The organism is Mycolicibacterium llatzerense, assembly GCF_000878195.1.
Classification (GTDB): Bacteria; Actinomycetota; Actinomycetes; order Mycobacteriales; family Mycobacteriaceae; genus Mycobacterium; species Mycobacterium llatzerense.
The window spans coordinates 57,283-114,953 of the sequence record NZ_JXST01000012.1; the positions used below are offsets into that span (position 1 = coordinate 57,283).

Sequence of the window (57,671 nt, forward strand, 5' to 3'; positions counted from 1 at the left end):
TCAGTGATTTCGGCGTGATTCGTAACGGCTATCGATACGAATCACGCCGAAATCACTTGCGGAATCGAGCGACGCCGCGCCAGCCGAGCAGCAGGATGGCCGTGACCGTCGAGGCGACGATCACGAAACTGACCGCGACGCCCTGACCTGAGGCCTTGCGCAACAGCATGCCGATCGCGACGGTGCTGACCCAGATCGCCAACCCGGTCGGGTTCAGCGCCGTCGGGCGGCGCCAGCCTCGCGACAGCGCCCAACCCGCCACGGTCCCGGTCAGGAACGGCCAACTCGTCTGCGCCACCCCGCCCAGCGTGATGCCCTCGGCGTGACTGCGCCGGCCGATGGTGCAGAAGATCACCACGCACACCACATCGGCGAGGAAAGCCAGTGCGGCGCTGCGGTTTCCGGTGGTCTGCTCAGTTGTCATAGGTCATCACGTCCAGATTCAGTGGGCTGACATTGTTTTCGGCGCGGGCGGTGAAGCCGGGGCCCAGCCGGGCGGGGCCGCCGACTTCGAGGGCGTCGGCGGCCGCCATGTCGGCCAGTCGGCCGGTGAGTTTGAACGACCGGAAGACGAACGGCTGGCCGTCGGCGCGCAACGGATCGGGTGCGCTCATCATGTGGAAATGCAGGTGCGGCGCAGTGGAATTCCCGGTATTGCCGACGTTTCCGAGGACTTGCCCGGTGCTCAGCCGATCGCCCGGCTTGACCTTGATGCTGCCGGTCTTCAGGTGCGCGTAGAACGCGAAGTTCCCATTCCCGAGGTCCTGGACGACGTGGTTGCCGCCGTACTGCGCCAGCGTGAGTCCGGTCGGGTCCACGCCGGGCACCTGTTCGGGCAGGCCGTCGAGCACGGCCACCACCGGGCCGTCTGCCACCGCGTGTACCTCGGAGCCGAAGTAGAGGTAGCTGTCCGTCTTCGCGCGGTCCCCGCTGAACAGTTGGCCGTCGGCCTGCAGCTGCACATAGTCGATGGCGAATCGTTCTGCGGCCCAGAGCTTTCCGTCGATCGGGTTGAGGGCCATCCGGTGCGGCGTCATGTCGCAGCAGCTGTTGGCGTCGAGCCAGCCGGAGCCGCGCAGCGGCGGTTCGAGTTCGACGGGTTTGTGGTCGGACACCGTCACGGGCGCGACGTTCTCGGTTACCACCGGCGGCACGAGCGGCGGCATCGGCTTGGGCACCTTGACCACCACGCGGTGTGAAAGCTGTTGGGGTACCGCGCTTCCCGCGGCCAGGCTGACGTCCAACCACACTATCGACCGCTGGCCGGGGCCCAGCTCGTTGGTGCTGACCCGGGTGCCCATGGTCCGGGTCCAGTAGCCGAGGCCCGCGCCGGACAGTTGCAGCAGCGGACCGGCCGGCCCCATGACCGCGACGGAGTCCACCGTCACGGGCTCGGGCGAGGTGTTCGTCAGTAGCAGTTCGTAGGCCAGGTGCACGCGGCCGTCGGTGGCCGGAACCGGGACGGGCGCGGCCACGACGTCGGCCAGCACCGGCGTGACGATCGGTTCGGCGGAACTGGTGGAACTGCTTGGCGGAGTGGATGATTGAACCGATTTCGGGACCGGTGCGCAGGAGGTGAGCGCGGCGACGAGCAGGAGCGCCGCCGCCCGGCTACCCGGTGTCATGCGGTGCCTCGGGCGCGTCGGGCGCTGGACGTGGTGCGGTGTCAGAGGAGCCGGGAGCATCTGGGTCGAAGTCCTTCTCGGTGCGGAACAGGAAGAAGAACACCACCCAGCCGATCGCCGAGATGAAGATCCAGCTGACCAGTCGATAGATCAGCATCGTCGAGATGGCCGCCGCGAGTGTCATGCCGCTGGACACCAGGCCGGGCACCAGCACCGCCTCGACGACCAGCAGCCCGCCGGGCATCAGGGGAATCGCCCCCACTGCGCGGGCCGCGGCGTAGGCGACCGTCAGGCCGGCCAGCGACGGATGCCCGCCGGTGGCATAGGCCGCGCACGCCAGGCACGCGACGTCGGCGACCCAGTTGAACAGCGACCAACTGAACGCCACGGTCAAGGTCCGGCGGCTCAGGCTCACCGACTCCAGCTGGTTCAGGGTGCGGCGCCAGCCGTCCAGGCCGGTGTCGGCGGGCTTGCCGCGCAGCGAGTTGAACCACGACAGCAGCCGCACCCCGATGCCGTCGATCTGCTGCGGGTTGGCGGCGACGGTCTGGGCCAGCAGCAGTAGTGCCACGAAGCCGCCGACCGTGAAGATCAGCGACAGGGGGTTCTTGCTCGCGCCGAGCAGGACCGCGCCACCCAACCCCAGCAGGGCGAGGCCGACCACCTGCAGGGCCCCGGACATCACCAGCTGCCACGACGCCACCAGCGGCGAGGCGCCCCACAGCCGCTGCTGGCGGTACACGAAGGTGGCCGAGAGCACCGGACCGCCGGGCAACGTGGTGGACAGCGCGTTGCCAGCGTAGAACGCCGCCTCGGACCGCCACTGCTTGACCTCGACGCCGGCCGAGCGGAGCAGGGTGCGCTGAATCTGCGCGAAGCTGTGCATGGAGGCCAGGGCCGCGACGGCCGCCGCGGCGACCCACCACCACTTCGCCGACAGCAGGCTGCGCCACGCCTTGGCCAGTTGCTCCCACACCAGCACGACCTCGATGGTCAGCACGGCGACGGCGACGCCGATGAGAACCCAGCGCAGCCACCAGTACTTGCCGCGCGTCCGACCCGACCGTGGACGGGCGTCACCGCGACGGCACGCCATCCAGGAGCCGCGACGGCGAGCCGTCAGCGGACCTCCTGAAGCCTCGTGCGACACGCACACAGCGTATCCGGCGTGTCGCGGGCGGCTCGCCGTGTGCGGTAAGCATTGTGCAACAACGTCTCGGTGTCATCCCGCGGCGCTACGCTGGCGCCCATGTCACAAGCCGACGCAGCGGTCGATCCAGTGGTACGTAAGGCCGCAGCCTGGTCATGGCGGCTGTTGGCGATCTTCGGCGCGGTGCTCGCCGTGCTGTGGGTGGTCATCAAGCTCGAGGTCATCGTGGTGCCGGTGCTGCTGGCGACCTTGGCGGCAGCGTTCCTGCTGCCGGCTGTGGACCTGCTGACCCGGCGCGGACTGCCGCGCGGTGCGGCCGTCGCGGTGATGCTGCTGAGCTCCATCGTGGTGATGGGCGGCATCCTGACGTTCGTCGTGTTTCAGTTCATCGACGGCGCCCCGGCGCTGGTCGAGCAGGTGGCCAAGAGCATCGACGGCGCCCGCAAATGGTTGACCGAAGGCCCGATCCTGCATCTGAGCAGCGATCAGATCAACAGCGTCGGGCAGACCGCCATCGACGCCCTGAAGAACAATCAGGCCAGGCTGACCAGCGGGGTCTTCTCCACGGCCGGCGCGCTCACCGAGATCATCACCGGGATGCTGCTGGTCCTGTTCACCCTGATCTTCCTGCTGCACGGCGGCCGCGACATCTATGCCTTTGTCACCAGGATCTTCCCGGCCTCGGTGCGGGACCGGGTGCGGGATGCCGGCCGGGCCGGATTCGGCTCGCTGATCGGATATGTCCGCGCGACGTTCGTGGTGGCTCTGGTCGATGCCGTGGGCATCGGCACCGGGTTGGCGATCATGGGGGTGCCCCTCGCCCTGCCACTGGCATCCCTGGTGTTCTTGGGCGCGTTCGTCCCGCTGGTCGGCGCCGTGCTGACCGGTTTCGTGGCAGTGGTGGTGGCGCTGATCGCCAAGGGCTGGATCTACGCGTTGATCGCGCTCGGCCTGATCATCGCGGTGCAGCAGCTGGAGGCCCACGTGCTGCAGCCCATCGTGATGGGCCGCGCGGTGTCCGTCCACCCGCTCGCCGTCGTGCTGGCGATCGCCGGCGGCGGTGTCACCGCCGGCATCATCGGAGCACTGATCGCAGTGCCCATCGTCGCGTTCCTCAACAGCGCCATCCGGGTGCTGATCGCCAGCGATCCTGAGGCCACCGAGGCCGAACTACTCGCCGAGGCCGGCGCGGTAGCCGCCGCGACGGTCTCGCAGGGGCCGACGCCGCCTGCTACAGACGGCCCTCGCGGCGCAGCAGATCCGCAGCGCTGACCCCGCCGCCGGTACCGCGACGCTGGGTCTCCCCGGTGTCGATCTTCTCGGTGGAATCCGGGGCATCGGCCGGCTGGGCGCGGAACGCCGTGGTCGGCTCGTTGCCCTGGTCGGCAGGTGCGTCTGACGGGGTCTGGATCTGCGGCCCGGAGGCGCTGAGGTTGCCCCGCAGCTGGCCGAGCCACGATTCGATCTCCCGGTTGCCGCCGGCGCCCTGGCCCGGCTCTGCCGGCCGGACACCGCCCGGCGCGCGGAACGCCGTGGTGGCGGGATCGGAGGGCTGACCGAAGGCGGTGGTCGCCGGGTCACCGATCGCCGAGGTCGGCGGCGTCGGGTCGTTCTGCGGGGTGACCGCGCGGGTCACGTTCGACACCACGTTGCGGAAGGCGCCCTTGGCGGCGCTGAATCGCGTGGTCGCGGGCTCAGCGGGGTCAGCGGACTGAGCAGACGCAGCCGGCGGGGCCGACGGCGGCACAGGCGGGGCCTGCGGGACCGGTGGCAGTGGGGGAGCGCTCGGCATCCGGTTGGTCGGTGCCTGACTCGGCGGCTGCGGCTGACCCGGGTTGATCCGGGTCGGGACGGCACGCTGGCCGGCAGCCGGATGCGTCGGATCGTGCGGCGCGCGGACCGGGGCTCCGGAACCGACCAGGGCACGCGGGTCTTCGGGTTCGCGGACCGCAGGGCGCTTGCGCTCGTCGGGCAACTCGGTCTCGCCGAGACCCAGCTTCTGCTGGACGCGCTTCATCCACAGCGGCGCCCACCAGCAGTCGTCGCCGAGCAGCTTCATGACGGCCGGCACCAGGAACATCCGGATCACGGTGGCGTCGAGCAGCAGCGCCATCAGCAGGCCGAACGCCAGGTACTTCATCATCACCAGGTCGGAGAACGCGAACGCGCCGACGACGACGGCCAGCACCAGCGCGGCGCCGGTGATCAGGCGACCCGTCGTCGCGGTACCGATCCGGATGGCCTCGGCGGTGGACATCCCGCGTTCGCGGGCCTCCACCATGCGGGACACCAGGAACACCTCGTAATCGGTCGACAGACCCCAGATCACCGCGATGATCAGGCCGATCATCGGTGCCATCAGCGGCTGTGCGGTGTAGTTCATCAGCCCGGAACCGTGCCCGTTCTCGACGAACATCCAGGTCAGGATGCCCATTGTCGAGCCAAGGGTCAGGGCGCTCATCAGGGCGGCCTTGATGGGCAGCACCAGCGAGCCGAACGCCAGGAACATCAGCACGGTGGTGGTGACCACCAGGATCAACACCATCAACGGCAGCTTGTCGAACAGCGTGCTGATGCTGTCCTGCTCCAGCGCGGGCGTGCCGCCGACCATCACGTGCACGCCGTGCGGTTCCTGCAGGGTGCGCAGTTCGTGGATCTTCTCGGCGGCGTCGCCGCTGTTGATGAGGCCGTTGGACAGCACCCGGACAGACGGGTCCTTGGTGCCGCCGTCCTGGTAGGTCCGCTCGGCCCACATCTTCGACTTGTCGTTGCCGTCCGGGGTCACGAACCCGCTGATGGTGCCGGCGTTGGCCCGGACTTGAGCGATCTGCTGGTCGGTGACGGGCTGCCCGTTGTCGCTCTTGATCACCAGGGTCAGGGCGTTGGTGCGGAAGCCGGGGAAGATCTGGTCGAACTCCTCCTGCGCGGTCCGGACCGAGTTGTCCGGCGGCAGATACTTCTCGCTCATACCGGCGAGGGCCAGCTGTCCCAGCGGGATGACCAGCAGGATCATCCCGATGGTGATCGGCACGGCGAACGCCAACGGTCGTTTCATCACGACGTTGACCAACTTGCCCCAGAAGCCCTTCTCGACTTCTTCGCGGGTCTTGGTCTTCTGCGTCTTCTCGGCGAACCAGTCGATGATCTTGCGCGAGAACGGCCAGTTCGCCAGGAACGGCACCTTCAACAGGGTGCGCACGCCCAGCGCGTCGACGTTGGTGCCGAGGATGCCGAGGACGGCGGGCAGCACGGTGTTCGACAGGAACGCGGCCAGCAGTACCGACGCGATGATCGCGTAGGTGATGGACCGCAGGAAGCCCAGCGGGATGAGCAGCAGCGGCAGCGACGACGCGACGATGATCACCGCGGAGAACGCGACGGTCCGGCCGGATGTCATGACGGAACGTCTGACCGCCGCTTCAACGTCGTATCCCTCGGCCAGTTCTTCTCGGAATCGGCTCACGATGAACAGGCCGTAGTCGATGGCGATACCGAAGCCCATCATCGTCACGACGGGTTGGGCGAAGAAGTGCACCGGCCCGAACTCGGCGGTGAACCGCAGAATGCCGAGCGCGCCGCCGATGGTCAGACCACCGATGATCGCGGGCAGCGCGGCGGCGATCGCACCGCCGAAGACGAAGAACAGCACGACCGCGACCAGGGGCACGATCGCGAGCTCGGCGCGCTTCTGGTCGGTGCCGATGGTGCCGGTCAGCTCGCTCGCGAGCGGCTCCAGGCCGGCCAGCTTGATGTTGCCGCCGTTGACTTTGTACAGGTCAGGCGCGACGGCCTGGTAGTTCTTCAGGATCGCGTCGTCGTTGTCGCCCTTGATCGGGACGGTGATGAAGGTGTGCCGCAGGTCCTGCGTCGTCATCTTCTTCAGTCCGTCGCTGGGCGCCTTCAGCCACCCGACCCAGGCCACGACCTTGTCCTTGTGGTCGGTGACGAAGGTGTCCAGCTCAGCGCTGACCTTCTTCTGCCACGCCGGGTCGGTGATCTTCTTGTCGTCGGGCGGCGTCAGGATCGCCACCACGAGGCTGGTCCGGTCGCGGCCGTAGACCTCGTCACCGAGGACCGATGCGGCGACGGACTCGCTGCCTTCGTTGTAGAAGCCACTCTGGGTGACATGCTCGCCGAGGCTGGACCCGTATACGGCGCCACCCAGGCACAGTGCGACCATGACACCGATCACTATGTATCGGAATCGGTACACCGTTCGACCCCACCAGGCGAACACGTCAGCTCCTCACGATTATCTGCATAAAGTCCTGCTCAAAGTTGTTGCCATTTTCGGCCACCGCACACGTCATCTGTAGTCGTTCCTAAACGCGCGAGCTCAGCAGCGCGGACAACGGCCGGAAGGGCTGCAGCCAGGCGCCCTGATCAGGCAGCGAATCCAAGCCGATTCGCGGCAGCGGCTCCCGGAAGACACCAGGGATGTCTTCCAGGTCGACGAAGTCCAAGGTATCCGACGCTAACGCCCAACTGGCATGTTCGCGAAATCCGACCACGGTCGCGGGAGTGCCGTCATGGGCGATGTCTTCGAGCGGTTGACGGAACGCCTGGCCGTCGGCTGAGGCCACATAGATGCCGGCCAGACCCTCGCTGCGGCGCAGCGCGATGTGCGCGAGCATGTCGCTGTCGACGTCGCTGCCCTCGTCGAGTTTGGGCTTGGCGAACACCGCGAAACCGACGTTGCGCAGCGCCTCCACCCACGGCCGCACGACATCGGCGCTACCAGGGGCGATGTTGGTGAAGACCGTCGCCTCGGGCTCCAGAGCCACCGGCGGCTGGTCCGGCCGCCTGCCGCTGGCGATCTCGTTGGTGCGGGCCAGCAGCCACCGGCCCAGCGCGTCGAATCGCGGTCGGTGAGCGGCGGTCGGTCGGCCACCGAGGATCGACCCGAGGCCCATGTCGAGGTTCGGTGCGTCCCAGACCAGCAGCACCCGGTGCGGCCGGGGTCCCGGCGGCGGGGTGGGCTGGTAGGGCTTGGCCTGGGGTATTTCCTGCGGAAAGGCCTCGGTGATCGTCACTCCGGCTTCTCCCAGATGAGCTCGGTGATGGGACTGCCCATCCGCATGCCCCGCGCCTCGTATTTGGTGGTGGGCCGCTGCACCGAGATGGGCAGGTCGGCGTCGACCGAGGTGCGCTTCAACGTCGGCTCGGCATCGCCCACCTCGGCGATCTGCACGGCGTAGTCGGCGTGGTCGGTGGCCGCGTGCAGGATGCCGCCCGGCTTGAGGCGGCTCGAGATCAGCGCCACGGTCTCTGCCTGCAGCAGCCGGCGCTTGTGGTGCCGGGCCTTGGGCCAGGGGTCGGGGAAGAACACGCGGACCGCCGTGAGGCTCTCCGGCGCGATCATGTGTTCCAGCACGTCGACGCCGTCGCCGCGGACGAATCTCACATTCGTCAGGCCTGCCCGGTCGACGCCGCCGAGCAGTTGGGCCATGCCCTTGCGGTAGACCTCGACCGCGATGACGTCCAGGTGCGGTTCCTCCTGCGCCATGGCCAGCGTCGAGATGCCGGTGCCGCTGCCGATCTCCAACACGACGGGTGCGGTGCGGCCGAACCAGGCGGCGGTATCGATCAGCGGTGCGGGTTCGCCGTCCTCGGACTGGGCGACTTTGCCCAGCTCAGGCCAGCGACGGTCCCACGTGCTCTGCTGTCCGGTGGACAGGCTCGACCGGCGGGACCGGAAGCTGGTGACGCGCCGGTGCTGGTGTGCGGGGGCCGCCGTGGTTTCGGAGACGGACTCGAAATCGGCGGCCGAGGCGCCGGCCGACGAGGCAGCGTCGTCCTCGCGCTGGGCATACATCCGTCCATCGTCTCTCATCTGGCTGTGAGAGCCCGCATCGTGGTGCAGATTGATACCCAACAGTTGCCTGAAAAACGGCGTCGGTCACACCTGCGCGGAGGTGCGACGATGGCATCGGGCGGGCATCTGGGGGGCGTGTTGTCAGGGGATGTTTGGCAGCGGTTCACCGCTGCGCTGGACGAGTTGGTGACGGACGTTCCGGGCCTGGCGCACGTCGTCTCCGGTCCCGATGCCGGTGATGCCGCCGGCCGGTACCGGGCGATTGGTGTAGCGATGAGTGAAATCGCCTCGGCTGCAACAGAATTGGACGACGACCGGGTGCGGCGCTGGCTGGCGTCCGACACGACGGCGGCGCTGGTCACCGCGGCCGCGACCGCGGCGCTGACAGCCGACGGCCTCGTCGTCGACCCGGCCATGGACGCCGACGCCCATCTGCGCCGGGCGCTGCACTGGCGTCAGTACAGCCGCCGTATCGCCGACGACCTGCACCGTCGCTGCGCCGCCGACATCAGCCGAGGCTCGCTGCGGTTGCTCGCGCGGTCCGGTGCGTGGCCGGGGACGTCCCGGCTGGAACTGCAGCGGCTGCGGCTGGAGCTGATCCGGGAGGCCCGGCGGCGGTACGACGACCTGCGCGCCGACCTGCTCAGCCGGGTGCCGTCCGGCCGGGATGCGGCCGAGGGCTTCGAGGCAGACGCCCGCGACCGGTTGGCCGCGGCCGCCGACGGGGTTCGCGAAGCCACCGCCGCAGCGCTGGGCAGTCCCGGCTCCGGGCGGCGGTGGCCACCGCCCGAGGTCACGGGCCCGGTGCTGGCCCAGCGTGCCGACGAGATGTGGTTGGGCATCGTGCTGGGCGCGGGTTTCGGCCTGGGGGCGGCATTGGGGCTGGCCAGAATGGCGACCGGGTTGGCCGGGGTGCCCGACGGGATCGGCGGGGTACTGGGATTGGCCCTGGGTCTGGCGCTGACCATGACGGTCATCGGCGTCCGCGCACGGCTGCATCGCCGGGCGATGCTGGACCGCTGGGTCGGGACGGCTGTCGCGGCGGCGCGGCAGGCGACCGAGGAGGAACTGGCGTACCGGTTACTGGAGGTCCAGGCGGGCCTGGCGTCCGCAGATCACAAAACGAAAAATTGAGCGATTTTGGAATTGTGCGGAGCGAGGCTCTCGCGCTACTGACCGGTAACCGTCCGTCACCCGCCCCGAATCGCGGTACCAGCGGATACAGGACTGCCGATTGAGCTTTCTGAATCGTTCTTGTGAGAGATCGGACAGCCGCCCGATTGTCCACTTGTATGTCACTCACGTTAACCTCTAAAGAGGTATAGCTGCGATTTGCGAGCAGGAGAATTTGATGACCTCAGCGACCATTCCCGGTCTCGACGCCGCTCCGACCACTCACGCCGGGCTGCTGGCCTGGGTGCGTGAAGTTGCGGAGCTGACTCAGCCAGACCGGGTCATGTTCGCCGACGGCTCGGCCGAGGAGTACGACCGCCTCGCCGCTCACCTCGTCGCGGCAGGCACCTTCCAGAAGCTGAACGACGAGAAGCAGCCGAATTCGTATCTCGCGCTGTCGGATCCGTCGGACGTCGCGCGCGTCGAGTCGCGGACCTTCATCTGCTCGGAGCGCGAAGAGGACGCCGGCCCCACCAACAACTGGATGGCCCCGGCCGAGATGCGCGGCATCATGACCGACCTCTACCGCGGCAGCATGCGCGGCCGCACCATGTGGGTCGTGCCCTTCTGCATGGGCCCGCTGGACGCCGAGGACCCCAAGCTCGGTGTCGAGATCACCGACTCGGAGTACGTCGTCGTCTCGATGCGCACGATGACCCGCATGGGCGCCAAGGCGCTGGCCAAGATCGGCGACGACGGCTTCTTCGTCAAGGCGCTGCACTCCATCGGTGCGCCGCTGGAGCCGGGCCAGCAGGACGTGCCGTGGCCCTGCAACGAGACGAAGTACATCACCCACTTCCCCGAGACCCGCGAGATCATGAGCTACGGCTCGGGCTACGGCGGCAACGCGCTGCTGGGCAAGAAGTGCTACTCGCTGCGTATCGCCTCGGCCATGGCGCACGACGAGGGCTGGCTCGCCGAGCACATGCTGATCCTGAAGCTCATCTCCCCGGAGAACAAGGCGTACTACGTCGCCGCGGCGTTCCCGTCGGCGTGCGGCAAGACCAACCTCGCGATGTTGCAGCCCACCATCCCGGGCTGGCGCGCCGAGACCGTCGGTGACGACATCGCCTGGATGCGCTTCGGCAAGGACGGCCAGCTGTACGCCGTCAACCCCGAGTTCGGCTTCTTCGGCGTCGCGCCGGGTACCAACTGGTCGTCGAACCCGAACGCCATGAAGACCATCGCCGCCGGCAACACCGTCTTCACCAACGTCGCCAAGACCGACGACGGTGACGTCTGGTGGGAGGGCCTGGAAGGCGAGCCCGAGCACCTGATCGACTGGAAGGGCCAGGACTGGATCCTCCGGGAGACCGAGACCAAGGCCGCGCACCCGAACTCGCGCTACTGCACCCCGATCTCGCAGTGCCCGTCGGTCGCCCCCGAGTGGGACGACCCGCAGGGTGTGCCGATCTCGGCGATCCTGTTCGGTGGCCGTCGCAAGACGACGGTGCCGCTGATCACGCAGGCCCGCGACTGGCAGCACGGTGTGTTCATCGGTGCCACCCTGGGCTCCGAGCAGACCGCGGCCGCCGAGGGCAAGGTCGGCACCGTGCGTCGCGACCCGATGGCCATGCTGCCGTTCCTCGGCTACCACGTCGGTGACTACTTCCAGCACTGGATCAACATCGGCAAGAACGCCGACGAGTCCAAGATGCCGAAGATCTTCTTCGTCAACTGGTTCCGCCGTGGCGACGACGGCCGCTTCCTGTGGCCGGGCTTCGGCGAGAACAGCCGGGTGCTGAAGTGGGCCATCGAGCGCATCGAGCACCAGGCTGAGGGCAAGAGCACCCCGATCGGCATCGTTCCCACCGCCGCTGACCTGGACCTGGAGGGTCTGGACGTGTCGGCCGCCGACGTCGACGAGGCGCTGGCCGTACGTGTCGACGAGTGGCAGAACGAGCTGCCGCTGATCGAAGAGTGGTTCGAGTTCGTCGGCGAGAAGCTGCCCACCGGCATCAAGGACGAGTTCGACGCCCTCAAGCACCGCTTGGCTGAAGAGGCCTAAGGCTCTCCCCGTACAAGCACACAACCCCCGTCTCCCAGGAGATCGGGGGTTTTGTGTATTTGTGCCTGGTTCCGTGGCGACTGTGTGGCCAGAGACGTTGAGCCTGCGCTGCGGGGGCAAAAGGTCGAGTAGCGAGAGCCATAGGCGCAGTGTCAACGCGATCTTGATTAGCCACATAATCAAGTTAGGGTCGCCGAACTTGAAATATTCAGGACTCTGACCAGCAAATTCAGTATCGCAATCCACAGTAATTCGTAGCAACGCTAAGTTGCTGAGTCGATTTTTGGTGCGTACCGTCTGCGACGTGACCAGCATCCGATCAGCCGGCCCGACCACGCGTCGGCCGCTTGTGCGATCCCTGCTGCTGGCCGTTGTGTTCGTCGCTCCGGCGGTGGCATTGCGCCTCACGGGCATGCATCCGAACCCCGTCGTCTCGCTGCTGGCCTACGGCGCGGCCGTCGTTGCCGCCAGCTTCGTGCTGGCCTGGGCAGCGGAAGCGGCGCAGGTCGACGTGTCCGGTGGCCTCGCCATCGCCGTCCTGGCCCTGATCGCGGTGCTGCCCGAGTACGCCGTCGATCTCTACTACGCCTACGTCGCCGGCCACAACGCCGAGTACGTGCAGTACGCCGCAGCCAACATGACCGGCTCCAACCGGCTGCTCATGGGTATCGGCTGGCCGGTCGTGGTGATCGTCGGGCTGTATGTCGCGCGGCGCATGTCGGCGGACCAGGCCAGCAAATCGATACTCGCGCTGGAACCCGGCAACCGGGTCGAGCTGGGCTTTCTGCTCGTCGCCGGACTCGTCGCGTTCATCATCCCGACCACCGGCCGCATCCACCTCGTGCTCGGCGTCGCAATGCTGGCCTGGTTCGGCTTCTACCTGTACAAACTGACTCGCGGCGAGGCCGAAGAGCCCGAGCTCGTCGGTACGGCCGCGGCCATCGGCGCGCTGCCGGACCGGGCCCGCCGGATCACCGTCGTGACGCTGTTCGTCATGTCCGGAGCCGTCATCCTGATGTGCGCGGAGCCGTTCGCGAACAGCCTGATCAACGCCGGTACCGAACTGGGCATCGACCGGTTCCTGCTGGTGCAGTGGCTGGCGCCGCTGGCCTCGGAGGCGCCGGAGTTCATCATCGCGACGATCTTCGCCGCGCGGGGCAAGAGCACCGCGGCGATCGCCATGCTCATCTCGTCCAAGGTCAACCAGTGGACGCTGCTGATGGGCTCGCTGCCCATCGCCTACCTGGCCGGCGGCGGTGGCACCGCGCTGGTGCTCGACGGCCGGCAGATCGAAGAAGTGCTGCTGACTGCCACCCAGACCATGATGGGCGTCGCGCTCGTCCTGTCGCTGCGCTTCCACCGGGCGACGGCATGGCTGCTGTTGGCGCTGTTCGTGGTGCAGTTCCCGATCACCTCGACCACCGGCCGGCTGGTGCTGTGCGGCATCTACGGTGCGCTGACGGTTGTTGGCTTGCTCATCAACCGCCGCCATGTGGCCGCGACGCTGCGGGCGCCGTTCGCCTCGTCGGACGACGATGCCGGCGAGTCCACGATCGACGGCAGGGAACTGATTCCCGCCGGTCGCTGACACCACTTGACAGGTGTCAATTCGCCTGTCGTAGAGTGCCGTCATGCAGATTCGCCAGCACGTGGGCAATGGAAAACCGGCCGTCATCCTGCACCCGTCGGGCACCGTGGTGACATTCGACGAACTCGAGGCCCGTGCCAACCGGCTGGCCCACCACTTCCGCGCGAATGGACTCGTCGAAGGTGACGTCGTCGCCATCCTCATGGAGAACAACGAGCACATACATGCCGCGATGTGGGCGGCGCGGCGCAGTGGCCTGTACTACGTGCCGATCAACATCCACCTGACGGCAGCCGAAGCCGCGTACATCATCGAGAACAGCGGAGCCACCGCGGTGATCGGCTCGGCGGCCCTGAGCGACACCTGTGCCGGCCTGGCCGAGCACCTCGACGGCGGACTGCCCAAGCTGCTCCTCATCGCCGGCGGCGAGCTGCCGGGCTGGGACAGCTACCCGGAATGCGTTGCGTCTCAACCCGATACGCCGATCGCCGACGAGATCGAAGGCGACCTGCTGCAGTACTCGTCGGGCACCACCGGCCGCCCCAAGGGCATCAAGCGGGAGCTGACGCACCTGCCGCCAGCCGAGGTGCCCGGGCTGATGAAGATGCTGATGAGCTTCTGGCTGCCGAAGGACGCCGTCTATCTCAGCCCCGCGCCGCTGTATCACACGGCGCCGTCGGTGTGGTCGATGCAGATTCAGGCCGAGGGCGTCACCACTGTCGTGATGGAGAAGTTCGACGCCGAGGGCTGTCTGGACGCCATCGCGCGCTACGGCATCACGCACGGCCAGTTCGTGCCCGTGATGTTCACCCGGATGCTGAAACTGCCACAGTCCGTGCGGGATTCGTACGATCTGTCGTCGCTGCAGCGCGTCATGCACGCGGCCGCCCCGTGCCCGGTGGAGATCAAGAAGCAGATGATCGACTGGTGGGGGCCAATTGTCGACGAGTACTACGCCTCGTCCGAAGCGATCGGCTCCACCCTGATCACGGCCGAGGACTGGCTGACGCATCCCGGGTCGGTCGGCAAGCCGATGCTGGGCGTCCTGCACATCCTCGACGAGGAGGGGAACGAGCAGCCGCAGGGCGTGCCCGGCGAAATCTACTTCGAGGGCGGGAACACCTTCGAATACCTGGACGACGCCGAAAAGACAGCGGCTTCACGGGATCAGCACGGCTGGGCCACCGTCGGCGACATCGGCTACCTCGACGAGGATGGCTACCTGTACCTCACCGACCGGCGCCACCACATGATCATCAGTGGCGGCGTGAACATCTACCCGCAGGAAGCGGAGAACGTCCTGGTCACCCATCCCAAGGTGATGGACGCCGCGGTGTTCGGCATTCCGGACGCCGAGATGGGCCAGAGCGTGAAAGCGGTTGTGCAAACCGTGGATCCGGCCGATGCCACCCGCGAGTTCGGCGGCGAGCTGCTGGCCTGGCTGCGGGACCGGCTGACGCACTACAAGTGCCCGCGATCCATCTCGTTCGAAGAGCAACTGCCGCGGACGGACACCGGCAAGTTGTACAAGCAATCGCTCATCGAAAAGTACTCTGTCTGACATGTCGGGCCAAACAGTCACTGGTGGGCCGTTTTTCGAGGATCTCAGCGTAGGTCAGGTCTTCGACTGGGCGCCGGGTATGACGCTCACGGACGGTGCGGCGGCGGTACACCAGGCGATCCTCGGCGACCGCATGAGGCTGCCGCTGGACGCCGGATTGTCCGCGGCCGTCACCGGATCAGCGCGGGCACTGGCGCATCCGGCTCTGGTCTGTGACGTCGCGATCGGTCAGTCCACCCTGGCCACCCAGCGGGTCAAGGCGAATCTGTTCTACCGCGGACTGCGGTTCCACCGCTTCCCGCATATCGGCGACAACATCACCACCCGAACCGAAGTCGTTGGCCTCAAACAGAATTCGGCCAAGCCGGGTAAGCCGCGCACCGGGTTGGCCGCGCTGCGGATGATCACCATCGACCAGGACGGCCGCACGGTGCTCGATTTCCACCGGTGCGCCATGCTGCCGTTGCGCGACGACGCCGCCGACACCGGCCGCGCCGACGACCTCAGCACCATCGGCGCCGACGTGCCGGGCCTGCCAGACCCCGCCGCGGAGTGGAACATCGACGCCTGGCGCTCCGCGGTGCCCGGCCCGCAGTTCGATCCGGCGCTCGCCGGCCAGCTGCTGACCAGCACCGCCGATGTCGTCAGCAGCGCCCCGGAGCTGGCCCGGCTGACACTCAATATCGCTGCCACGCACCATGATTCGCGGGTGGCGGGCAGCCGCCTGGTGTACGGCGGGCACACCATCGGCCTGGCGCTGGCCCAGGCCACGCGGCTGTTGCCGAACATCGTCACCGTCCTCGGCTGGGAGTCGTGCGACCACACCGGACCTGTGCACGAGGGCGACACCCTCTACAGCGAGCTGCACATCGAGGCGGCCCACGCGTCGTCGGCGGGCCGTGGCGGCACGCTGGATCTGCGATCGGTGGTGTTCGCGGCCGCCACCGACGGCCCGGACCGGCAGGTACTGGACTGGCGGTTCAGCGTCCTGCAGTTCTGAGCATTGTCAGAATGGCGACGTGAGCGCGTTGCGGTTGTCCGAGCTGGGCAGTGACCCGGAGTCGGTGCTGCGGCTCGTCCGGTTCTTCGACGATCTCGACGCTACCGGCGTCGACGCGGTGCTGGAGGCGGCGCGGGGCGTGGCCGGGTGTCCCGTCCACGTGCGCTGGGACGGCCCGGCGCCGGAGGTCTGGCTGGAGCGCGACGCCCCGGCCCACCCGCTCGACGGCGTCCTGCTCGACCGGGTGCGGCACACGCTGGGGGCCATCGGTGCCCGGGTGCCGCCGAGCTTCGGTGACCCGGCGCTCGTCGAGGTGGTGCTGTCGAGCCGGGAGCGGCCGGAGGACCGGGCGCGGGCGATCAGGCTGCTGGGGCTCGACGAGTCCCGCGAGGTCCGGGTGCTCGCGGTGTCGGCGCAGTCGTCGCCGGAAGCGTTGCGGGTCATCACGTCGGCGCTGACGTCGGTGTCGGTGCGGACCGCGGACCTGGGTACCGCGACGGCGGTGGTGTGCCAGGGCCGGACCGACACGCGCGCGCTGTCCGACGAACTGGACCGGGCGATCGTCACCGCGTTCCCCGCGCCGCTGCCCGTCGGTGCCGACCGCGGGCCGTGGGTCGGGCTCGGGGCTGCCGGCGGCGTGTTCGCGGCGCCGACATCATGGGGCCAGGCGCTGCGGGCGTTGCGGTTCGCGTCGTCGACCGGTTTCGGCCGGCGCGCCGTCGCCTTCGAGCGGTTGAGCGCGCTGGAGCTGCTGGCCGAGCTGCCGCCCGACGCCACACGCGGCAATCACGCGCTGACCCGGCTCAACGAGATCGCCGCGACGCCCACCGGCCGCCTGCAGGTCGAGACGGCAGAGGCGTTCTGTGTGTTCGGCTCGCTGCGGCGGACCGCCGAGGAACTGCACGTGCACCACAGCACGGTGGCCGCGCGACTGGCGCACATCCAATCCCAATTGGGCTGGGACATGGACGATCCGCTGGACCGGTTCTCGGCGACCCTGGTTCTGATGATCCGGCGGATCGCGCTGTCATCGGCCGAGTTGACGGACTGAATCCAGGCGGCGCCGCGTCGTCAGCCGTCGAACGGGACGATCATGAACGTCGCCGTCGACCGCGCCAGGACTCGCTCGGATGCGTCGACGATCGTGCATTCGCAACTCAGCAGTCGGCGGCCGACATTCACCACCTGTGCTTCCGCGACGAGCGGGCCGCCATGCGGCTGCCGGTAGTAACGGACGTGCATGTCGGTCGTCACCGGGATTTCTGATTCCAGGTCGAAGAAGCCTTCGAGGCAAAAGCCGGAAGCGGCGTCGGCCAGCGTTGCCAGCATCCCGCCGTGGACGCTGCCCGGCGCGAGCCCTTCCAGGTCCGGCGCGAGCGGCATCGACAGGATCGCGACGCCCTGCTCCTGCGACACCACGCTGAGCTGCATGTGTTGATGCACGGGAGATCGGCGCAGGTCTTCGGTCGCTTCGAGCGGATCGCGGATCGCGTGCGCCATGGCCGGCACCTCCTGTCGCCCCGGAAATTCGCATGTTATCGCCTTCAGCAACGACCAGCGACGTTTACGGATATCCGACGATCGTCGGAGAATTTGGGACAACAACCCGACGTACGTCGGATGACCGGGGGTGGTCGGGTTCGTGATGATGGCCATACAAGCTGAACAGCCCACGCTCAGTCGCAGACCCGAGGAGTACCCGCATGGCAATCATCGACCCCACCAAGACCTGGGAACTCGTCGAAGAACGCCTGTCGCGCACCACCAACGAGCGCCATCGCCAGGTGCTGAGCATCGTGCTCGAGCACATGCTGGCCGAGGCGGTGCCGGACCTGGACCGCCTGATGGCTACGTTGTCCCCGAACCCGGATTACCACTTCTGGTATGCCAACACCGACATGGGCCCCAAGACCACCGAGGGTGTGCGCGCCTACTACGAGGCGTTCATGGCCAGCGGCGCCAATCACCTCGTCTTCGAGATCGATCGCCTTGCCGTGGACGATGATCTGGTGATGACCGAAGGCTGGATGAAGATGATCTACCCGGGTGTGGCCGCGCAGGCGATCGGCGTCGACGTCGAGGATCCGAACGGCGACTACCTGCTGGTGTTCCGGCAGCTCATCAACTGGCCGATCGACGCCGACGGCCTGATCATCGGCGAGGACGCCTACCAGACCGGCCCGGTCAGCGTCACCAAGCTGAGCGTCGACGACCTGCCGCAGGAGTACATCGACCAGCAGGCCGCCGCCGCCAATGCCTGAGCCCCGCGAGGACATCGCGGCCCTGCTGCTCGACCGCCTCGGCGACGAGCGGTTGGGATTGCGCACCCGGGACCAGGACTGGACCTGGGACGAGGTGGTCCGCGAGTCCGCCGCCCGGGGCGCTTACGCCGCGGAGTTGCGGGCTGACGGCCCCTTCCACATCGGTGTCCTGCTGGACAACGTGCCCGACTTCATCTTCTGGCTGGGCGGTGCCGCCCTGTCGGGGGCGACGATCGTCGGCATCAACCCGACGCGCGGCAACGACGAGTTGGCCGGCGAGGTCCGGCACGCGGACTGTCAGCTGATCGTCACCGATTCGGCTGGGCGGGAACGGCTTTCGGGCCTGGACCTCGGCCTGACGCCCGACCGCGTTCTCGTCGTCGACGACCCGGCCTACCAGGACGCGATTTGTGCACGAAAATCCGCGGCAGGCGCGGAAAATCGTGCACAAATCGCGGCGGCGGACGGTGTTGACGAACGGTCGTTGTTGTTGCTGCTGTTCACCTCCGGCACCACCGGCGCGTCGAAGGCCGTCAAGTGCAGCCAGGGCCGTCTGGCGTGGATCGCGTACTCGGCGGTGGACAAGTTCAATCACGTCCGCGAGGACGTCGACTACTGCTGCATGCCGCTGTTCCACGGCAACGCGATCATGGCGCTGTGGGCCCCGGCTTTGGCCGTCGGCGCGACGGTCTGCCTGACCCCGAGCTTCTCGGCGTCGGGTTTCCTGCCGGACGTGCGGTACTTCGGCGCGACGTTTTTCACCTACGTGGGCAAGGCGCTCGGCTACCTGTTGGCCACACCGGAACAGCCGGACGACGCCGACAACCAGCTGGGCCGCGGGTTCGGCACCGAGGCCTCCCCGGAGGACCAGGCCTACTTCAAGCGCCGCTTCGGCGCCGATCTCTATGAGGGCTACGGCTCGAGCGAGGGCGGCGGCGCCGTCGTACTCGACCCCGACCAGCCCGAGGGTGCCCTCGGCCGGCCGGCCCATCCGGGTGTCGCGATCGTCAACCCTGAAACCATGATCGAGTGCGTCCCAGCGGTTTTGGACCAGTACGGCCGGCTCCTGAACCCCGACGACGCCGTCGGCGAGATCATCGACAAGCTCGGCACCAAGAAGTTCGAGGGCTACTACAAGAACGACGCCGCCGACGCCGACCGTATTCGCAACGGCTGGTACTGGACCGGCGATCTCGGCTACCTCGACGAGAACGGGTTCATCTACTTCGCCGGCCGGCGCGGTGACTGGATCCGGGTCGACGGCGAGAACACCTCGGCGCTGTCCATCGAACGCGTGCTGCGGCGTCATCCCGAGGTGATCGCCGCGGGCGTGTACGCGGTGCCGGACTCCCGCTCGGGCGATCAGGTGATGGCGGCCATCGAGGTCGCCGACCCGATCCTGTTCGATGTCGACAAGTTCGTGAAGTACCTGAATGACCAGGATGACCTGGGCAAGAAGGGCACGCCGCGCTTCCTGCGGATCTCGGACTCGCTGCCGGTCACCGGCTCCAACAAGGTGCTCAAGCGCGAGCTGCAAGCGGACAAGTGGCACACCGAGGAACTGGTGTACCGCTGGGTGGGTCGGGGCGTACCTGATTACCGACCCATGACTGACGATGCCAAGCGCGCGTTGGACGATGAGTTCACGCAGTACGGACGGCAGCGATACCTATAGGGAGTTTGGGCATGACGGACTGGGACTCGACGGTTGACGTGCTGGTGGCGGGCTCTGGTGGCGGTGGCGTCACCGGTGCCTACACCGCCGCGCGTGAGGGACTCGAGGTGCTGTTGGTCGAGGCCACCGACAAGTTCGGCGGCACCACCGCCTACTCCGGTGGCGGCGGCGTGTGGTTCCCGTGCAACCCGGTGCTGCAGCGGGCCGGCACCGACGACACCATCGACGACGCGCTGGAGTACTACCACGCCGTCGTCGGTGATCGGACGCCGCGCGAGCTGCAGGACACCTATGTCCGCAGCGGTGCTCCGCTGATCGAGTACCTGGAAACCGATCCCAACATCAAGTTCGACATGCTGCCCTGGCCGGACTACTTCGGGAAGATGCCGAAGGCCCGGGCGGATGGTCAGCGGCACGTCGCGGCCCGTCCGCTCAAGATCGAAAAGGCGCCTGAGTTCAAGGAATTGGTGCGCGGCCCGCTGGACAACGACCGGCTCGGCGTCCCGCAGCCCGACGACTACTTCATCGGCGGCCGGGCGCTGATCGCCCGTTTTCTGGTGGCGCTGAAGCAATACCCTTCGGCTGCAACGCAACTGGGCACCGCGCTGGTGGAGCTGGTGACCGAGGACGGCGCCGTCGTGGGTGCCGTCGTCGAGACCGACGGGGTCCGTAAGGCGATCAGGACGCGCAAGGGTGTGCTGCTCGCGGCCGGCGGCTTCGAGGGCAACGACGAGCTGCGGCACAAGTACGGCGTGCCCGGTGAGGCGCGAGACACCATGGGGCCCTGGGGAAATCTCGGCCAGGCGCATGAGGCGGGCGTCGCTGTCGGCGCCGACACCGACCTGATGGAGCAGGCCTGGTGGTCACCCGGCCTCACACACCCGGACGGCCGCAGCGCATTCGCGCTGTGGTTCACCGGCGGCATCTTCGTCGACCAGGACGGCAAGCGGTTCGTCAACGAGTCCGCGCCGTACGACCGGATCGGCCGCGTCGCCGTGGACCGGTTGGCCAAGGGCGAGATGACGCTGCCGTTCTGGATGATCTACGACGACACCGATGCGGGCGTGCCACCGATCAAGGCCACCAATGTCTCGATGGTGGAATCCGAGAAGTACGTCGACGCCGGGCTGTGGCACACCGCCGACACCCTGGAGGAGCTGGCCGCCAAGATCGGTGTGCCCGCCGAGCAGCTGGTCGCGACCGTGGCGCAGTTCAACGAATACGCCGACGCCGGTTCCGACCCGGACTTCGGCCGCGGCGACGAAGCCTACGACCGCGCCTTCTCCGGTGGTGCCTGCCCGATGGTCCGCATCGACAAGGCGCCGTTCCACGCCGCGAAGTTCGGCATCTCCGACCTCGGCACCAAGGGCGGTCTGCGCACCGATACCACCGGCCAGGTACTCGACACCGCAGGCAACCCGATCACCGGCTTGTACGCGGCGGGCAACACCATGGCCGCGCCAAGTGGCTACGCGTACCCGGGCGGCGGCAACCCGATCGGCACCAGCATGGTGTTCTCCCATCTGGCTGTGCTCGACATGATCGCGCAGACGAAGGGGTAGACGGATGCAGGCGTGGCGGTTACACGGTGCGGCTGACGCCCGGCTCGACGAGATTCCCGAGCCCGACGTCACCGCCGGCAAGGTCAAGATTCGGGTCGCGTGCAGCGGCATCTGCGGCTCGGACCTGTCCTTGTACGAGACCGCACCGGTGCCGGTGGACTGGCCGCATCCGCTCGTCGGGCAGCCCGGACCGCACGTCCTGGGCCATGAGTTCGCGGGCTACGTCACCGAGGTCGGTGACGGCGTCGACGGCATTCCGGTCGGCGCGCTCGTCGCCGTCCAACCGAGTTTCGAAGACGGCACCTGTGCCACCTGCCTGCGTGGTGAACCGAACCTGTGCGAGCAGTTCGGCTTCCTCGGCGTCAACGGTGGCGGTGGCGGTTTCGCCGAGTACGTCGTCGCCGCGGCGGACAAGGTGTTCGTGCTGCCCGACGGGTTCACGCCCGAGACCGGTGCGCTGGTCGAGCCGCTGAGCGTCGCGCTGCACGCCGTGCGCCTCAGTGGCATCGGCGCCGGACAGACGGCGCTCGTCGTCGGTGGCGGACCCATCGGCCTCGGCCTGCTGCTGTGCCTGAAAGTACAAGGCGCGCAACGCGTTATCGTCAGCGAGATGAGCACCGCACGGCGTGAGCTGGCGGCGGCCCTCGGCGCCGACGTCGTCGATCCCCGCGAGACCGACCTCGGTGGCTTTGTCCACGAGCTGACCAAAGGCGAGGGCGTGGACGCTTCTTTCGACGCCGCGGGGGCGGGCCAGGCCACGTTCGACACCGCGGTCAACGCGCTCCGCAAGGGCGGCACGACCGTCGTCGTCGCGATGTACCACGCCGACGTGACGTTCAACCCCAGCCTCTTCATGATCACCGAGAAACGGGTTACGGGAAGTTTCGCCTATTCCAGGGACGATTTCCGTACGGTTATCGACATGATCGCCGACGGGCGACTGGACCCCGTGCCGCTTGTCACCAGCCGTATTCGGTTGGCCGACGCTCTTGAAAAAGGCATTCACGCCCTGCAGTCGACGGGCCGGGATACCGAAGTGAAAATCCTGGTCAACCAGGAGCAATTCGGAAGGGACGCAACATGACTGAGGCTGAAGTCAGGCATATCGACGCGGGCGTGGAGATGACGCGGTTCGCGCGCGGCTGGCACTGCATCGGATTGGCCGAGTCGTTCCGCGACGGCAAGCCGCACCCGATCGAGGCGTTCGGCACCAAGCTGGTGGTGTTCGCCGATTCGCAGGGCCGGCTCAAGGTGCTGGACGGCTACTGCCGGCACATGGGCGGGGACCTGTCGCAGGGCACCATCAAGGGCGACGCGGTCGCATGCCCGTTCCACGACTGGCGCTGGGGCGGTGACGGCAAGTGCCAGCTGGTGCCGTACGCCAAGCGCACCCCGCGGCTCGCGCGTACCCGCGCCTGGCAGAGCACCGAGGTCAACGGGCAGCTGCTGATCTGGCACGACCCCGAGGGTTCGACGCCCGCACCGGAGCTGACGCCGCCGACCATCGAAGGCTACGAGGAAGGCCGATGGTCGCCGTGGCAGTGGAACTCGCTGCTGATCGAGGGGTCGCACTGCCGCGAGATCGTCGACAACAACGTCGACATGGCCCACTTCTTCTACATTCACCACGCCTACCCGACGTACTTCAAGAACGTCATCGAGGGCCACACCGCCAGCCAGTTCATGGAGTCCAAGCCGCGGCCGGACTACGCGACGCGCGAATTGTGGGACGGTACCTATCTGCGGTCGGAGGCCACGTATTTCGGGCCGGCGTACATGATCAACTGGCTGCACAACGACCTTGCCCCGGAGTTCACGGTGGAGATCGCGTTGATCAATTGCCACTACCCGGTGACCCATGATTCGTTCGTGCTGCAGTGGGGCGTCGCGGTGCAGAACAACCCGGCGTTGCCGGCGGAGAAGACCGAGAAGCTGGCGGCGACGTTGAGCCGCAGCTTCGGCGACGGCTTCATGGAAGACGTCGAGATCTGGAAGAACAAGACGCGCATCGAGAACCCGCTGCTGACCGAGGAAGACGGCCCGGTGTACCAGCATCGTCGCTGGTACGAGCAGTTCTACGTCGACGCCGCCGACGTCAAACCGGATATGGTCGCCCGGTTCGAGCAGGAAGTCGACACCACCCACGCCAACGACCTGTGGCACGAAGAGGTGGCCCAGAACATCGCCAACCGCACGCCGGTCGGCAAGGCGCACGCCACCCAATAGTCGCCGAATAACACTGAGCCGCCCTCGATTTCGAGGGCGGCTCAGTGCTCAGCTGGGTATGAGGGCCTAGCGGGCCGGGTGTGCCTGCGGCACCTGCGGGCTCTGCACGATGGCGGCGAGTTGGCCCAGGTTCTGCAGCTTGTCCAGGTCCGGAGCGGACGGGACGGGGACCGCGGAGAACGTCGGCAGCACCGGGTCGGCCGGCTTGTCCTGCAGCATGCCGAGGGCCATGTAGCCGGCCACGCCCAGACCTGCCGCCGTCAGCACCACCACAGCGGTGGATCGCCGGAACAGCTGCCGCAGGGGGCCGATGTTTTCGGTCGTCTGATGGGTCAGGGTGGTCATTGCCGTGCCTCTTCTCGGTGAAGATCAGACCGTTGTGGTCGTTGGTCTGTTCAACAACCATGCGCCCCGAAATCCTTCCCCGCAAGGGTTTATTTGATCGGCTAATTTCTTGAAAACCGCGTTTGACCTGCGTAAACATCAATTAGATAGCATAAGCTAAGTAACGAAGATCACGCGCGCGCGACCAGTGAGGCGCGGGATCGGCAGTGCCGCAGCGGGGTTACGGCAGCCGTGTGATCGGCGTGGGCGGCCGACGAGTTAGCCGACGAGGCTAGCCGACGACGGCCGGGTTCAGCCTCGGTCGCAGGAATTGCACCTGACTGGCAAAGAACGCGCGAGCCACCTGAGTCTTGGCGGCGACGCCGTCGAACCCGTGGTAAGCGCCCGGCACCACTTCCAGTTCGCACGGGACACCCGCCGCGCGCAACCGCTCGGCGTAGTCGATGTCCTCGTCATGGAAGACGTCCAAGGTCCCGACGCCGACCCAGGCCGGCGGCAGGCCGGACAGATCGGTCCGTCGGGCAGGGACGGCGACCGCGGGATCGGCACCGCCGAGATAGGCGCGCCAGCCGAAGCGGTTCGACTCCTGGGTCCACAACCGGTGTCCGGGATGGTCAAGGCCGGGCCGGTCACCTGACCGGTCGTCGATCATGGGGTACACCAAAAGCTGTGCCGCCAAAGCAATTTCACCACGGTCATACGCCAGCTGAGCCAACGCCGCGCTCATGCCGCCGCCGGCGCTGGAGCCGCCGATCGCCACCCGGGCCGGGTCCACCGCCGGCAGTTCGACCAGCCAGCGCAGCGCCGTGTAGCAGTCCTCCAGCCCGGCCGGGTATGGGTTGTCGGGCGCCAACCGGTACTTGACCGCCGCCACCGTGATGCCCAGTTCGTTCGCGAAACGCCGGCACAGCACGTCGTCCTGCGCCGGGCTGCCGATCAGGTAGCCGCCACCGTGTATCCACAGCAACGCGCCGCCACGGTCGGTGCCGGCAGGTGGCCGGTGCAGCCGAATCCCGACGCCCGACGGCAGCGTCAGTACCTCGGTGCCCTCCGGAGTCCGGCGTTCCAGCAGGTTGGACAGCCTTCGGACGAAGCGGAGGTTCCACGGCGTGATGGGGCTGCGCGGCATGAAGCGTGCGGCACGTGCCAACTCGGGGTGGAACTCGACTGTTTGGGAGATGCCCGACATCTGACCGACATTACTGACCCGAGCTCGTTGTGGACACGCCAGCGTTCACACACAGGAAACGAGTTGTCCTGCGCGAGACTGCGCGTCGGTGTTCACTGAATCGCTATGACTGCCACGCCGCATAAGCATGTCGAGCCACCCGGTCTGACGGCCGAAGACGCCGGCTACCACCACACCCTCAAACCGCGCCAGCTGCAGATGATCGCGATCGGCGGTGCCATCGGTACGGGCCTGTTCCTGGGCGCCGGTGGCCGGCTGCACAACGCAGGGCCGGGCCTGTTCCTGGTCTACCTGATCTGCGGCGGGTTCGTGTTCCTGATCCTGCGGGCGCTCGGCGAACTGGTGCTGCACCGGCCGTCGTCCGGGTCGTTCGTCTCGTACGCGCGTGAATTCCTCGGCGAGAAGGCGGCGTACGTCGCCGGCTGGATGTACTTCTTGAACTGGGCCATGACGTCGATCGTCGACTCGACCGCCATCGCCACCTACTTCCACTACTGGAAGGCGTTCGACGCCATCCCGCAGTGGCTGATCGCGCTGATCGCGCTGGGCATCGTGATGGGCATGAACCTGATCTCGGTGACCCTGTTCGGCGAGCTCGAATTCTGGGCGGCCCTGATCAAGGTCGTTGCGCTGGTGACCTTCCTGGTGGTCGGCACGGTCTTTCTGGCGGGCCGGTTCAAGGTCGACGGCCAGACCACCGGCTTCAGCGTCATCTCGGACAGCGGCGGGCTGTTCCCCACCGGGTTGCTGCCGCTGGTGGTCGTGACCTCGGGCGTCGTCTTCGCTTATGCCGCAGTCGAACTCGTCGGCACCGCGGCGGGCGAGACCGCCGAACCGCACAAGATCATGCCGCGGGCCATCAACTCGGTGATCTTCCGCATCGCGCTGTTCTACGTCGGGTCGCTGGTGCTGCTCGGGCTGCTGCTGCCGTACACCGCCTACAAGGCGGGCGAGAGTCCCTTCGTCACGTTCTTCTCGAAGATCGGTTTCGAGGGTGCCGGCACCCTGATGAACGTCGTCGTACTCACCGCGGCGTTCTCCAGCCTGAACGCCGGGCTGTACTCGACCGGCCGCATCCTGCGCTCCATGGCGATGAACGGCAGCGCCCCGAAGTTCACCGGCGTCATGTCCAAACGTGGTGTGCCGTATGGCGGTATCTGTCTGACGGCCAGCATCGGGCTGCTCGGCGTCGTGCTCAACGGTGTGGTGCCCGCCCAGGCGTTCGAGATCGTGCTGAACATGGCCGCGCTCGGCATCATCGCGTCGTGGGCCACCATCGTGATCTGTCAGTTGCAGCTGTTCCGCTGGTCTGAGCGGGGTGAGATGGAGCGGCCGTCGTTCCGGATGTGGGGCGCGCCGTACACCGGGTACGCGACGCTGGTGTTCCTGGCTGCGGTGCTGGTGCTGATGGCGTTCGACAAACCGGTCGGCACGTGGACGGTGGGGACGCTGGTGATCATCATCCCGGCGCTGATCATCGGCTGGTACGCGGCGCGTGGCCGGGTCCTGGAGATCGCCAAGCAGCGGCAGGGCTTCACCGGCCAGTTCCCGGTGGTCGCCAACCCGCCGCCACCGGGCGAACGCCAGCCCTGACGCGGCAACCTGGTCCACCGCCCGCCGAATAGGGGTTTACTTGGCGGGTGGAGATCATGTCGCCAACCGATGCCATGTTCCTGCTCGGGGAATCGCGGGAGCATCCGATGCACGTCGGCGGCCTGCAGCTGTTCAGCCCGCCCGAGGGCGCCGGGCCGGAGTTCGTGCACGACCTGTATCGAGATATGTTGGCGCACACCAACTTCAACCCCACCTACCGCAAACGCCCGGCGCGGATTCTGGGCGGCATCGCCAGCTTCGGCTGGGCCTATGACAACGAAGTCGACGTTGAATACCACCTGCGGCGCTCGGCGCTGCCGTCCCCGGGCCGGATTCGCGAACTGCTGGAGCTGACCTCTCGGCTGCACACCACCCTGCTGGACCGGCACCGTCCGCTGTGGGAGACGTACCTGGTGGAAGGTCTCGAGGACGGCCGGTTCGCGATCTATTCGAAGGTTCACCACGCGCTCCTCGACGGGGTGTCCGCGCTGCGGATGACGATGCGCACGCTGTCCGACGACCCGGCCGAGCCGGAGGTGCGGGTGCCGTGGGACCTGCCGTCCCGCAAGCGGGCGCCGAAGCAGAGCTCGTCGTTGGTGGGCTCGGCGCTGGAAGCCGTCGGCGCGGCGGCGGGTCTCGCGCCGTCGACGTTCCGGGTGGCGCGTGCCGTCTTGCTGGAACAGAACCTGACCCGGACGTTCAGCGCGCCGAAGACCATGTTCAACGTCAAGATCGGCGGCGCCCGACGGGTGGCGGCCCAGTCCTGGCCGATCGATCGCATCAAGGCCATCAAGCAGGCCGCCGGCGGTGTCACCGTCAACGACGTCGTGCTGGCCATGTGCTCCGGGGCGCTGCGGGGCTACCTGCTCGAGCAGAGCGCCCTGCCTGACGCTCCGCTGATCGCCATGGTCCCGGTGAGCCTGCGGTCCGAGGCCGACGCCGATGCCGGCGGCAACCAGGTGGGCGCGATCCTGTGCAACCTCGCCACCGACATCAAGGATCCGGCGACGCGGTTGCAGGCCATCTCCGACTCGATGCGCGGCAACAAGCAGGTGTTCGCCGGGTTGTCGAAGACGGAGTCGATGGCCCTGTCAGCGCTGCTGCTGTCCCCGATCGCGCTGTCCACCGTGCCCGGTTTCGTCGACGCCACCCCGCCGCCGTTCAACATCGTCATCTCGAATGTGCCGGGACCACGTGTGCCGATGTACTGGAAGGGCGCGCGGCTCGACGGGAACTATCCGCTGTCGATTGCGCTGGACGGGCAGGCACTGAACATCACGTTGGTCAACAACGGCGACAACCTCGACTTCGGGCTCGTCGGCTGCCGGCACAGCGTGCCGCACCTGCAGCGGCTGCTGGGCCACCTCGAGGACTCCCTGGCCGACCTGGAGGCTGCTGTCCGCTAGCTGCCGTCGTACCCTCGCGAACCTGACTGGGTGGCGGAAATCCGGCCCGAAAATCACCCTGTGGTCAGGCTCGCCGGGGGCCCGTTCACGAGGCGTACCGCCAAGACGACTCCGCCCAACCGATACGCAGGTCCACGGCGTCGTCCACCGCTCCCCGTGACGCGCGGGCATGGGCAATCCTGCGTAGTACGACGCCGGCGGGATCGCGCGAAGTCACGCGGATGACGAGCCAGCCCATCTCGATCATCTCCTCGATTCGGGCGATGTCCTTGCGAATCTGCTCCGGGTCTGTGTGGTGCCGACCCTCGTATTCGACCGCGACCTTCAATTCCGGCCAGGCGAAATCGACGACTCCGATCAGGACGCCGAATTCGTTGTAGATCGGATGCTGACTCTCCGGCCGGGGAAACCCGGCGCGAACAATGAGCAGTCGCACCGCGGTTTCCCGGGGTGACTCGGCATTGGGATCAACCAGAGCGATGGACGTCCGCGCCTGCCGGATTCCGCGCTGGCCGGCATGACGCTGTGCCACCACCTCGATGTCTGCGACCTTCAGTTTCGTTGCGCGTGCCAGCGCATCGATCGCCGCGACTGCGATGTCCTCCGGAAACTTCCGCGCCAAGTCGACCGCGGTGCGGGCCGCGGTGGTCAACCGCAGATCCCCGATGCGACACACCTCGTCGGCGTCGGGACAGTCCTCCCACACCACGATGCCGCGCGTCGGTCTGCACGGACTGCCAATGATGTTGGCAGGCAAGGACGCATCGATGTACCTGGTGCCGTGCATGGCCGCCGCCGAGAACCCCGCCAGAATTCCTGCGCCTCGGGAGCGCAGCCATGCCGACTTCGCTCGAATGATTGCGGTCGGTCGTGTCCCCCTCGGCACGTACACGTCCTTGTGCACCGCAACGAAATTCGTCCGCAGTTGATGACGGGTCAGGTGGCCTGCCGCCAATGCTTCACTCCCGATGAATGGCTCCCCCCACGTCGGCAGTGTGCCCCGCGATCCGTCGACGAAGCCATCGTCAGTCGAAGCACCCTGTGGATAACCCTCGCGAACCTGACTGGGTGGCGGAAAACCCGCCCGAAAATCACCCTGTGGTCAGGCTCGGCGAGCGGGCTACAGCGGCGGCGGCGCCCAGGGCAGGGTGATCGGGGCCATGCCCGGGAGCTCGAGCACGTGCGACGGCGCCGCGGGCTCGGCCGGAGGTGCCGGCTCGGCAGGATGCGCCGGTTCGGCCGGGGGAGCCTGCGGCGGATGCGCCGGGTTGTCGACGGGTGAGGCCGGGGCTGCCGGCGGGACCGTGGTTTCGGTGACGGAAGCGCTGGGCGCCTCGGCTGCCTGCGATGCCACCGACGACGAGGACGACGGTGGCGCCGCGGTACTCGGAGCGACCGCCGGAGCCGCGACGGTGGTCGGGGCGCTGCTCGTCGGGGCGATGGTCGTGGCGGTGGTGACGGGCGCCTGCGCCACCGGGCGCGGGGCGACGGGAGCGGGCACTGCCGACGCGGCGCCGGGGGACTTCACGCTGCCGGTCAGGGGGCCGGGCGTCCGCGATGCCAGCGCGCACAGCGTCTGGTGGCTGCCGGCGGACCAGCTGGACGGGCCGATGGGCCGGTAGTTCAGGGTCAGGTCGCTGGCCGACAACGTCTTCGGCGACAGGTACGCGGTCGTCATCGTGCTGCAGGTGGGGCGTAGCACCGCCTCCTGCTCGGCGTCCGATGGCGGCGGGCCGTCATGGAAGTGCGCGCCGAGATCGACGGGGCCGACGGCCTCGACCGAATGCGGCTCGGCGCAGTCCACGGGCACCAGGCCCGTCTGTCCGCCCTTCATGTCGGCCCCAAGACACGTGCCCGGTGGCCACACCCGCGACTGATCCTGCTCGGCGACCTGCCCGCGGAACGGCAGCTGCTGGCCGTTCGAGCCGGGCAGTTGCAGTCCGCACAACGCGATGTGACTGCCGGATCCGGCCCCACCAGAGCTCACCGAGCGCAGCAGGCCGTACGCGAACCGGCTGTTCGGGTCAAAGCGTGGCCCGAGGTACCGGCGTCCGGACACTGCGCAGGCCCCCTGATCGCCGTCGCCTTCGACAGAGTTGACGACCTCGAACAGGTGCGGGCTGCTGCACTGCACGAACGCGGGCCGCTGGGGCGGTTCAGGTTGCCAGGTCAGGCAGCTGCCGGCGTGGGCACTGCGGAACACGGCGTCGGTGTGGTCGTCATCGGTCGCGCTGCCGGCGGACGGGCCGACGGCGGCCACGGTCACCACCCCGGCGATCAGCTGGGCACACAGCACCGCCGCCAGCAAAGCGCGGCGGGACACCCAGGGCGTGACCGATAGCAAACTCATCGGTCCATAGCGTGACATATCTGACCGATCGGCGCAGCGTGGCGAAGCGATCTTCGCTAAGTCTCAACCGACTCGTGATGCGTAACGACCTACTTGAGCAAAGGATCGCGGGGCAAGCCGAGAATTCGTTCGGCGATGGTGTTCCGGGTGATCTCCGAGGTGCCGCCCGCGATGGTCATGGCACGGTAGCCCAGGTAGGCCTGGGTGAGCGCCGGAGTTTGCCCGGTCACGGCCGCGGGGCCGGCCAGCTTCATCCCCAGCTCGGTCTGACGCTGCCCCTGCTCGGCGACCACGAGTTTTGTGACATTGCCCTCGGGTCCCGGGCCGGTGCCCGCGATGGCCCGGCTGATCCGCCGCAGATTCAGCAGCCGCAGGGTGTGTCCCTCGGCGATCACCGCGCCGGCGCGGTCGCGCAGCCCGGCAGCCAGCTCCGGCTGGGCAGCGTCCAACAGCGCGATGAGGTCGTCCGCGGTGAAGCCGGATTGCGCACCGGATCCGCCGCCGATCGACAGCCGCTCGTTGCCCAGCGTCGCCCGCGCCACCAGCCAGCCCTTGTTGACGTCGCCGACCACGTCGGCGTCCGGGACGAACACCTCGTCGAAGAACACTTCGTTGAAGTGCGCGTTGCCGGTCAGACCCTTGAGGGGGTTGACGGTCACGCCGGGGGCTTTCATGTCGATCGCCATCATCGTGACGCCGGCGTGCTTGGGGGCATCGGGATCGGTGCGTACGGTGGCCAGGCCCCACTGGCAGTACTGGGCCAGGCTGGTCCACACCTTTTGGCCGGTCACCAGCCAGCCGCCGTCGACCTTCTTGGCGCTGGTGCGCACCGCGGCCGCATCCGAGCCGGCCTCGGGCTCGGAGAACAACTGGCACCACATGATCTCGCCGCGCAGCACCGGGTACACCCAGCGCTCGCGCTGATCGTCGGTGCCGGCCTGAGCGATGGTCAGCGTCACCCAGCCGGTGATGCCGAGGTCGGGACGCTCGACATCACGGAACTCCTCCTCGATGGCCAGCTGCTCCAGCACGCCGGCATCCCGGCCCCACGGCTTGGGCCAGTGCGGCACCAGGTAACCGGAATCGACAAGAAAGTCCCGCTTCTTGTCCTCGGCCAGCGACTGCAGCGTCGCGACGGCGTCGCGGGCGGCGGCGCGGTATTCGGCCGCTTCCTCGGGGAGCGCGAACGACGCACCGTGGGCTCGGCCGGTGCGTTGCCCGTCGACCACATCGGCCAGCGGGTCGGCGCCGGCCCCCGTCAGCGCGGCCAGTGTGAGGGCGCGGCGCAGGTACAGGTGCGCGTCGTGTTCCCAGGTGAAGCCGATGCCGCCGTGCAGCTGAATGTTGTTCTCGGCGTTGAAGACCTGACTGTGGATCGCCTGGACAGCGGCGACGGCCGCGCCGAACCAGGCGTCATCCAGATCGTCGGCGCGAGCTGCGTCCCACGCGGCCGCGGTGGTGAGCTCTGCTGCCACCAGCATGTTGGCGGCGTGGTGTTTGACGGCCTGGAAGGTGCCGATGGTGCGGCCGAATTGCTCACGCACCTTGGCGTATTCGACGGCCATGTCCAGCGCCGCCCAGCTGACCCCGACCGCCTCGGCGGCGGCGAGAATGCGAAAAGCAGTGTGCGCCTTGGTCGCAGCGCCGCGTAGTACCGCGGTCGCCTCGACCTGGTCCAGTGTCACCGAGCCGATGCTGCGCGTGGTGTCCGCCCCGTCCAGCGGTGTGACGGTGACGCCGGTGGCGTGGGCATCGACGACCACGACGTCATCGCCGGCGACCAGGACCAGCAGGTCGGCATCCGGGGCGCCGAGCACCGTCGGGCTTTCCCCGAACACGGTGTGGCCGGCGATGTGAACGTGGCCGGACAAGCCCAGGGCGGCGGCAGTGCTGCCGTCGGCCAGCCCGGGCAGCAGTGCGGCGCGCAACTCTTCGGTGGCACATCGGTCGATGACGACGGCGGCGGCGACGGTCGGCAGGAACGGTCCGGGACACAGTTCGCGGCCCTGTGCCTCCAGCACCACCGCCAATTCGGGCAGTCCGAATCCGGAGCCGCCGTAGGCCTCGGGGATGGCCAGCCCCTGCCAACCCAGATCGGCTGCAGCCGTCCAGAATCCGGCCGGATGCGACGGCCCGCCCTCCAGCGTGGCGCGGGCCGCGGCCCGGCTGCCAAGCCGGTGCAGCAGTCCGGTGGCCGAGTCCGCGAGGTCGTTGTGTTCGTCGGTGATCGCCAGCGCTGAGGTACCCATGGCTTGACTGTAAGCACGACGGTACGACTTCGAATAGCCCCTGATCAGCTGTGATGCACTTCACAAGTGAACAGTCTCCGAAATGTGACCACCAACTTGCCGTGGCCCCGAAAGCGCGTGGTCAGCGCGGTGTACGCTCGCGAAATGACGGCTCGACCGGACAATGACGTTCACAGCCCTTCGCTGGCGACCAGGCTGCGCTGGTTCATGGCAGCCAAGCCCTCCGATCACCTGTTGGCGATGGCGACGGCCGCCGCCTCGTTGCCGGTGATCGGCAAGAGCCTCGAGCCGCTCGGCGGGGCGACCGCGATGACCCTGTGGGGCATGCGCCACGTGCCGAGCTTCTGGGCGTCGACCTCCAAGGCGCTGTTCACCCCGAGCGTCGCGGAGATCCGTCGGGCCGAGCGTGATTGCACCAACGAGGTGGTCCGGGCCGCGCTGACCGGGGTCGTGCCGCCGGCCGAACTCGACATCGAATGGCCTGCGCCCGAGCGCACGCCGCCGTTCTGGCGGGCCCGCGAACACCGGCGTCAGGTGCACCGCACCTCGGTGCGCTACGGCGACAACCCGTCGCAGCTCTTGGACGTCTGGCGCGCCGACGACCTGCCCAGCGAGCCGGCCCCGGTGCTGATCTACCTGCCCGGTGGGGCCTGGGTGCACGGCAGCCGGCTGCTGCAGGGCTACGCACTGATGAGCCACCTGGCCCAACAGGGCTGGGTCTGTCTGTCCATCGACTACCGTGTGGCCCCGAACCACCGTTGGCCGCAACACATCACGGACGTCAAGACCGCGATCGCGTGGGCCAGGGCGAACGTCGACAAGTTCGGCGGTGACCGCGACTTCATCACGATCTCCGGTGGCTCGGCCGGTGGGCACCTCGCTGCGCTGGCCGGCCTGACCGCCAACGATCCCGAACTGCAGGCCGACCTGCCCGAGGGGGCCGACACGTCGGTCGACGCCGTTGTCGGTATCTACGGCCGCTACGACTGGGAGGACCGGTCCACCAAGGAGCGGGAGGAGTTCGTCGACTTCCTCGAGCGCGTCGTGGTCCGGCGCCGGATCGACAAGCACCCGGAGATCTACCGTCAGGCCTCTCCGATCGCGCGGGTGCATCGAGATGCGCCGCCGTTCCTGGTGATCCACGGCAGCGGCGACAGCGTCATCCCGGTGGCGCAGGCGCGCGACTTCGTGCACGAGCTGCGCGCGGTGTCCGCGTCGACCGTCAGTTACATCGAATTGCCCGGTGCCGGACACGGTTTCGACATGACCGACGGTGCTCGCACGGCGTCGATGGCCACTGCCATAGGGTTGTTCCTCGACGAGGTTCGTCGGAACCAGAACCAGCAGTGTGTCGAAGAGGTCGTCTAGACCGTTCGACTGGGCGAGGTCTGACCGAAGCGCAGGAGAGGTCGAGTGAAACGACTGAGTGGGTGGGACGCGTTCCTGCTGTATTCGGAAACGCCCAACGTGCACATGCACACCCTCAAGATTGCCGTCATCGACCTTGCCGGACTGGGTGATCGCACCTTCGGGATCGACGAATTCCGTCGCGTGCTCCGGGAACGACTGCACAAGCTGGACCCGTTCGGCTATCAGCTCGTCGACATCCCGTTCAAGTTCCACCACCCGATGTGGCGCGAGCACGCCGAAGTCGATCTCGAGTACCACGTCCGGCCGTGGCGGGTGGCGGCACCGGGTGGCCGCCGTGAACTGGACGAGGCGATCGGCGAAATCGCCAGTACCGCACTGGATCGCAGCCGGCCGCTGTGGGAGATGTACCTCGTCGAAGGCTTGGCCAACGGGCGGGTGGCCGTGGTCGGCAAGATCCACCACGCGCTGGCGGACGGGGTGGCCTCGGCCAACCTGCTGGCCCTCGGCATGGACATCACCGAAGGGCCGCAGCGCGATCAGGACCTCTACATCGCCGATCCGGCCCCGTCCCGCGGCGAGCTGGTGCGCTCGGCCTTCGTCGATCACCTCCGGCAGATCGGCCGGATTCCGGGCGTGGTCAAGTACACCGCCGACGGCATGGCGCGGGTGCGCAAGAGCACGCGCAAGCTGTCGCCCGAACTGACCCGGCCGTTCACCCCGCCGGCGAGCTTCATGAACCACGTGCTCACGCCCCAACGACGTTTCGCCACAGCCACTTTGGCGCTCGCGGACGTCAAGGAGACCAGTAAGAAGCTGGGCGTCACCATCAACGACCTGGTGCTGGCCATGTCGTCGGGCGCGCTGCGCGAGCTGCTGCTGAAGTACGACGGCAAGGCCGACCACCCGCTGCTGGCCTCGGTTCCGATGAGTTACGACTTCTCGCCGGATCGCATCTCCGGCAACCGATTCAGCGGCGTGCTGATCTCGCTGCCGGTTGACGTGGACGACGCCGAGCAGCGCGTCAGGCAGGCCCGGGAAGCCGCCATGCTGGCCAAGGAGAGTCACCAGTTGGTCGGCCCGGAACTGGTGGCCCGGTGGGCCGCCTACATGCCGCCGGCGCCGATGGAGTCGATGTTCCGCCGGCTGTCCAACATGGACGGCCAGAACAAGGTGCTGAACCTCAACATCTCTAACGTGCCGGGGCCCCGGGAACGCGGCAAGGTGGGTGGCGCCACCGTCACCGAGATCTATTCGGTCGGCCCGCTCACCGCGGGCAGCGGCCTTAACATCACCGTGTGGAGCTACGTCGACCAGCTGAACATCTCGGTGCTGGCCGACGGTGCGACCACCGACGACCCGCATGAAGTCACCGCGGGCATGATGGCGGACTTCAAGAAAATCCGCAGGGCCGCAGGGCTTTCCGAGGAGCTGACGGTCGTCGAGACCGCGATGGCGCAGTAGGGGCTGCGGTACTCGCCGCCCGGACCTGCCGCCGCGACTTCACCTGCGGCTAGCCGACACCTTCGGAGTCAACCTCGGCGTCAACGACCTTCGCCTTCTCGGCGCGCACCCACTCCAGGAACCGGGTGATCGCCTCGGCGGCGTAGCGGCCGTGCGCCGAGCCAAAGATGTCGAATGCGTGCTGCGCGTGCGGGATCTCGGCGTATGCCACCGGCGCCGGTGACCGCTCGCGCAGCGCGGCGACGAAGTCCCGTCCCTCCTGGACATCGATCAGTGTGTCGTCGGTGCCGTGCAGCACGAAGAATGGCGGGGCGTCGGGACCTATCCGCTTGATGGGCGAGGCGTCCAGGAAGACCTGGGGATCGGTGGAGAACCGCTTCTTGATGATCAAGTGCTGCAGGGCGTGCATCATCTCCGGACGCCCGGGGCCGTCGAAGCTGAACCAATCGTAGCGGCCGTATACCGGAACCGCGGCCACCACCGAGGTGTCGGCATCCTCAAAGCCGGGCTGCCACTGGGGATCTCCGGGAGTCAACGCGGCCAGCGAGGACAGGTGACCGCCCGCCGAGCCGCCGCTGATCGCGACGAAGTCGGGGTCGCCGCCGTAATCGGCGATGTTCTCCTTGATCCAGGCGAGGGCCTGCTTGACGTCGATGATGTGCGCCGGCCACTGGTGCTTCGGGCTGACGCGGTAGCCGATGGACACGCAGATCCAGCCGCGGTCGGCGAGAGTGCCCATCAGCGGGTAGGCCTGCGGCCGACGGTCGCCGAGCATCCACCCACCGCCGGGAACCTGCAGCAGCACCGGGGCTTTGCCGTCGAGCGGCAGGTCGGGGCGGCGCCAGATGTCGGCCAGGTTGGCGCGGTGCGGACCGTACTTGACGGTCTTCTTGTTGTACTTGCGGCGCGACAGCATGGTGCGCGCGATACCGGGCAGGCGCGGGACGCCCGGATCGGCCGGGTTGCCCGGACCGATCACGTCGCGCAGTGGCTCTTCGAACGCCGGCCGGGAACTGCGGCTGCGGCTGACGATGAAGCCCAGGATGGTCCAGGTGATCACATTGAGCACCAACGCGATTCGGCCGCTGGTACCGGAGAACGCGCCGCGCCGACCCCGGCGGATGGCGGACAGCACCGAGGAGCTGAGCACGAATCCGGCCGCTTCACTGGACGGCCAGCCATACGCGAAGGTGAGGATGCCGGGGTTCCCGGCGCGGGCCAGCGGGCGGGCCGCGTTGGTGGCGTTGGCGAGGCCGAGGACGGCCCGCAGCAGGGTCACCGATTTACGCGCCATTGGCCAGCGCCTTCAGCTCGCGGCGGTCGATCTTGCCGGTACTGTTGCGCGGCAATTCGGCGAGCACCGTAATTGACCGTGGCACTTTGTAATTGGCCAGGTTTTCTCTCACGTGCTGCTTGAGGGATTCCTCGGTGGCGGTCGCGCCATCGGTCAGCACGACGAACGCCGCGAGGCGCTGGCCGTACTGCTCGTCGTCGACACCCAGCACGGTGGCTTCGGCCACGTCCGGGTGGGTGGACAGCGTCTTCTCCACCTCGATCGGGTACACGTTCTCACCGCCCGAGACGATCATCTCGTCGTCGCGGCCCACCACGAACAAGCGGCCGGCGACGTCGAGGTATCCCAGGTCGCCCGAGGACATGTAGTCCTGGTGGAAATCCTTTGTGGCGCCGGAGGTGTAGCCATCGAACTGGGTCGAGTTGCGTACGTAGATGGTGCCCACCTCGCCCGCCGGCAACTCCTTGAAATCGGCGTCCAGGATCTTGATCTCGGTGCCCTCGGCGGGCCGGCCGGCGGTGTCGGGGGCGGCGCGCAGGTCGGCGGGGGTCGCGGTGGCGATCATGCCGGCCTCGGTGGCGTTGTAGTTGTTGTAGATGACGTCACCGAACTGGTCCATGAACGAGGTGACGACGTCGGGGCGCATGCGCGAGCCGGAGGCCGCGGCGAACCGCAGCGAGCGGCCGCTGTAGCGGTTGCGGATGTGGTCCGGCAGTTCCATGATGCGGTCGAACATCACTGGGACAACACACAATCCGGTTGCCTGGTACTTGTCGACCAGGGCCAGGGTGGCCTGCGGGTCGAACTTGCGGCGGGTGACGACGGTGCAGGCCATCGACGCCGCGAACACCAATTGGGAGAAACCCCAGGCGTGGAACATCGGAGCCACCACCACGGTGGTCTCCTCGGTGCGCCACGGCGTGCGGTCCAGGATCGCCTTCAACGCGTCCAGGCCACCACCGGAATGCTTGGCGCCCTTGGGAGTTCCGGTGGTTCCGGAGGTCAGCAGGATCACCCGGCTCTTCTCGCCGGTGCGTCGCGGTTGCAGCCCCAGATGGTCGATGATCAGGGACTCGACCGTCAGGGGGTGGTCCTCGGTGTCGGTCCACGCCACGATGCGGGTGACGGGAGGCCGGCCCGTCTGCCCTTGATCCTGCAGGGCCCGGTCCACCGTCGCGGTGAACTCTTCGTCGTAGATGATGACATCGACGTTCTCGCGTTCCACGACCTCGGCCATGGCCGGGCCGGCGAAGGAAGTGTTCAGTAGCAACACATCTGCGCCGATGCGGTTGGCCGCGATCAGTGCGTCGACGAAGCCGCGGTGGTTGCGTGCCATGATGCCGACGACCTTGGCCGAGGGCAGCAGCTGCAGGGCGGCGGCGAACGCGTCGCCGCGCTTGTCGAGCTCGCTGAAGGTCAGCGTGCCCAGCTCGTCGATCAGGCCCGGGCGGTTACCGCAGCGCTGCGCGGAACTGGCGAAACCTGAAGTGACGCTCATGTTTTCGCGGGCCATGGCGCCCGCGATCCGGACGTACTTGTCCGGCCGCAGTGGGGCGATGACACCGGCGCGGACCATGGTGTTGACCAGGCCGGCAGTGGCGGTCAGCTTGTCGGTGATACCCACGGGCGGTCAGCCTAGTACCGGGAAGCGCCGCTCTTCGGCGAGTTCGTCGAGAGCGTCCTGCATGACCTCGCGGACTCGTGCGTCGACCGCGTCGATGTCGGGCTCTTCACCGAACTCGGCCTCGATGTTGATGGGCGGCAGCACCTGCATGACGATCTTCGACGGCAGCGGCACGTTGAAGGGCAGCACGGCGGACAAGCCGAACGGCAGGCCGACGGACAGCGGCACCACCTTGGCGCGGGCGGCGCGCGCGATGGGGCCGAGGGCCTTGGCGATGCGCTCGCCGCGGGTCAAGAACAGCTGGGTCTCCTGACCGCCGATGCCGACCATCGGCACGATCGGCACGCCGGCGTTGATCGCGGCCTTCACGTAGCCCTTGCGGCCGTCGAAGTCGATCTTGTTGGCGTCGGTCGACGGCCGGTAGACGTCGTAGTCACCGCCGGGGAACACGACGACGAGGCCGCCGGAGCGCAGCGCTTCGTCGGCGTTCTCGTGGCTGGCCAGGATGTAGCCGGTCTTCTTGAAGAAGTCCGCGGTCGGGCCGACCATCAGCATGGCGTGGCTGAGGGTGTAGACGGGACGGTCGTAGCCGTACTTCTCGTAGAAGTGCGACGAGAAGATCGGCACGTCCATGGGCAGCATGCCGCCGGAGTGGTTGCTCACCACCAGTGCGCCACCCAGCGGAATGTTCTCCAGTCCGCGGACCTCGGATCGGTGATAGACCTTCAGCAGCGGTCGGAGAATCCCCATGACCTTCTCGGTCAGGTCGGGGTCGAATTTGGTGATTTCGGGCAGCTTGGCCACGGTTTCTCCTCTGGCTGCGGCAAAAACTAGAACATGTTCTAATTTTTGATTATTCACTGGTTGACCGCCGGACGCCAATCCCCTGTGGCTAGCATCACCGTCGTGACCGAAGAAGCCACCAGCGAAGATGCCGTCCTCGTCGAACAGCGCGACCGCATACTGATCATCACCATCAATCGGCCCCAGGCCAAGAACGCTGTCAACTCAGCGGTCAGCAAGGGCTTGGCCGCCGCCGCGGACCGCCTGGACGAAGACCCGGGACTGTCTGTCGGCGTACTGACCGGAGCAGGCGGCACGTTCTGCGCCGGTATGGATCTGAAGGCTTTTGCCAAGGGCGAGAACGTCCTCTCGGACCGCGGCCTGGGCTTCACCCAGCGTCCGCCGGCCAAGCCACTGATCGCCGCGGTCGAGGGCTACGCGCTTGCCGGCGGTACCGAGCTGGCCCTGTCGACGGACCTGATCGTCGCCTCGAACGCGTCGGCTTTCGGCATCCCCGAGGTCAAGCGCGGCCTGGTCGCCGGCGGTGGCGGACTGCTGCGGCTGCCGCAGCGCATCCCGTACGCCATCGCGATGGAGCTCGCGCTCACCGGTGAGAACCTGACCGCTCCGCGAGCGCACGAGTTGGGCCTGGTCAACGAGCTGACCGAGCCCGGTGGCGCGCTGGATGCCGCCCTCGCGCTGGCCGAGCGGATCACCGCGAACGGCCCGCTGGCGGTCGCCGCCACCAAGCGGATCATCGTGGAGTCGGCCGACTGGTCCGACGCCGAGAAGTGGGACAAGCAGGCCGCCATCCTGGGGCCGGTCTTCATGTCGAAGGACGCGCGCGAGGGCGCGGTGGCCTTCGCCGAGAAGCGCGCCCCGCAGTGGACCGGTAGCTGACCGGCCCTACTTGGGTTTCTTCTCCGACCGCTGCACCGGGCACTGCTGCTCAACCCAGTTGTTGAGGGTGCGGCTGAACTGGGTGCGGTCGGGATCGCTGGAGTGCAGGCCGTTGGTCTTGACGAAATGCGTCACCGCGGCCTGCACATCGGCCGGCGGGTGGAAGCCGTTGATGGTGTCCCCGGCTGTCTTGGCGTCGTCGGGGGACGCGCCGGACATCAGGTTCACCACCGCGCCGGTGAGTTGCAGGCAGGTCCCGCCGTCGAGCTGACGGCTGGTGGGGGACGGCGGCGCTTCGGCCGCTGGGGTACTCGGGGCGGCAGCGGTGCTCGGCGCCGGAGCGCTCGACGACGAGGTGGTCGGCTGCGGCGGCTGCTTGTCGCCCGAACATCCAGCCAGCAGCAGAGCGGCTGCCAGTACTGCGGCCTGACGGCCATTGACTCGCCGCGACGTCACGATCTCCCGGTAGGACATGTGTTTGTTCTACCGGGAAGATCGTTTGTGTCGGCTGCTGGGGTCGAACAATGGTCAGACTGCGGCGACGAAGTCGCTGCTGTAGAACTCGGCCGGGGTCTGCGAATGCGGCGCGGGCAGATCAACCTGGAGCCACACACCGGTGGTGCCGGGAGCCACGTTGAGCTGCACGGTCGAGCTGCCGTTGCCGAAGCCGTCGGTGCTCAGCGTGCCGGTGCCGATGCTCGGGTCACCGGCCAGGCAACCGAGTGGGGCATGCGGGGCCGGGATCAACCGGACCACGTACCGCGCGTCGCGCGCGCCGTCGAGCATGTCGATATGGGCGACGGCGGTGCGGCCGTCGGAGGTGATCTCAGCCGTCGGAGCAGCCGGAAAACGGAACTTCATGTAGTTGATCGGCTGCCGGTCGCAGGTGTACGACCGCGACATCAGGGTCATGCGGTGCGCGCCGGCGGCCTGGGCGGGCGCAGCGACCGCGGTCGCCGCGGGCAGGGTGGTGCAGACGGCCAACGCAGCCAAGGCGCCGCTGATTTTTGACATTCGTCAAGTTTTTACCGGGACCGCCGGTAGCGCAGTGGTCGCCGTCACAAGCGGACGGACTCCACTTTCGGCGCGGATATTGACCTAGGTCACAACGACTTTCAGAAGCGGCCCACCGTCACATCCCACGGGTCGGTCGTCGCGGTGCGGGTCGCGAGCCTGCGGGCGTGCCAACTGGTGCTGCCGAACTCGTCGGCCCAACTGCGCGCCCGCAGGGTCGCCCGCCACAACGGATGTTCCGCGGTGGTGCCGATGGCGCCGTGCAACTGGTGGGCGATGGTCGTCACCGGGGCGACGGCCCGGCCGACGGCGATCTTGGCCACGGTCGTGGCGTAGCCGGTGCGGTCGTCACTGAAGCCGTACTGCGCGGCGGCGGTGACTGCCAGAGCGGTTGCCGCCCTGGCTCGTTCGATCTCGCCGAGCATCGAGGCCAGCGAGTGCTGCACCGCCTGGAAGGCGGCGAGCGGGCGGCCGAATTGCACCCGCGTTTCGGTGTGCGCGACGGTCAGCTCGGCGGCGGCATCGAGTGCGCCGACGATCTGGACGCTACGGCACCAGGCGCCGCGGATGGTCAATTCGTCGGCGACCGTCAGCGGAAGCTGGACGACATCACTTGCCGCGGTGTCGAATTCGATGGTTGCCCGAGGCTCCCCGGCGAGATTGTGCCCACCGTTCACGGGTGCCGGTGAGTCGCGCAGTGCGACGTACAGGGCGTCCGGTCCGCGTTTGGTGACCAGCACCGGCCCGCACTGCGGCCAGGTGGCGATCTGCTCGACCGCCAGGGTCAGGGGCCCGGACTCCGGTACGGCGATACCGGCTTCGGCCGCCAACCACGTTGCCAGCACATCAGTTTCGGCGATCGGCACCGCAGCGGCGTGCCGCGCCAAGGTGCCCAGTACGACGGCCGTCGCGGCGGGACCGGCGTCGGCGTCGCTGCTCAACCGGGTCAGTCCGGAGCTCTCGGCGGTGCGCCACAGGGCGTCGTCGAAGGTCAGCGGCAGGGTGCGGGCGGGCTGTGCGGACTGCCCGATCTGGTCGGCCAGTTCGCGTAGTTCGGCCAACTCATCCGAATGCTGTTTGGCAGCAGCCTGTTTGGTCCAGTTCTTGGCGACGATGCCGCGCAGCACCTCATTGGTGCCGCCGCGCAGGGTGAACAGCGGCGCATGCACCCGAGCGGTGTCCAGCATCGCCTGCAGCCGCGGACGGTCAGGACCGTCGTACCGGTCCAGCAGCTCCGCGGCGATCTCCACGGAGTCCTGCTCGAATCGGGTGCCCAGGTCTTTGACCAGTGCGGCGGGGACGGCGGCGTCTTGGCCTGCGGTCAACGCGCGGGCGACCGAGATGGAGAGCTGACGCAGCGAGATCATCCGTGCCAGCAGATCGCCGATGTCGGCACGGGGGTCACCCCGCAGCGCCTCGATGAGTGCGAAAAGCAATGTGGCCGTGGACAGGAAGCGCTCCGGTCCGCTGCGCTCGAAACCCAGTTCCGAGGTCACCTGGTGCCAGCCCGCGCCGACGGTGCCGAGCAGATCGGCGTCGGTCAGCGCGACGTCGTCGAACAGCACCTCGTTGAAATGGTGTTCGCCGTTCATCTGGACGATCGGCTCGATGGTGACGCCCGGGGCGTCGGTGGGCACGATGAACTGGCTGAGTCCCGCGTGCCGATGCTTGGGGTCCAGGGGGCTGGTGCGGGCCAGCACCACGATCTGGTGTGCTAGGTGTGCGCCGCTGGTCCACACCTTGCTGCCGTTCAGCAGCCAGCCGGCGTCGGTGCGGGTGGCCTTCGTGGCGACCGCGGCGAGGTCGGAACCGGCCTCGTGCTCGCTCATACCGATCGCGGAATACAAAGTACCGGAAGCGATTCGGGGGAGCAGTCGGCGCCGCTGGTCCTCGCTGCCGTAGGTCAGCAGGGCCGGTGCCACCTGCCGGTCGGCGATCCAGTGCGCGGCGACCGGTGCGCCGTGCGCGAGCAGTTCTTCGGTGACCACGTATCGGTGCATGTGGCTGCGGCCGTGGCCGCCGTACTCGACCGGGATGGTCAGGCCGACGAAGCCCGCTGCCGCCAGCCGCATGCTGAAGTCGGCGTCCCACTTAGACAGCCAGCAGTCGACGCCGGGTTCCCAGCCGAACTTCTTTGCGTCCTGGGCCAGGAACCGGCGCAGGTCCGCACGCAGTTCGGACAGGTCGCCGTCGTCGGCGCGGAGGGCGTCGAAATCGTCCATCCGGCAACAGTAATCGGGGCGCCTCGGATTGTCGGTGGGTCGCGGCATACTCGGAGCGATGGCGACCATTTACTACACCGCATCGAGCTTGGACGGCTTCATCGTCGATTCTGCCGGCAGCCTGGACTGGCTGCTCTCACGCGACATCGACGTCGACGGCCCGTTCGGCTACAAAGCCTTCGAGCAGTCGGTGGGTGCCCTGGTCATGGGGTCGACGACGTACCGGTGGGTCGTCGAGAACGAACCGGGTGATTGGCCGTACCCCCAACCGACGTGGGTGCTCACGTCGCGGCCGGACGTCGTCGTCGAGGGGCACCCCGTGTGCCCGGTCAGCGGCGATGTCGCGCAGCTGCATCCGGCGCTGGTCGAGACGGCCGGCGAGCGTGACGTCTGGATCGTCGGCGGCGGGGACGTCGCAGCGCAGTTCGTGACGGCCGGCCTGGTCGACGAACTGGTGGTGTCCTATGCGCCGTGTTCCCTGGGTGCCGGCGCACCCGTGTTGCCGGTGCGCTCGGAATGGCGATTGCTCGAGTCCGCGGTCAACGGGGACTTCGTCTGCGCGCGCTGGGCTCGCGCGGACGGCTAGCTGCCGGCGGTGGGCAGGCCGTTGTTCTTGACGAAAGCCTTTGCCTTGATGAGGAATTCGAGTTGAGTAGCAACGTCGTGCAGGGGAGCCACGCTCTGCGACGACCGGCTCAACACCACCGCGCCTTCCAGCGCGGCCAGGCAGGTGACAGCCAGGGCTGACGCGTCGGAATCGCTGAATCCCTCGGCGGTGAAGGAGTGTCCGAGCGCGGTGCGCCACCGGTCGAAGATCTCGGCGGCGATGGGGGTCAGTGTCGGCGCTTCGTCGCCCGACCCGACGGCGGCGGCGACCACCGGGCACCCGGCGGTGAAGTCGCTGTCAGCCAGAATCTGGTCCCAGAAGGTGACGAATCCGCGCACGAGTGCGATGCCGCCGTACGCCGCGGAGCCGTCGATGTGGGCGGCGATCGCGTCGCCGGCGAACTGCAGTGCTTCGATCAGCAGCTGGCTGCGGCCCTCGGGAAAGTGGTGGTAGACCGACCCGCGCGGTGCGCCGCTGCGGACCAGCACCTCGTCGATGGTCAGGCCGGCGGCGCCGCGCTCACGCAGCACCGCAGCGGCGCTGCGCACCATCCGTTCCCGGGTGGCACCGCGCTTGTTGACCGTCTTGACGGCGGGCGCTGCCGCGCTCAATGCGTGACCCGGTTCCGAAACTGCGTCATCCGGTCCTGCACACCGCGAGCTGCTTCACGCAGCCGTTCGTTGGCGCCCAGGACGGTATGCGTGAAGCGATGGCCTTTCACGTTGACCTCGACCACCCACATGCTGCTCCTCCTCGATATGGGACTCAGCATAAAACGCCCAACACATTGGACCAAAGAATGTATGTCAGGTCACAGGAATGTGAGGTTTCAAGCACTGCGGGGTCTACGCTTCTTCAAAAATATGGTGTCTAACATAATTGTGCGATCGGGAGTTCACTGCTCGCATGATGACCGGGAGAAACGCAGTCGGGGGATACGTAGCGTCAACCACCAGGCCCGTGCAGCCACCGAGACTGAACCCATGGACTTTTTCCGGGCGTCAGTGGTCCCTGAGTGCAAAAACCACCGGCAGATCGCCGCCACGATTGCAGTCACGCACTTCGTCACGTGAGCGCGCCGTCAGATCGCGGATCCGGCGGGATGTGCGATCTGAGCGCACCGTCGACATGGACGACTGGCGACCAGACGCAAAACTGCCCCTTCTCCGAAGAAAAGGGGCAGTTTTGCGTCTGCTCGCGCAGGAAACCTAGCCTGCGTTCTCCAGCGCGACGAGCGCGGCGGCCACGGCGAAGTACTTGTTGGCACCGAGCTGGCGCACGGTCTTGATGTTGAACGCCGCGGCGAGGTGCTCGGCGTCGGAGTCACTGACCCCGGCGAGCGCGGCGGGCGATGCGTCGAGGATGTCCTTGAGGGACTTGTCCTCGTAGGCCTTGTCGAGCGACTTCTCGAGATCTACAGAAACTGCCATGGGTTGCCTCCCAGATTGTTTGCCAACGACCTTCGAACGGGCGTGACGGTATCAGCGATTACTGGGGTTCGCCTGGGATAAAACACCCTTGCTGAAAAGCCGAATGGCCACCCGGTCGAGTCCCCCGAGGGGTGAAGGACAACGGCACGGGTGGCCATCCGGACGAAGGCGGAGTTACGCCGGGGTGTAGCCGAACGGCATGAGCACGCTCTTGGCCTGGCAGTAGGCCTCGATGCCCTCGGGGCCGTTCTCGCGGCCGATGCCCGAGTTCTTGTAGCCGCCGAACGGAGCGCCCGGATCGAACGCATACATGTTGACCGCGTAGGTGCCGGTGCGAATCTGTGCGGCGATCTTCATGGCCTTGGGCACGTCGGTGGTGTAGACGCTGCCAGCCAGGCCGTAGTCGGAGTCGTTGGCGATCCGGATGGCTTCCTCTTCGGTGTCGAAGGGGATGATCGCCAGCACCGGGCCGAAGATCTCTTCCTGGGCGATGGTCATCGAGTTGTCGACATCGGCGAACACCGTCGGCTGCACGAACCACCCGGAATCCAGGCCCTCGGGACGGCCGCCGCCGGTGGCGATGCGCGCGCCCTCTTCGACACCCTTCTTGATGTAGCTCTCGACGCGCTCACGCTGCTTCTCGCTGATCAGCGGGCCGATCATGGCGGCCGGGTTGTCGGGCAGACCGACCTGCATGGCGGCCGCGCCCGCGGCCACCTTCTCGACGACCTCGTCGTACCGCGACCGCGGGGCCAGGATGCGCGTCTGGCCGACGCAGGCCTGGCCGGTGTTCATCAGGCCGGAGAACAGCAGCATCGGGAGGGTGGAGTCCAGGTCGGCGTCCTCGAGGATGATCGCCGCGGACTTGCCGCCCAGTTCCAGGGTGCAAGGCTTGAGTCGCTCGGCGGCGACCTTGCCGATCTCCTTGCCGACGGCCGAGCTGCCGGTGAAGGTGAACTTGTCGATCTCCGGGTTGGCGGTCAGCGCGCGGCCGGTGTCCGGGCCACCCGGCACGACGGACAGCACGCCCTCGGGCAGGCCGGCCTCGGCGAAGGCCTGGGCCATGGCGAACACCGACAGCGGGGTCTCGGCGGCGGGCTTGAGCACGACGGTGCAGCCGGCCAGCAGCGCGGGGCCTAGCTTGTTGGCGGCCAGGAAGAACGGCACGTTCCACGCGGCGACGGCGGCGACGACGCCGATGGGCTCGCGGGTCACCAGCGTCTGGCCGTAGATGCCGTCGCGGATCTCGCTCCACTGGAACTTGTCGGCAGCGCCGGCGTAGTAGTTGAACGACGACATCGCAGCGCCGTACTGCATCATGTCGACGATGCTCGGCGGCTGGCCGGTCTCGGCGGAGAGCAGGAACTTCAGCTCGTCGGCACGCTCGGTCATGATGCGCGACGCCTCGGCGATCACCGCGGCACGCTCGGCCGGTGACATCTTGGGCCAGGGGCCCTCGTCGAACGCCTTGCGGGCGGCGGCACACGCGGCATCCACGTCGGCCTTGGCGGCCAGCGGCACCTTGCCGACGAGCTCGCCGGTGGCCGGGGAGTGCACCTCGATGACGTCCGACGTCGAGGGTGCGGTCCACTGACCGCCGATGAACAGCTGGTCCCACTCGGTTTTGAATGCCGTGCTTTGTGTCATGGGCGTCACATTACCCAGTTTTCAGCGAAACGAGAACATGTTCCAATTAGGTCGCTCAGCTGGGCTTGAGCACCAACACCAGGTTGCTCGTCAAGAACTCCTGTAACACCGGTACAGAAGTCGCACGCCAGGCCCATTGGGGGTGGTAGCGGGGGAATGCGGCGACCAGCGCCCCGGTGCTGCGTGCCCACTCCAGTCCAGCTGCCGCGGATACCGCGAACAACGACGACCCGTAGTCGTTCTTCGGCCGGTGGCCGTGTTTGCGGGTATACATCTCCGCGGCCCGCCGGCCACCGAGATAGTGGGTCAGCCCCATCTCGTGGCCGCCGAACGGGCCGAGCCACACCGTGTACGACAAGATCGCCAGCCCGCCCGGCCGAGTGACCCGCAGCATCTCCCGGCCCATCAGCCAGGGTTCGCGGACATGTTCGGCCACGTTCGACGACAGGCAGACGTCGACGCTGTCGTCGGCGAAGGGCAGCGCCATGCCCGAGGCGCGCACAAAGGTGCCTGCGCCGTCCGGTTGGGCGGCCGGGCCGGCGTGCATCTCCCTCGGGTCGGGCTCGACGCCGATGTACGTCATCCCGGCGCCGGAGAATTCGGTGGCGAAGTAGCCGGGACCGCCGCCGACGTCGAGCACGGTTGCGCCCTCGGGCGCGGTGCCGTTGAGGTCGCGCCACAGACCGTCCACCAGAGCGACGGTGTCTCGGGCGAGGGCGCCGTAGAAGCGGGCCGGGTCGCTCTGCTCGAATCGGAACTCACCGAGCAGCCGGATCGAGCGGGCGAGGGTGGCTCGCCTGCGGGTGGTGACCAGTCCTTTGGCTGCCCAGCGATTCACTCCGCAACCCTACTGACCGGTACCCTGCATTCGATGCCAGACCACCCCCAGCAGCCTGCTGGATCTCCTGACGAGATCCGGTCGGTGCTGCTGCTCTGCTGGCGCGACACCGGCCACCCCCAGGGCGGCGGCAGCGAGACGTATCTGCAGCGCATCGGCGCCCAGCTGGCCGAGTCCGGGGTGCGAGTGACGCTGCGGACCGCCCGGTATCGCGGGGCATCGCGCACCGAGGTCGTCGACGGCGTCCGGATCAGTCGCGGCGGTGGCCGCCTTTCCGTGTACATCTGGGCCGGCTTGGCCATGGTGCTGGCCCGGGTCGGCGTGGGTCCGCTGCGTGGCGTGCGGCCCGACGTGGTGATCGATTCACAGAACGGCATTCCGTTTCTGGCCCGGCTGGCCTACGGCCGGCGGGCCATGGTGCTGGTGCACCACTGCCACCGCGACCAGTGGCCGGTTGCCGGCCGGTTGATGAGCAAGTTCGGCTGGTTCGTGGAATCACGGCTCTCGCCCCGGCTGCACCGGGACAACCAATACGTGACGGTGTCGCTGCCGTCGGCCCGGGACTTGGTGGATCTGGGGGTCGACGCTTCGCGGATCGCTGTCGTCCGCAACGGGGTCGACCTCGCTCCCGCGGCGTCCCTGGCGCTGCCTCGGGCCGCTGAGCCCCGCATCGTGGTGCTGTCGCGACTGGTGCCGCACAAGCAGATCGAGGACGTGCTCGACGCGGTCGCCCTGCTGGCGCCGGTGGTGCCGGGGCTGCGCCTCGACGTCGTCGGTGGCGGCTGGTGGGACGAGCGGCTGGTCGCGCACGCGCGCAGGCTCGGCATCAGCTCCGCGGTGACCTTCCACGGCCACGTCGATGAAGTCACCAAACACGAAGTGCTGCAACAGGCTTGGGTGCACGCACTGCCGTCGCGCAAGGAAGGCTGGGCGCTGGCCGTCATCGAGGCCGCGCAGCACGGCGTGCCGACGGTCGGCTATCGGTCGTCGGGCGGCCTGACCGACTCCATCGTCGACGGTGTGACGGGCCTGCTGGTCGACGACCACCGCGGCCTGGTCACCGCACTCGAGACCCTGGTGACCGACGATGTCCTGCGCGCCCAACTGGGCGCCAAGGCCCAGGTCCGGGCCGCCGAATTCTCGTGGCCGCAAAGCGCTTCCGCGATGCTGACCGTTGCCGAAGCGGTCCGGGACGGCCAGTTCGTCAACGGGATCGTCTGACGGCTCACCGCTGCCGCGACGACGCGGCAGGCGGGCAGCAAGCCCGCTTTCAGAAATTCTTCGCAACGACGATTCAAATCCGTCGTTTTGCTGTTGGACGCGACCATGACGCATAAACTGACGCCAAGGTCAAATTTAATAGCTAAGAGGGTCGCTCTCGGGTTTCCGGCTTTCGGGTGTGCCTCCTGATTGGCGGATCCAGGCAACTGGTTCCGGTGATGCAGTGCGTTCGAACTCCGTTCTCATTCAATGTAATTGGATATCCCGCTCCATCGATGTACCACCGGGTCTGAGGAGTTGAACATGTGGAGTTGCCGATGACGCTCTCGACATTCGGACTCACGCGCATCTCGAATTCCCGAACGGTGTGGCAGCCGCACTACGCCCGTCGGGTGCTGATCACCGACGCCGTGACGATCGTCCTCGCCATGTTGTTCGCGCAATGGGCCCGATTCGGCGGAGCGGGCTATGGCCCGTCGGCGTCCATGCTCTACACCGCGTACTCGCTGGTGCTGGCGTGCCTGTGGCTGGGCGTCCTGACCCTGCATCACGCCCGTTCCGCCTCGATCCTCGGCTGCGGCATCGAAGAGTATCGCCGCGTTGTCGCCGCGTCCTTCTGGACCTTCGGGGTGATCGCGATCGTGGCCTTGCTCGCGCGGCTCGAGATCGCGCGCGGCTACCTGGCAATCGCATTCCCGTTGGGCACGATCGGACTGCTGATCGGGCGCAAGGTGTGGCGGCGCCGGGTTCGTGCGCGCCGGCAGGCGGGCGATTGCCTGACATCCGTTCTTGCCATTGGTGATCGGGACGCGATCGCCGTGCTGGCCACCGAACTCATGAACGATCCCGGCGATGGGTACGTGGTGGTCGGTGCGGGCATCCCGGGCGATCCGGACGCGCGCGGTGACGTCATCAGGATCGGCGATCGGGTGATCCCGATCTTCGGCGACGAGAACGACGCCCTCGGCGCGCTCGGTGACCGCTGTGCCGCCGACACCGTGGCACTGACCGACGCAGAACATTTCGGGGTTGCCGGAATCCAGCGGCTCACCTGGCGTCTCGAGGCCTCCGACGTCGACCTGGTGGTGTCGCCCGGCCTGCTCGACGTGGCGGGTGCGCGTCTCGCGATGCGGCCGGTGGCCGGCATGCCGCTGCTGCACGTGGAGAAGCCGCAGTATCAGGGCGCCAAGAGCTTCCTGAAGAAGGCGTTCGACTTCGGGTTCGCGCTGGCGGCCCTGATCGGGACCGCGCCGCTGCTCCTGCTCGCGGCGATCGCCATCAAGATGACGAGTCGTGGCCCGGTGTTCTACCGGTCGGAACGCATCGGACTGGACGGTGAGCCGTTCACCATGATCAAGTTCCGCAGCATGGTGGTCGACGCGGAAGAGCGTCTCGGCGACCTGCTTCCGTCCAACGAGATGGCCGGCGGCGTCATGTTCAAGATGCGGGAGGACCCGCGGGTCACGTTGGTCGGAAAGATCTTGCGCCGCTACAGCATCGACGAGCTGCCGCAATTCATCAACGTGCTCAAGCAGGACATGAGTGTGGTCGGTCCGCGGCCGCCGCTGCGCCGTGAGGTCGAGTCCTACAACGGGGACATCAGGCGCAAGCTCCTCGTCAAGCCGGGAGTGACGGGCCTGTGGCAGATCAGCGGGCGGTCGAACCTCACCTGGGACAAGGCTGTGCGCCTTGATCTTTCGTACGTCGACAACTGGTCGATGGTCACCGACGTCGGGATCATCCTGAAGACGATCAGCGTGGTGGCTCGCGGCGAAGGGGCGTACTGAGTCCCCGCCACCGCGCAATGCCCATCGCGGCCAACCCGCCGATCAGCATCCCCAGCCACACCAGGTGCGCGGCGATCAGCAGCGGCCGACCCGAAGCGGCGGGCGTCGACCCACCTACCCGGTACAGCGTGATGTCGTTGTCCCGGTACGCAATTGGTAGCGACAATGCGGGAGCAGCGCCCTCCACGACCACCCAACCGACCCCGGCCGCGGCCAACTGGTGCACGTCGGCGCCGCGCAGCAGCAGGTCCTGTACCCGCCGTGCCCGCGCGCCCTCGCCGGGTACGGTCCGCCCACCGATCACCAGGTCCCCGGTCGCCAGCACATCGGCGGAAACCCAGCGGGGCAGCGGATCCAGCACCGGCGTCGGCCCGGCCCACGGGAACTGGCGGATGACGTCGGGCGGGAGTACCGCGACGGGCTTGGGGTCCGCGTTGATCTGCGCGGCGACCGAATACCAGCCGGCCGGATATGACACCGACCGCAACTGACTGCCCACGCCCCAGGCCAGGTCCGGCAGTGCGGCCAACACCATCACACAGCAACCCGCGGCGGCGAAAGATGTTGGTACCCAACGTCGAAGCGCCGTCACCGCGGAGGCACCGGCCAGTGCATAGCCGGGCATCGCGAGGGCCACCCACTTCTGCCCGTCACGCAGCACGCCCGTGCTGGGAATCGTTCGGATGAGCCAGTCGAGGAACGCCGACCCCGCGTCCGTAGCCAGCAGCGCGGGCACCACCACCGCGACGGCCGCGAGCACCAGCAGCGGCCGGGCCGCGGCCACGGACCACGCCTTCCGTGCACCGAGGGCCACCACAGCCAACAGCGCCACCGTCCCGGCCACGGCGAACAGCGTCGTGCGGGACACCGGCACCGCACCGGCGTTCCAGATGCCGCCGAGCCCGGCCAGACTGCCGAGCGTGCCGAGACCCGGCTCCGCCCGCGCCGCGAAGGCCGGCACCCCGGCGCTGGCTACCGGCAGTACCGAGCGGGCCACCACCGTCGCCACCAACCAGGGCAGTGCGGCGCCGATCGACGCCGCCAGCGCCACCCAGACGCCGCGCCACGTGCGCGAACACACCACGGCCACGACCAGCGCCAGCAGCAGTCCGGTCGGCGTCAGCCCGGCCAGCGCGACCCAAAACACGAGGTGCGGCAGCCGGAACCGCAACGCCGACACCGCAACCCAGGGCAGGCAGCCGTAGCCGACCAGCAGACTCCAATGCCCCTGCAACAGCCGCTCGGCGACGTAGGGGTTCCACACGGCGATGGTGACGGCCACCAGCTGCCCGCCGAGACCCACGTCGAGAACCGCAGCGGCCAACCGCGCCGCACCCCAGCCGGCGAACCACAGACCGAGGATCAGCAGCGCCTTGACGAGCACGCCGCCGTCGACGACGCCGGAGAAGACGGCCAGGAAGAAGTCCTGCGGCAAGGCCCGCGGTGCGGCCTCGGACAAGCCCAGGGCCGCATCGGACAGGTAGGACCGCGGTGTGGAAACCGCGTCACGCAGCAGCAGATAACCAGGCGCCAGCAGGGGCGCGGTGACAGCGAGCGTCAGCCCCAGCGCGTACAGCGCCGGCAGGGCACGACGAAAAGCGATCAGATCCGGTCCGGTGGCAGATCGGTCGGCCGCTGTGTAGGCAGCTTCTCGGTCATGGCCTCGGCGGCGGGCATCGGGCCGGAATCGGTATCGCGCCGGCCGAAGAAGCCGTGCCCGGCAGCGTCCAAGCCGGGATCGATCAACGCGGCTTGCGACCGCAGGCTGTACGCGGCCAGCAGCGCGCCGCCGACCAGGAAGACCAGCCCCAGGCCACCGAAGGTGATGGGCAGGATGCGGTTCCACAGGGCCAGCTTGTCGCGCTCGTCGTGGGCGGCCGCGACCTGCGACTCGACCGTCTGCTCGTTCGAGGTGACGGTGAAGTCGGCGAACGTCACCTCAGGCTTGAGGGCGTCGCGGGAGTAGTAGTGGAAGCCGCGGTCCTTCTCTTTGACGATGGTGCCGGAGACCGGGTCCACCCAGAAGGTGCGGGCAGCGGCGTAGTAGCGCTGCATGGTGATCGGGTCGGTGGGCTCGGCGGACGGCACGCCCCACAGCTCGGCGCGGGCGGTCACCGAGCCGTCTTCGTCCTTGTCGTACAGCGACGAGAACTTGATCGGCTCGACCAGCTTGCCGTCGGCGTCGAAGCCGACGTTCTGGGTGAACTTGTAGACCGACAGCCCGTTGACGTCTTCTTCGCCCTCGTAGTTGGCGTCGTACGCCTTCTGCGCGATCGGGTCGAACACCTGGTAGGTCTTCTTCTCCGTGCTGAACGGGAAGCGGTAGCTCAGTCCGGTGTGGGGCAGCGCGACGTTGGTCGGCGGGTTCGGGTCCTCGATGGTGCGCGGCTTCTGCACCGAGCCGGCCGCACCTGTCACCGCGGCGGCGGTGGTGCGGTTGAGCGTCACGGTGTCGACGAGCGCCAACAGGAGGCCGTTGTCCTGCTGCTTGTCGGTGCGGCGGACGGTGTTGCCGACCTGCAGCGTCACGACGTCGGCGTTCGCCGGGTTCTCAACGCTGAGCTGGCGCTGCAACACCACGGGAACGTTCTTGTTGACGACGAACTTCTCGCCCAGCAGCGACGCCGGGTCCAGAGCGGTGCCGGTGCCGTTGCTGACCAGCGTGGTGTCGATGTCGAGCGGAATCTTGGCGATTTTCCCCGACGTATAAGTAGTCAACAGCAGAGCAGCAATCAGCAGGGCGGCGCCGAGCCCCATCAAGACGCATGCTGCGATTCGCAACCCCACAGCGCGGTTCAACCCGTGCTCCTCACTTTGTCTGCCAGCCACACAGCAACCCGACTGACCCTAACAGCCCTTACTAAGGCACACCCTCATAGTGGTGTCGGGGTGGAAGTGAGATTCGCCGCCGAGTGCGGGCACCCGGCACACTGGGTTCGTGGGCGACGAAGGACACGACACCGCGGACATCGCGCGGGTGAGCGGCACCCGCAGTTTCCTGCCCGCTGTCGAGGGCCTGCGGGCCTGCGCCGCCATGGGCGTCGTGCTGACTCATGTGGCGTTCCAGACCGCCAACAGCAGCGGCTGGTACGGCCGGTTGTTCACCCGTTTCGACCTGGCGGTCGCGGTGTTCTTCGCGCTGTCGGGGTTCTTGCTGTGGCGGGGGCACGCGGCCGCCGCGCGAGGGCTACGGCACCGGCCGCCGACGGGCCACTACCTACGGTCCCGCGTGGTCCGGATCATGCCGGGTTATGTGGTGGCCGTCGTGGTGATACTGGCGCTGCTGCCCGACGCCCACGCCGATCTCACAGTGTGGCTGTCGAACCTCACGCTGACCCAGGTTTACGTGCCCCTGACGCTGACCGCCGGGCTGACCCAGATGTGGAGCCTGGCCGTCGAGGTCAGCTTCTATCTGGTGCTGCCCGTGCTGGCGCTGCTGGCCCGCCGACTGCCGGTGGACTGGCGGGTGCCCGCCATCGCGGTGCTCGGGGTGGCGAGCTTCGCCTGGCCCGCGCTGCCGTGGCACCTGCCGTTCGGCGTCAACCAGATGAACTGGCTGCCGGCGCTGTTCTCCTGGTTCGCCGCGGGCATGCTGCTGGCGGAGCTGACGGTCATGCCCGTCGGCCGGATGCACCAGCTGGCCCGGCGGCGCTGGGTCATGGCCGCCATCGCCGGGGTGGCGTTCGTCATCGCGGCGACGCCGCTGGCCGGCAACATCGGGCTCGCGCCGGGCACCGTCAGCCAGGTCGTGGTCAAGACCGCGATGGGCGCCGTCGTCGCCGGGGCGTTGTTGGCGCCGCTGGTGCTGGACGCGCCCGGAACCCCGCACCGGATCCTGGGCAGCACCGTGATGGTGACGTTGGGCCGGTGGTCCTACGGTCTGTTCATCTGGCACCTGGCGGCGCTGGCCATGGTGTTCCCGGTGATCGGCGAGTTCCCGTTCAACGGCCACATGCCGATCGTGCTGATCCTGACCTGGGTTTTCGGGTTCGCGATCGCCGCAGTCAGCTACGGGCTGATCGAGTCGCCCTGCCGGGAGCTGCTGCGCCGCTGGGAGTCCCGGCATGCCCCGTCGCCGCGGGACAGCTCGATCACGGACGTGCCGGAGCCTGCCGCGGTGGGTTAGCCGGCGCGTCCCACAGGGACGCCGCGAGTACGGCCACCGAGATGAGCGCCAGGAACTGCACCCACGGCGAATGCCCGACGTAGCCGTCCACCGACCGCCACGGGTACGCGCTGAGCACCGCCCCCGCGCCGATCAGGCCGCTCGCCGAGGCGATGACGGTCCACCCGTCCAGAATCCGCGGGCGCGAGCGCAGCAGGTACCGGATGCCGATGGCCGCCGCGACGGTCACCAGACCGGCCCATCCGGCCACCAGGAATCCGAACCCGGCCAGGGCCACGCCGACGACTGCGGGACGCGGCTGCCAGGTCTGGGTCGGTTCGTCATCGACGGGCCGACGCATCGGTAGCAGCGCCAACAGCGCCAACAGCGGGAGCAGGGCGAGCCCGCCGAACAGGCCGATGCGGTAGGGGGTGTTGAGCGCGAACGTCAGCGTGACGATGCCGCCGGTACCGGCCGGCAGCACCCAGCCCTGCTGCCAGCCGTTGATGGTCACCGGGGTGAGGATGGCGCCGTTGGCGGTGTGGGCGGTCCAGCCCGGGTTCACGCTCTCGGGGACGACGAGCACGCGCTGCACCGGTGACGGGGTCACCTGCACCTCGCGGTGATCGGACGTCCACTTCTTCAGCTGCGCGGGAGTCGTTGGGGCGCTGTGGATGTGGGCCGCGAGCGGGCCGGTCAGCCGGGCGCCGATGACGGTGAAGTCGGGACCCGGATTGATCAGGAACTCCTGTTGCCCGGCGGGCAGTTGCAGCGGCGCGGACTGGCATGGCTGGGCCGCGATGGGCTCACCGTCGAGCAGCGCGCCGACGGTGGTGTGTATCGAGGTCTGCAGGAACTGGCCGGCGATGGCGACGATCGGGCCGCGGCCACACGGCACCGTGATGGCCCGACGCCGGTTCGCGGCCGCGTCGGCAGGAGCGATCGGTGTGCCGCGCTCGTCGAGGGCGATGACCTCGGCCAGGCCGGGCGGCTTCACCTGGTCGAATCCCAGTGCGGTGCGGTCGATCAGGTCGTGCCAGTCCAGGATCGACAGCTTGATGGTGTCGGTCTTCGCGGGGGCGAGCTTGATGGTCTGTGGCCCGTCGCCGATCCGTCGCACCTGTGGCCCGTTGCCCAGGTCCACCGCGACGACGGTCGGGTGGGCCGGCAACTCGGAGGCGCTCGGCACCAGGCGCAGGGCGCTGACGGTCGTCGGGGCCGGCAGGTGCACGGTCAGGTTGGCGCCATCGCGGAACTGCACGATGCTCTGCGGAGCCACCCAGGCGGTGCGCGGGTCGCCGTCGGTGGCGGCGTAGGCCGAGCCTGCGATGTCGATGACGTCGGCGTCACCGGTTGCCCGGGTGGTGCCCGGTTGGCTGACCAGATCGGCCAGGTGCGGACCCTGTCGCGCCTGCACCCACACCGTCGGTACGACGGCCATCGGCGCCGGCACGGTGAGGGTGCGGCTCATGTTCACGGGCTCTTCGGGCGACTGGGCCATGGTGGCGGCGCACCGGACGCCGTTCGGTCCCTCGGCGCAGCCGGGCCGGCCCAGCTGGTCGTTGCCCAAATCCCATTGCGCCACAGCCGATCCCGCGGGAGGTCCGGGCACGTCGACGGTGTGCCGCAGGCTCACCGCATGGGCGAAGCCGGATGCGTCGTACTGCGTCACGGAGAAGTCGGTGATGCCGAACTGGACGCCCGGTGAACCGTCGTCGGTGCCGATCGCGGTGAACCGGACCCACGAGGTCTCGCCGTAGGGCAAGGCGGCGACCAGCGGCTTGCCGGGCTGGTCGAAGCGAATTGTGCTGGTGCCGTTGGCTGTTGCCACTTCGACGCGGCGCACCTGGGCGCCGACCGCCGTCGCGCTGGGCGTCAGGGTGACGGTCGCGTTGGTCACCGGATGGTCGAAGTCGACCTGAAGCCATTGCCCCACAGCGGTTTGCAGCGAGTTGGACACCCAGCTGGTCGAAGAGTCGCCGTCGATGGTGGCGGCCGGCCCGGCTGCCGTGGACACGTTGGGCAGCGCGGTGGAATCGGACGACGAACTCGAGGTGGTGATCCGTCCGCCCGGCCACTGGCCGTACGCGGGAGTGGCGCCGGGGCTCGGGTAATCCATGACGCGGTTGTAGGTGCGGCGCGGATCGTCGGGGGCCCGCACGGCCGATGAATGGTCATCGACGCGCCCGTAGTCGGTCTCCCGCACCAGCGGGGTGTCGGTGACGGTCACCTCGGGCACCGGGAGCCCGGCTCGCTGCGCATCGGAGGTCAAGATCATGGGGCCCAACGGGTTTCGTCCCATCAGGCGGCGACGCTCGTCGATGCGCAGGAGGGATTCGGGTCCGCCGTCGATGCGTGCCATGGTGTCGGCGTCGGCCAGGTACGGCTGGGTGGTGGCGGCGCCGGTCACGCGGTAGATCTCGACCGCGGGGTAGCGGGGCCGCAGGCCGCTGTCGGAGACGAAGCCCTCCAGCAGGCCGGGCCCGACCGAGTCGCCGAACTGGGCCACCTTCGTCAGGCCGCGGGACCCCTCGATGGCCCGGTGTACCAGCAGCGGCCGGGCCGACCGGGAGTTGTCGGGGTCCAGGTCA

At 68.0% G+C, this 57,671-nt stretch carries 47 protein-coding genes and 1 pseudogene (1 of these 48 running past the window's edge); 21 read left to right on the plus strand and 27 right to left on the minus strand.

Annotated elements, in window-relative coordinates; genetic code table 11:
- Nucleotides 1-52 precede the first annotated feature (52 nt).
- Genes TL10_RS10520 through TL10_RS10530 form a run of 3 tightly spaced genes read right to left on the minus strand, consistent with a single transcriptional unit; the run spans nt 53 to nt 2,721 of the window.
- Nucleotides 53-424: a DUF3054 domain-containing protein gene (locus TL10_RS10520; RefSeq protein WP_043985612.1), complete on the minus strand. Its 372-nt coding sequence runs from the start codon at nt 422-424 to the stop codon at nt 53-55.
- Complete coding sequence (locus tag TL10_RS10525) at nt 414-1,625, minus strand: M23 family metallopeptidase (RefSeq protein WP_043985613.1); 1,212 nt, start codon at nt 1,623-1,625, stop codon at nt 414-416. The genes TL10_RS10520 and TL10_RS10525 overlap by 11 nt, the downstream gene beginning before the upstream one ends.
- Nucleotides 1,612-2,721, minus strand: a complete 1,110-nt coding sequence (locus TL10_RS10530; protein ID WP_043391165.1) for a lysylphosphatidylglycerol synthase transmembrane domain-containing protein — start codon at nt 2,719-2,721, stop codon at nt 1,612-1,614. Before TL10_RS10530 ends, TL10_RS10525 begins: the two co-directional genes overlap by 14 nt.
- Before the next feature lie 153 nt (nt 2,722-2,874).
- Here TL10_RS10530 and TL10_RS10535 point away from each other — a divergent pair, with 153 nt between their 5' ends.
- Nucleotides 2,875-4,047, plus strand: coding sequence for an AI-2E family transporter (locus TL10_RS10535; RefSeq protein WP_043985614.1), 1,173 nt, complete (start codon nt 2,875-2,877; stop codon nt 4,045-4,047).
- On the opposite strand, the gene mmpL3 is transcribed toward TL10_RS10535, so the two are convergent.
- The 3 genes from mmpL3 to trmB all read right to left on the minus strand — a co-directional run bounded on the left by mmpL3 (nt 4,007) and on the right by trmB (nt 8,608).
- On the minus strand, nt 4,007-7,012 hold the full coding sequence (mmpL3, locus tag TL10_RS10540) for a trehalose monomycolate exporter MmpL3 (protein ID WP_043985615.1): 3,006 nt from the start codon (nt 7,010-7,012) through the stop codon (nt 4,007-4,009). The two genes, TL10_RS10535 and mmpL3, sit on opposite strands and share 41 nt — an antisense overlap.
- A gap of 85 nt (nt 7,013-7,097) precedes the next feature.
- Nucleotides 7,098-7,778, minus strand: a complete 681-nt coding sequence (locus tag TL10_RS10545) for a PIN domain-containing protein (protein WP_234711427.1) — start codon at nt 7,776-7,778, stop codon at nt 7,098-7,100.
- Between the two features lie 26 nt (nt 7,779-7,804).
- Nucleotides 7,805-8,608 (minus strand): tRNA (guanosine(46)-N7)-methyltransferase TrmB, encoded by an 804-nt coding sequence (gene trmB / locus TL10_RS10550; RefSeq protein WP_043985617.1) that lies wholly within the window; start codon nt 8,606-8,608, stop codon nt 7,805-7,807.
- Nucleotides 8,609-8,698: 90 nt separating this feature from the next.
- On the opposite strand from trmB, the gene TL10_RS29540 reads away from it, so the two are divergent.
- The 6 genes from TL10_RS29540 (at nt 8,699) to TL10_RS10580 (ending at nt 16,971) form a co-directional block, all read left to right on the plus strand.
- Nucleotides 8,699-9,724, plus strand: a complete 1,026-nt coding sequence (locus TL10_RS29540; protein WP_052506379.1) for a hypothetical protein — start codon at nt 8,699-8,701, stop codon at nt 9,722-9,724.
- Between the two features lie 217 nt (nt 9,725-9,941).
- Nucleotides 9,942-11,771, plus strand: coding sequence for a phosphoenolpyruvate carboxykinase (GTP) (locus TL10_RS10560; protein WP_043391155.1), 1,830 nt, complete (start codon nt 9,942-9,944; stop codon nt 11,769-11,771).
- Nucleotides 11,772-12,144: 373 nt separating this feature from the next.
- Nucleotides 12,145-13,359 (plus strand): calcium:cation antiporter family protein, encoded by a 1,215-nt coding sequence (locus tag TL10_RS10565; protein ID WP_234711428.1) that lies wholly within the window; start codon nt 12,145-12,147, stop codon nt 13,357-13,359.
- Nucleotides 13,360-13,402: 43 nt separating this feature from the next.
- The gene (gene fadD4 / locus TL10_RS10570) at nt 13,403-14,920 is read left to right on the plus strand and encodes a fatty-acid--CoA ligase FadD4 (protein ID WP_043985618.1); all 1,518 of its coding nucleotides are present in this window, start codon (nt 13,403-13,405) and stop codon (nt 14,918-14,920) included.
- Nucleotide 14,921: 1 nt separating this feature from the next.
- Complete coding sequence (locus TL10_RS10575; protein WP_043985619.1) at nt 14,922-15,920, plus strand: MaoC family dehydratase; 999 nt, start codon at nt 14,922-14,924, stop codon at nt 15,918-15,920.
- Nucleotides 15,921-15,939: 19 nt separating this feature from the next.
- Nucleotides 15,940-16,971 carry a PucR family transcriptional regulator gene (locus TL10_RS10580; protein ID WP_043985620.1) on the plus strand — a complete coding sequence of 344 codons (1,032 nt, stop codon included), beginning with the start codon at nt 15,940-15,942 and terminating at the stop codon, nt 16,969-16,971.
- 20 nt (nt 16,972-16,991) lie between these two features.
- Here the strand turns inward: TL10_RS10580 and TL10_RS29545 are convergent, their stop codons facing one another.
- Nucleotides 16,992-17,420 (minus strand): PaaI family thioesterase, encoded by a 429-nt coding sequence (locus TL10_RS29545; protein ID WP_157850368.1) that lies wholly within the window; start codon nt 17,418-17,420, stop codon nt 16,992-16,994.
- Between the two features lie 203 nt (nt 17,421-17,623).
- Here TL10_RS29545 and TL10_RS10590 point away from each other — a divergent pair, with 203 nt between their 5' ends.
- Genes TL10_RS10590 through TL10_RS10610 form a run of 5 tightly spaced genes read left to right on the plus strand, consistent with a single transcriptional unit; the run spans nt 17,624 to nt 23,644 of the window.
- Nucleotides 17,624-18,181, plus strand: a complete 558-nt coding sequence (locus tag TL10_RS10590; RefSeq protein WP_043391146.1) for a nuclear transport factor 2 family protein — start codon at nt 17,624-17,626, stop codon at nt 18,179-18,181.
- Complete coding sequence (gene casI / locus TL10_RS10595) at nt 18,174-19,856, plus strand: steroid-22-oyl-CoA synthetase (RefSeq protein WP_043985621.1); 1,683 nt, start codon at nt 18,174-18,176, stop codon at nt 19,854-19,856. The genes TL10_RS10590 and casI overlap by 8 nt, the downstream gene beginning before the upstream one ends.
- A gap of 11 nt (nt 19,857-19,867) precedes the next feature.
- Nucleotides 19,868-21,418: an FAD-binding protein gene (locus TL10_RS10600; protein ID WP_043985622.1), complete on the plus strand. Its 1,551-nt coding sequence runs from the start codon at nt 19,868-19,870 to the stop codon at nt 21,416-21,418.
- A gap of 4 nt (nt 21,419-21,422) precedes the next feature.
- Nucleotides 21,423-22,502, plus strand: coding sequence for a zinc-binding dehydrogenase (locus tag TL10_RS10605; protein ID WP_043985623.1), 1,080 nt, complete (start codon nt 21,423-21,425; stop codon nt 22,500-22,502).
- A complete protein-coding gene (locus tag TL10_RS10610) occupies nt 22,499-23,644 on the plus strand; it encodes a 3-ketosteroid-9-alpha-monooxygenase, oxygenase component (protein WP_043391137.1) in 1,146 nt (381 codons plus the stop codon). Before TL10_RS10605 ends, TL10_RS10610 begins: the two co-directional genes overlap by 4 nt.
- A 66-nt stretch (nt 23,645-23,710) precedes the next feature.
- Here the strand turns inward: TL10_RS10610 and TL10_RS10615 are convergent, their stop codons facing one another.
- Nucleotides 23,711-23,989, minus strand: coding sequence for a hypothetical protein (locus tag TL10_RS10615; protein ID WP_043391134.1), 279 nt, complete (start codon nt 23,987-23,989; stop codon nt 23,711-23,713).
- A gap of 271 nt (nt 23,990-24,260) precedes the next feature.
- Nucleotides 24,261-25,178, minus strand: a complete 918-nt coding sequence (locus TL10_RS10620; RefSeq protein ID WP_043985624.1) for an alpha/beta hydrolase — start codon at nt 25,176-25,178, stop codon at nt 24,261-24,263.
- A 105-nt stretch (nt 25,179-25,283) separates the two neighbouring features.
- Between TL10_RS10620 and TL10_RS10625 the strand changes: the two genes are divergently transcribed.
- Both TL10_RS10625 and TL10_RS10630 read left to right on the plus strand, forming a co-directional pair.
- Nucleotides 25,284-26,771: an amino acid permease gene (locus TL10_RS10625; protein WP_043985625.1), complete on the plus strand. Its 1,488-nt coding sequence runs from the start codon at nt 25,284-25,286 to the stop codon at nt 26,769-26,771.
- Nucleotides 26,772-26,818: 47 nt separating this feature from the next.
- Nucleotides 26,819-28,177, plus strand: coding sequence for a WS/DGAT/MGAT family O-acyltransferase (locus TL10_RS10630; protein WP_043391126.1), 1,359 nt, complete (start codon nt 26,819-26,821; stop codon nt 28,175-28,177).
- Nucleotides 28,178-28,262: 85 nt separating this feature from the next.
- On the opposite strand, the gene TL10_RS10635 is transcribed toward TL10_RS10630, so the two are convergent.
- The 3 genes from TL10_RS10635 to TL10_RS10645 all read right to left on the minus strand — a co-directional run bounded on the left by TL10_RS10635 (nt 28,263) and on the right by TL10_RS10645 (nt 32,776).
- Complete coding sequence (locus tag TL10_RS10635) at nt 28,263-29,171, minus strand: endonuclease domain-containing protein (protein ID WP_110789031.1); 909 nt, start codon at nt 29,169-29,171, stop codon at nt 28,263-28,265.
- A gap of 126 nt (nt 29,172-29,297) precedes the next feature.
- A complete protein-coding gene (locus TL10_RS29550; RefSeq protein WP_052506381.1) occupies nt 29,298-30,527 on the minus strand; it encodes a septum formation family protein in 1,230 nt (409 codons plus the stop codon).
- Nucleotides 30,528-30,616: 89 nt separating this feature from the next.
- Nucleotides 30,617-32,776 (minus strand): acyl-CoA dehydrogenase family protein, encoded by a 2,160-nt coding sequence (locus TL10_RS10645; protein WP_043985626.1) that lies wholly within the window; start codon nt 32,774-32,776, stop codon nt 30,617-30,619.
- A gap of 144 nt (nt 32,777-32,920) precedes the next feature.
- On the opposite strand from TL10_RS10645, the gene TL10_RS10650 reads away from it, so the two are divergent.
- Both TL10_RS10650 and TL10_RS10655 read left to right on the plus strand, forming a co-directional pair.
- Complete coding sequence (locus TL10_RS10650) at nt 32,921-34,144, plus strand: alpha/beta hydrolase (protein WP_043391850.1); 1,224 nt, start codon at nt 32,921-32,923, stop codon at nt 34,142-34,144.
- Nucleotides 34,145-34,189: 45 nt separating this feature from the next.
- Nucleotides 34,190-35,608, plus strand: a complete 1,419-nt coding sequence (locus TL10_RS10655; protein WP_043985627.1) for a WS/DGAT/MGAT family O-acyltransferase — start codon at nt 34,190-34,192, stop codon at nt 35,606-35,608.
- A gap of 49 nt (nt 35,609-35,657) precedes the next feature.
- Here TL10_RS10655 and TL10_RS10660 read toward each other — a convergent pair whose 3' ends face one another.
- From TL10_RS10660 to TL10_RS10670, 3 genes are read right to left on the minus strand one after another with little or no spacing between them, the layout of a single operon-like run.
- Nucleotides 35,658-36,902 carry an alpha/beta hydrolase gene (locus TL10_RS10660; RefSeq protein ID WP_043985628.1) on the minus strand — a complete coding sequence of 415 codons (1,245 nt, stop codon included), beginning with the start codon at nt 36,900-36,902 and terminating at the stop codon, nt 35,658-35,660.
- Nucleotides 36,892-38,508, minus strand: a complete 1,617-nt coding sequence (gene fadD12 / locus TL10_RS10665; protein ID WP_267884337.1) for an acyl-CoA ligase FadD12 — start codon at nt 38,506-38,508, stop codon at nt 36,892-36,894. Before fadD12 ends, TL10_RS10660 begins: the two co-directional genes overlap by 11 nt.
- Before the next feature lie 24 nt (nt 38,509-38,532).
- Nucleotides 38,533-39,276 (minus strand): lysophospholipid acyltransferase family protein, encoded by a 744-nt coding sequence (locus tag TL10_RS10670; protein WP_231575493.1) that lies wholly within the window; start codon nt 39,274-39,276, stop codon nt 38,533-38,535.
- Nucleotides 39,277-39,432: 156 nt separating this feature from the next.
- On the opposite strand from TL10_RS10670, the gene TL10_RS10675 reads away from it, so the two are divergent.
- Nucleotides 39,433-40,209, plus strand: coding sequence for a crotonase/enoyl-CoA hydratase family protein (locus TL10_RS10675; protein WP_043391847.1), 777 nt, complete (start codon nt 39,433-39,435; stop codon nt 40,207-40,209).
- A gap of 6 nt (nt 40,210-40,215) precedes the next feature.
- On the opposite strand, the gene TL10_RS10680 is transcribed toward TL10_RS10675, so the two are convergent.
- The 4 genes and pseudogenes from TL10_RS10680 to TL10_RS31680 all read right to left on the minus strand — a co-directional run.
- Nucleotides 40,216-40,683 carry a hypothetical protein gene (locus TL10_RS10680; protein ID WP_043985629.1) on the minus strand — a complete coding sequence of 156 codons (468 nt, stop codon included), beginning with the start codon at nt 40,681-40,683 and terminating at the stop codon, nt 40,216-40,218.
- A gap of 54 nt (nt 40,684-40,737) precedes the next feature.
- On the minus strand, nt 40,738-41,223 hold the full coding sequence (locus TL10_RS29555) for a hypothetical protein (RefSeq protein ID WP_052506382.1): 486 nt from the start codon (nt 41,221-41,223) through the stop codon (nt 40,738-40,740).
- 101 nt (nt 41,224-41,324) lie between these two features.
- Nucleotides 41,325-42,350 (minus strand): acyl-CoA dehydrogenase family protein, encoded by a 1,026-nt coding sequence (locus TL10_RS31675; RefSeq protein ID WP_234711429.1) that lies wholly within the window; start codon nt 42,348-42,350, stop codon nt 41,325-41,327.
- Nucleotides 42,327-43,445: pseudogene (locus TL10_RS31680) on the minus strand (acyl-CoA dehydrogenase family protein); the annotation flags it as partial. The pseudogene TL10_RS31680 and the gene TL10_RS31675, both read right to left, overlap by 24 nt.
- A gap of 58 nt (nt 43,446-43,503) precedes the next feature.
- On the opposite strand from TL10_RS31680, the gene TL10_RS10695 reads away from it, so the two are divergent.
- Nucleotides 43,504-44,031 (plus strand): dihydrofolate reductase family protein, encoded by a 528-nt coding sequence (locus TL10_RS10695; protein WP_043391108.1) that lies wholly within the window; start codon nt 43,504-43,506, stop codon nt 44,029-44,031.
- Here TL10_RS10695 and TL10_RS10700 read toward each other — a convergent pair.
- The 5 genes from TL10_RS10700 to TL10_RS10715 all read right to left on the minus strand — a co-directional run bounded on the left by TL10_RS10700 (nt 44,028) and on the right by TL10_RS10715 (nt 47,967).
- Nucleotides 44,028-44,603 (minus strand): TetR/AcrR family transcriptional regulator, encoded by a 576-nt coding sequence (locus tag TL10_RS10700; protein ID WP_043985663.1) that lies wholly within the window; start codon nt 44,601-44,603, stop codon nt 44,028-44,030. The genes TL10_RS10695 and TL10_RS10700 overlap by 4 nt on opposite strands.
- A 56-nt stretch (nt 44,604-44,659) precedes the next feature.
- Complete coding sequence (locus TL10_RS31960; RefSeq protein WP_260934362.1) at nt 44,660-44,794, minus strand: hypothetical protein; 135 nt, start codon at nt 44,792-44,794, stop codon at nt 44,660-44,662.
- A gap of 466 nt (nt 44,795-45,260) precedes the next feature.
- Entirely contained in the window at nt 45,261-45,482 is a 222-nt protein-coding gene (locus tag TL10_RS10705) for a hypothetical protein (RefSeq protein ID WP_043391103.1), read from the minus strand.
- Nucleotides 45,483-45,656: 174 nt separating this feature from the next.
- On the minus strand, nt 45,657-47,129 hold the full coding sequence (locus tag TL10_RS10710) for an aldehyde dehydrogenase (RefSeq protein ID WP_043391101.1): 1,473 nt from the start codon (nt 47,127-47,129) through the stop codon (nt 45,657-45,659).
- Between the two features lie 55 nt (nt 47,130-47,184).
- On the minus strand, nt 47,185-47,967 hold the full coding sequence (locus tag TL10_RS10715; RefSeq protein ID WP_192830211.1) for a class I SAM-dependent methyltransferase: 783 nt from the start codon (nt 47,965-47,967) through the stop codon (nt 47,185-47,187).
- Between the two features lie 33 nt (nt 47,968-48,000).
- Here TL10_RS10715 and TL10_RS10720 point away from each other — a divergent pair, with 33 nt between their 5' ends.
- Both TL10_RS10720 and TL10_RS10725 read left to right on the plus strand, forming a co-directional pair.
- Nucleotides 48,001-49,188, plus strand: a complete 1,188-nt coding sequence (locus TL10_RS10720) for a glycosyltransferase family 4 protein (protein WP_043985630.1) — start codon at nt 48,001-48,003, stop codon at nt 49,186-49,188.
- 317 nt (nt 49,189-49,505) lie between these two features.
- Entirely contained in the window at nt 49,506-50,975 is a 1,470-nt protein-coding gene (locus TL10_RS10725) for a sugar transferase (RefSeq protein WP_043985665.1), read from the plus strand.
- Here the strand turns inward: TL10_RS10725 and TL10_RS10730 are convergent.
- The gene (locus tag TL10_RS10730; RefSeq protein ID WP_192830212.1) at nt 50,941-52,560 is read right to left on the minus strand and encodes an MmpA family trehalose lipid delivery protein; all 1,620 of its coding nucleotides are present in this window, start codon (nt 52,558-52,560) and stop codon (nt 50,941-50,943) included. The two genes, TL10_RS10725 and TL10_RS10730, sit on opposite strands and share 35 nt — an antisense overlap.
- Before the next feature lie 17 nt (nt 52,561-52,577).
- Nucleotides 52,578-53,774, minus strand: coding sequence for a cell envelope lipid trafficking protein PgfA (gene pgfA / locus TL10_RS10735; RefSeq protein ID WP_043391098.1), 1,197 nt, complete (start codon nt 53,772-53,774; stop codon nt 52,578-52,580).
- A gap of 139 nt (nt 53,775-53,913) precedes the next feature.
- On the opposite strand from pgfA, the gene TL10_RS10740 reads away from it, so the two are divergent.
- Nucleotides 53,914-55,101, plus strand: a complete 1,188-nt coding sequence (locus TL10_RS10740) for an acyltransferase family protein (RefSeq protein WP_043391095.1) — start codon at nt 53,914-53,916, stop codon at nt 55,099-55,101.
- Here TL10_RS10740 and TL10_RS10745 read toward each other — a convergent pair.
- On the minus strand, nt 55,067-57,671 hold the 3' portion of the coding sequence (locus TL10_RS10745) for an alpha-(1->3)-arabinofuranosyltransferase (protein WP_192830213.1). 1,643 nt of this gene lie beyond the right edge of the window; only the last 2,605 of its 4,248 coding nucleotides appear in the window; its start codon lies off the right edge, out of view; its stop codon occupies nt 55,067-55,069. The two genes, TL10_RS10740 and TL10_RS10745, sit on opposite strands and share 35 nt — an antisense overlap.

Coding starts and splice junctions, on each gene's coding strand:
- TL10_RS10725 (WP_043985665.1), top strand. CDS start 49,506: ATGACGCTCTCGACATTCGGACTCACGCGCATCTCGAATTCCCGAACG.
- TL10_RS10590 (WP_043391146.1), top strand. CDS start 17,624: ATGGCAATCATCGACCCCACCAAGACCTGGGAACTCGTCGAAGAACGC.
- fadD4 (WP_043985618.1), top strand. CDS start 13,403: ATGCAGATTCGCCAGCACGTGGGCAATGGAAAACCGGCCGTCATCCTG.
- TL10_RS29550 (WP_052506381.1), bottom strand. CDS start 30,527: ATGAGTTTGCTATCGGTCACGCCCTGGGTGTCCCGCCGCGCTTTGCTG.
- TL10_RS10645 (WP_043985626.1), bottom strand. CDS start 32,776: ATGGGTACCTCAGCGCTGGCGATCACCGACGAACACAACGACCTCGCG.
- TL10_RS10560 (WP_043391155.1), top strand. CDS start 9,942: ATGACCTCAGCGACCATTCCCGGTCTCGACGCCGCTCCGACCACTCAC.
- TL10_RS10575 (WP_043985619.1), top strand. CDS start 14,922: ATGTCGGGCCAAACAGTCACTGGTGGGCCGTTTTTCGAGGATCTCAGC.
- TL10_RS31960 (WP_260934362.1), bottom strand. CDS start 44,794: ATGTGGGTGGTCGAGGTCAACGTGAAAGGCCATCGCTTCACGCATACC.
- TL10_RS10710 (WP_043391101.1), bottom strand. CDS start 47,129: ATGACACAAAGCACGGCATTCAAAACCGAGTGGGACCAGCTGTTCATC.
- TL10_RS10610 (WP_043391137.1), top strand. CDS start 22,499: ATGACTGAGGCTGAAGTCAGGCATATCGACGCGGGCGTGGAGATGACG.
- TL10_RS10535 (WP_043985614.1), top strand. CDS start 2,875: ATGTCACAAGCCGACGCAGCGGTCGATCCAGTGGTACGTAAGGCCGCA.
- TL10_RS10680 (WP_043985629.1), bottom strand. CDS start 40,683: ATGTCCTACCGGGAGATCGTGACGTCGCGGCGAGTCAATGGCCGTCAG.
- TL10_RS10670 (WP_231575493.1), bottom strand. CDS start 39,276: ATGGGGATTCTCCGACCGCTGCTGAAGGTCTATCACCGATCCGAGGTC.
- TL10_RS10700 (WP_043985663.1), bottom strand. CDS start 44,603: ATGGTGCGCAGCGCCGCTGCGGTGCTGCGTGAGCGCGGCGCCGCCGGC.
- TL10_RS10705 (WP_043391103.1), bottom strand. CDS start 45,482: ATGGCAGTTTCTGTAGATCTCGAGAAGTCGCTCGACAAGGCCTACGAG.
- TL10_RS10660 (WP_043985628.1), bottom strand. CDS start 36,902: ATGGCGCGTAAATCGGTGACCCTGCTGCGGGCCGTCCTCGGCCTCGCC.
- TL10_RS10525 (WP_043985613.1), bottom strand. CDS start 1,625: ATGACACCGGGTAGCCGGGCGGCGGCGCTCCTGCTCGTCGCCGCGCTC.
- TL10_RS29555 (WP_052506382.1), bottom strand. CDS start 41,223: ATGTCAAAAATCAGCGGCGCCTTGGCTGCGTTGGCCGTCTGCACCACC.
- TL10_RS10620 (WP_043985624.1), bottom strand. CDS start 25,178: ATGTCGGGCATCTCCCAAACAGTCGAGTTCCACCCCGAGTTGGCACGT.
- trmB (WP_043985617.1), bottom strand. CDS start 8,608: ATGAGAGACGATGGACGGATGTATGCCCAGCGCGAGGACGACGCTGCC.
- TL10_RS10600 (WP_043985622.1), top strand. CDS start 19,868: ATGACGGACTGGGACTCGACGGTTGACGTGCTGGTGGCGGGCTCTGGT.
- TL10_RS10625 (WP_043985625.1), top strand. CDS start 25,284: ATGACTGCCACGCCGCATAAGCATGTCGAGCCACCCGGTCTGACGGCC.
- TL10_RS10695 (WP_043391108.1), top strand. CDS start 43,504: ATGGCGACCATTTACTACACCGCATCGAGCTTGGACGGCTTCATCGTC.
- TL10_RS29545 (WP_157850368.1), bottom strand. CDS start 17,420: ATGGCGCACGCGATCCGCGATCCGCTCGAAGCGACCGAAGACCTGCGC.
- TL10_RS10605 (WP_043985623.1), top strand. CDS start 21,423: ATGCAGGCGTGGCGGTTACACGGTGCGGCTGACGCCCGGCTCGACGAG.
- TL10_RS10530 (WP_043391165.1), bottom strand. CDS start 2,721: ATGGCGTGCCGTCGCGGTGACGCCCGTCCACGGTCGGGTCGGACGCGC.
- casI (WP_043985621.1), top strand. CDS start 18,174: ATGCCTGAGCCCCGCGAGGACATCGCGGCCCTGCTGCTCGACCGCCTC.
- TL10_RS29540 (WP_052506379.1), top strand. CDS start 8,699: ATGGCATCGGGCGGGCATCTGGGGGGCGTGTTGTCAGGGGATGTTTGG.
- TL10_RS10520 (WP_043985612.1), bottom strand. CDS start 424: ATGACAACTGAGCAGACCACCGGAAACCGCAGCGCCGCACTGGCTTTC.
- TL10_RS10615 (WP_043391134.1), bottom strand. CDS start 23,989: ATGACCACCCTGACCCATCAGACGACCGAAAACATCGGCCCCCTGCGG.
- TL10_RS10650 (WP_043391850.1), top strand. CDS start 32,921: ATGACGGCTCGACCGGACAATGACGTTCACAGCCCTTCGCTGGCGACC.
- TL10_RS10720 (WP_043985630.1), top strand. CDS start 48,001: ATGCCAGACCACCCCCAGCAGCCTGCTGGATCTCCTGACGAGATCCGG.